Source organism: Kitasatospora sp. NPDC001261 (assembly GCF_042896795.1).
In the GTDB taxonomy this organism is placed as follows: domain Bacteria; phylum Actinomycetota; class Actinomycetes; order Streptomycetales; family Streptomycetaceae; genus Kitasatospora.
This window is the reverse complement of sequence record NZ_JBIAXP010000016.1, coordinates 56,348-114,018: the sequence shown is the minus strand read 5'-3', so window position 1 is coordinate 114,018 and position 57,671 is coordinate 56,348. Positions and strand designations below refer to the sequence as shown.

The following is a 57,671-nucleotide window of genomic DNA, read 5'->3' as shown; positions in this document are numbered from 1 at the left end:
GTCAGGTCGGTGCCGCCGAAGCTGTAGACGACGCAGGTCGCGCCGTTGAGCAGGGGCCCCCAGATCTCGAAGGTGGAGGCGTCGAAGGACAGCGTGGCGAGTGCGGCGACCCGGTCGTCCGGCGCGATGGACACGTAGTCCTGATCGGTCACCAGGTGCACGACGCTCCGGTGCGGAACCAGGACGCCCTTGGGTGTTCCGGTGGATCCGGAGGTGTAGATGACGTTGGCGAGCTCCGGCCGGCCGACGACGGGCGGGTTCCCGGAGGGGTGGTGGGCCGGGTCCTCGTCGAGCAGGACGACGGTCGCCCGGCCCGCGGGGAGCCGGTCGGCGAGCCGGCGCTGGGTCACCAGCACCGGGGCGGCGGTGTCCCGGAGCATGAACTCCAGCCGCTCGGCGGGGTATCCGGCGTCGAGCGGGACGTATGCGCCGCCCGCCTTCAGGATGCCCAGCAGCCCGACGATCATCGCCGCGGAGCGTTCGACGCAGATGCCCACGAGCGTGTCGGGCCCGACGCCCGCCTCGCGCAGCCGCCAGGCCAGCCGGTTCGCGCGGGCGTTCAGCTCGCGGTAGCTCAGCTGCCCGTCGTCCGCGACCACGGCCGTCCGGTCCGGGGCGAGCTCCGCATGGTGTTCGAACAGGGCGTGCACGGTGGCCCCCGGCTCGCCCCCGGTCGGTCCGTTGTTCCGCTGGATCACTGGCTGACTCCGTCCTCTCGTGCGCTGACCGGGTCGATGGACACGGCGCCGCGTAATGCGTGTTGATGGGACCGACGCCGACGCCGCGCGGGTGGGCGGGAATCCCGGCGGCCGACGGGTCGCGCGGGTTCCCGTGAAGGTCCGGGTCGGCCGGGACGGAATTGTCAGGTGTCCTCGCTCCGGCCGGGCCGGGAGGCGGAAAGGGCCGACCGCGGCGCGTCCGGGAATTCCGTCGGATCCCGTTTTCCGCCGCACCGGGCAAGTGCCGGAACCTCCAGGAGCCTAAGCAATCGGAAGAGGTCCCGCCACCCTCTTCCGGGGAATACCGGCAATCATGCGCTATGTCCGATCCGGCCCCGCTTGCCCAGATCGCCGGAGACACGCCCGGTTGTCCGATGGTCCGTCACATGCCCTCCGGGGAAGCCCTGTCGAGCGCGCTGGAGGATCCGACTCCACTTGTGATCCGATGTGAAAATAGACGGCCAAAACGGGTCAAATGGGGACGCCGGCACCGTGAGATGCAATGTGCCATTGCACATCAACTGCTTGTCATGGACTATGGATCAAGAACCACGACGCCATGGTTCCGGAGCCGACCGGGGGGTTCGCGTATCCGTCGGAGCGTGACGGATACGTGGAACGGGACGCATTCCGCGCATCCCCACAGGCATTCCCTCGGTCATTCGCGCCCGAGGCCCCGGCGAATTCGCCGAAGCGGCGGCATCAGGTGGGGCATTGCCACTGAATCGATGCACGAACATCGTGGGCTGGACCCGCCCCGTTCCAAAGGAGACCCGTGTCTGAGAACCGATCCTCGGCCCTGATCGTCGGAGCGGACCCGTACCTGATCCGGGCCGCGCTCCGCAACGGAATCGAGCCCGTCGTGGTGTACGGCCCCGGCCTGCGCGACTGGGGGTTCATCGGAATTCCGGACGGGGTCGAGACCGTCTTCGCCGAGGACACCTCCAGCGTGGAGAGCGTGCTGCTCGCGCTGCACCGGGCCGGCCTCGCCGACCGGGACTTCGACTGCGTCCACACCGGGGACGAGTTCGCCCTGGTCACCGCGGCGGCCCTGGGCGAGGTCCTGGGCGCCCCGGTCGCCGTGGACCCGGACACCGCCGTGCGGTTCCGGGACAAGTGGCTGCAGAAGGAGGCGCTCGCCGCGGCCGGCATCGAGGTCACCCGGTCCCGCCTGATCGAGGACGTCCACCACCTGGATCCGGCGAGCGTCGAGGACTTCGACAAGGCGGTCCTCAAGCCGGTCGCCGGTGCCGGCACCAGGAACACCTCGGTCGTCGAGGGCCGCGCCGGGCTGATCGCCCGGTGTGCCGAGCTCCGGCGCGCCGGCATGCCCCAACGGACCTTCGTCCTGGAGGAGTTCGTTGCGGGCGACGAGTGGATCGCCGACGGCGTGGTCTTCGACGGAGAGCTGCGGTTCCTCAGCGTCAGCACGTACGGCGAGCCCTGCCTGAGCACGGTGGACTTCAACCGGGCGCTCCAGGTCGAGGTGTTCGACCCCGTCGCCGACGCCTCCGCCTACGACCTCGCACGCTCGGTCGTGGAACCGGCCCTGCGCGCGCTCGGCCTGCGGCGCGGCACCTTCCACATGGAGCTCTTCCACCAGCCGGACACCGGGAGGCTGGTGTTCGGCGAGTGCGCGGCCCGGACCGGCGGACTGCTCCAACCCGAGCTGGTCGAAGCCAAGTTCGGCGTCGACCTGGCGCTCGCCGGGCTGCGCTGCGCGGCCGGGACCGACCCCCGGATCGAGCCCTCGGTGCGGCCCGACACGATCGGCTCCACCTACCTCAACAACCGTCCCGGCGTCCTGGTCGGCTACCCGACCCCGGCCGAGGTGCGCGCCCTGCCCGGGGTCGAGTACCTGCGACTGGAACTCCCGTACGGTTTCCGCATGGCGGACGCGCTCGCGAGCACCACCGAGGCCGTCGGCCAGGTCGTGCTGAGCGGCCGCACCCGGGAGGAGTTCCGCGAACGCCGCGACTCCCTGACCGCGTGGTTCGACGAGCGGCTGCTGGTCGTGCCCGCGCACGCGAGCTACCCCGAACTGCGCCGGTGGCAGAAGGAGAACTGGCCGGAATCCGTTTCCTCCTTCGGCACCTACTCGGACGACTGAGGCCGACCGCCGCCCGGGCCGCGGACCTCACCCGCGGGACGGCCGCCGCGCGCGCCGAACCACTTCCCCCACCGCGTCTCGAAGGACCATCATGCAAAGCCATCACCGCTTGATCCGCTCCTTCCGTCAACTCACGACCGATGCCCTGCCGGCGGAAGCCCCCGTCGTCACACTCTTCAGCGGAGGGCTCGACAGCAGCTTCCTCCTGCTGCGGCTGAAGAACGCCGGGTTCCGGAACGTCCACGCGTTGAGCGTGGACCTCGGCGAGGACGAGACCAGCGAACAGAAACAGCAGATCGCCGACGAGCTGGGGGTCCGGCTGCACGTCGTGGACGGCCGTGGAGCCTTCGCCGACGAGTTCGTGCGGGCGGCCATCGTCAGCCAGGCGGTCTACCTGGGGACCCACCCGGTGAGTTCGACCCTGAGCCGCCCGCTGATCGCCCGGTTCGCCGCCGAACTGGCGGAGGAGCTCGGGGCGGCGGCCGTCCTGCACACCGCCAACCGCTCCCAGAACACCATGCGCAGACTCAACGGCGCCCTGGAACTGCTGGGCTTCGACGGCGCCTACGGCAGCCCGTACGACCTCGACCCGGTGGGCCGGGAGGTCAAGATCCAGGAGCTGAAGGAGGCCGGCCTCGCCCGGATGAGCGAGCGCGTCGTGAGCGGCGACTCGAACCTCTGGTGCCGCGAGTTCGAGTCCGGGCTCCTGGACGACCCCGAGCAGCACGCGGTGCCGGAGCAGCTGTTCCGGTGGAGCGCGCGCCGACCGGCGGTCACCGAGGACGGTGTCGAGGTGCGGTTCGAGGGGGGCACGCCGGTGGCGGTCGACGGCACCCGCCTGCCGCTGGTGCCGCTGATCGACGAGCTGAACCGGCGGGTCGGCGCCTTCGGCCTCGGGCGGTACAGCGGCCTGGAGCACCTCGCCGGCGGCGAGAAGGTGCTGGAGATCCGGGAGATGCCGGCCGCGTGGCTCCTGCTGCGCAGCTACCGGCACCTCGAGTCGGCGGTGCTCTCGGCCGAGACGATCCGCGAGAAGATGCACCTCGAACAGCTGTGGGTGCGGGAGGCCCTGGAGGGTCGCTGGTTCGGCGAACTGCGGGCGGCCACCCAGTCGTTCATGGACTTCTGCGCCCGGCCGGTGACGGGCTCGGTGCGCTGGCGGCTCACGCCGGGCGGGGCCGAGACCCGGGCCATCGAGGCCGACCGGCCGGTCTACCTGCGCGATCGGGAGAGCTGGGAGCAGCAGTCCGTGAGGTCGGAGCTTGCCGTGCTGGCGGGGGCCTGATGCGCGGCCCGTACCGTCCCGTACCCGCGCCGTCGGCCCGCTGCGGGAGCGGCGGGCCGACGGCGGGGGGCGAAGGACGTCAGCCGCCGAGGAGGTCCCAGGCCAGCAGGCCGGCGCCGAGGCAGCCCGCCGTCTCCCCGAGTGCCGCCGGCACGATCTCCGGCATCCGCTCGAAGGCGAGCCGCTTCCCGACCGCCGCGCGCAGCGGTTCGAACAGGGTGTCCCCGGCCTCGGCCAGCCCGCCTCCGATGATCACGGTGCCCGGGTCGAGCAGGGTGAGGCAGGTGACGAGACCGTCGGCGAGCGCGGCCAGGGCGTCGTCCCAGACCGTCCGGGCGCGGCTGTCGCCGGCCTCCAGCGCCCGGACGCAGTCCGCCGCGTCGGCGGCCGGTCGGCCCGAGGCCGCGGCCCAGGCCCGTCCGACGGCCGAGGCCGAGGCGTACTGCTCCAGGCAGCCGCGCCGGCCGCAGGGGCAGGCGGCGCCTCCGGGCCGGACCACGATGTGGCCGATCTCGCCGCCGGCGCCGTGGGCGCCCGCCTCGATCCGTCCGCCGAGGGCGATCGCGCCCGCGATGCCGGTGCCGATGGCCAGGAAGAGGAACTGTTCGGTGCCCCGGCCGGCGCCGATCCGCTGCTCGGCGAGTCCTCCGGTGCGGACGTCGTGGCCGAAGGCGACGGGCACGCCGCCCAGGCGGTCGGCCAGCAGCGCGCCGAGCGGGAGGTCGTGCCAACCGAGGTTGGCCGCGAACACGACGGTGCCCGTGCCGACGTCGACGATGCCGGGCACGGCGACGCCCACCGCGGCCGCGGGCCGGCCGAAGCGGCGCTCGCCGTGGGCGCGCAGTTCGGCGGCCGCCTCGAGCACCGATTCCACGACGGTGTCGGTGCCGCGTTCGCGAGGGGTTTCCCGGCGGGCCTGGTGAAGTAATTCTCCGCTGCTTCCGATCAGGGCGGACTTGATTCCGGTACCGCCCACATCAAGGGCTATGACGTGTTTCATGGGGGATGAGTATGGAGCATGCTCGGACGAGCTGGCAAACGTCCTGGAAAACGACCCGTAAAAGCCTCGTCGGTGCGCGCCCGCCGTTTTGTCCGGCAGGCCGGAAGAGTGGGAGCCTCCTGTGATCCTGACGGGACCAGAAATCGTTGAATCCGCCCGCGACGGCAGGATTTCCATATCCCCGTTCAACCGGGACCAGGTGAACCCGAACAGCTACAACGTCTGCCTCGGGGAGACGCTGATCACCTACACGGACAGCGTCATCGACGCGTACCGGCCCAACCGGACCGACGCCACCAAGATCGACTCCAGCGGCTTCGTACTGGAGCCCGACCAGCTCTACCTGGGGCACACCGTGGAGGAGGTCGGATCCGACGTCTTCGTGCCCCTGCTCTTCGGGCGCTCCTCGGTCGGCCGGCTCGGGCTCTTCGTGGAGATCACCGCCCCGATCGGGGACATCGGCTTCCACGGCCAGTGGACCCTCATGCTGTCCGCGGTCCGACCGCTGCGGGTGTATCCCGGGATGAAGATCGGGCAGATCATGTTCTTCGACACGCTCGGCGATATCGAGCCCTATTCCGGGAAGTACCAGGGCGCGGTCGGACCGCAGGAATCGCGCTACTGGCGGGACAAGTTGGGGCAGCCGTGATCCTCACCCGGGCGGAAATAGCCAGGTCGATCGACTCCGGTGACATCGTCATAGAGCCGTTCGACCCCCGAAGGATTTCCCCGAACGCCTACGACTGGCGACTCGGCGACACCATCCGGGTGTGCGAGTCCGAACTCGACGCGGCGCATTCCACGGAGTTCGAGGAGCGCACCATCCCGCCGGACGGCATGGTGCTGCTGCCGGGCAGGCTCTACCTCGGGGTCACCCACGAGCGCACCCATTCCGAGCGTTTCGCGCAGATGATCAACGGTGACCGCACGGTGGGCGCGCTGGGCGTCTGGGTGCACGTCTCGGCACCGCTCGGCCACGTCGGCCACGCCATCCGGTGGACGCTCGAGATCCGCGTGGTGCGCCCGGTGCGGATCTATCCGGGGATGACCTTCGGGAAGATCATCTTCCTCAAGACCCTCGGCGCGGAGGCCAGTTACCAGAACATGGGCCGGAAGTACACCCGGACCAGCGGCATCGACACGTCGCGACTGTACGAGGAGCTCGCGTGAACGTCCTCACCGGGATCGACCTCCCCCCGGACAGCCCCGGCGGCAGCGTCGAGCTGCTGCGCGACCTGTACGGCGGGCCGGAACCGCTCATCCCCGCCGACGTCTTCATGCTCGCCCCGCAGGACCGGCAGGCGCCCGACACCTCCGGTTCACCGGCCCTGCTCGCGGTGCCGGGCAAGACGGTGTCGGGGCCGGCGTTCTGGGCCTACGTGGACCGGCTCGGCGCTGCCGTCCGGGACAGGTACCCCGCCGCCGACCACGACGTGCTGCACCTCCAGCACCTGGCCTTCGGCGCGACGGCCGCCCTGCAGCAGGTCTTTCCCGACCGGCCGAGCATCGCGCTGGTGCACGGCACCGACCTGCTGTTCGCCGAGGACCACCCGACCCAGGCCGTCGTCCTGCGGGAGACCGCGGCATCGGCCGACGCGATCGTCGTCCCCACCGGGGCGATGGCGGACCGGCTGCGCCGGATCGCCCCGGTCCCGTCGGACCGGATCGTCCGCATCCCCTGGGGCGTCCCCGACCGGCTGCTGGCCGGCCGGCCCACCGGGCCGGGCCACCGCGCGGAGCGCGAAGCGGGCGTCCTGCGGGTGCTCTACGCGGGTCGGCTCACCGCCGAGAAGGCCACCTCCGGCCTGATCGCGGCGGTGGCCTCGCTCCCCGGGGTGGAGCTCTCCGTGGCCGCTCCCCCGGCGGAGTTCGCGGCCCTGGCCGCACGCTCCGACCTGTCGCGGGTGCGCCGCCTCGGCTGGCTGTCCCGGGAGGACCTGTGGCGCGCGTTCGGCGGACACGACCTCCTGATCGTCCCCTCGCTCCGGCTGGAGGCGTTCGGGCTGGTGACCATCGAGGCGCAGGCGTGCGGCCTGCCGGTCGCCTACCAGCCCGTGCCGGGCCTGACCGAGGTGCTCGGCCGCTCCGCGCTCCCGGTCGACTTCGGGGACTTCACGGCGCTCCGGGGCCGCATCGAGGAGTTCCTCCGCTCGCCCGAGCGGCTGGACGACCTGGCCGCGGCCGGCCTGGTCAACAGCGGGCGCTTCCCGCTGTCGCGGACCGCCGGCGACCTGGCCGAACTCTCCCGCCGGGTCGCGCGATGACGGCCCGGCCGACCACCGCGGCCCCTGCGCCCACCGGCGGGCCGGAGCGGGACCGGGGCGACGGCCCGCGGTCCGCGGACTGCGTGTTCTGCGCCATCGTCGGGGGCCGGCTGCCCGCCGCCGTCGTCCACGAGGACGAGCGGACCATCGCCTTCCTCGACATCACCGCGGTCATGGACGGGCACACCCTGGTGATCCCCAAGCGCCACGCCGCCGACCTCTGGGAGATCACCCCGGAGGACGCCGCCGCCGTGATGGCCACCGTCCACCTGATGGCCGGGCGGATCCGGGACGTGCTGGCGCCGGACGGCCTGACGCTGTTCCAGGCGAACCGGGACGCGGGCTGGCAGGACGTGTTCCACCTGCACGTCCACCTGGTGCCCCGGGCGGCCGGGGACCATCTCCACCGCCCCTGGAAGGCCGACCCGGTGCCGCTGGAGCGGCTCGCCGCCACCCGCGCCCGCCTCTCGGCACCGCCACCCGAACACCCGGACCGGACCACGGTGTGACGGCTCCCCGACCACCCGGACCGGACCGCGGTGTGACGGCTCCCCGACCAGCTCGATCCCGTCGGGCCAGAACGTGAAAGGCCTTGTGTGCGCGCCGACCTCTCCATCCTCCGAGACCGTTCCTTCCTGCTGCTGTTCTCCGCCCGGTCCGTCTCCCTGCTGGGTGACGCCATCGCACCGGTGGCGCTCGCCTTCGCCGTCCTCGGAATGCCGGACGGCTCGGGTTCGACCCTCGGGATCGTCGCCGCCGCCCGGATCGCCGCCCAGGTCGCGTTCCTGCTCTACGGCGGCGTCCTGGCCGACCGGCTGCCGCGGCACCGGGTCATGGTCGGGGCGGACCTGACCGCGGGTCTCGCCCAGGGAGCGGTCGCGGTCCTGGTGCTGACCGGGACGGACTCCCTGGCGGGCCTGGTCGTCCTGTCGATGGTCAGCGGCGCCGCCAGCGCGCTGTTCACCCCGGCGTCCCGGAGCGTCACGGTGCGGCTCGTGCCCGCCGAGAAGATCCAGTCCGCCAACGCGCTGGTCCAGCTGTCGATGAACGCGGGCAGCATCGGCGGCGCGGCGCTCGCGGGCGTGCTGGTCGTCCTGCTCGGCGCCGGCTGGGCACTGGTGGTGGACGCGGCGACGTTCCTGGTGTCCGCGGTGCTCCTCGCCGGAGTCCGGCTGACCGGCACGGCGGACCAGCCGTCGCCCACGGAGGAAGGCATCTTCTCGCAACTCCGGCACGGGTGGCGGGAGTTCACCGAACGGACCTGGCTGTGGGCGGCGGTGGCACAACTCGCGCTGGTGAACGTGTGCATCGGCGCCGGCTTCATCGTGCTGGGACCGGTCGAGGCCGAGGCGCACCTCGGCGGCGCCTCCGGATGGGCCGCCGTCCTCACCGCGCAGGCGGTCGGCTTCGTGGCGGGCAGCCTGCTGGCCATCCGGCTGCGGCCCCGCCGGCCCCTGCGGGCCGCGGTGCTGTTCACCCTGGGGATCGTGCCGTCCCTGGTCGCGCTGGCCTGCGCCGCGCCGGTCGCCGTCACCGCCTGCGCGATGTTCGTCACCGGCCTGTGCATGAGCCTCAACGACGTCACCTTCCTCACGGCACTGCAGAAGCACGTGCCGGAGGAGTCGATGTCCCGGGTGATGTCCTACGACGCCTTCGGCTCGTTCGTCTTCCTCCCGCTCGGCCTGGCGGTCGCCGCCCCGATCGCGGACCGGGTCGGCAGCGGCGCCGTCTTCCTGGGCGCGGCCTGCCTGGTCGCCGCGACCGCGGGCGTCGTGCTGGCCGTCCCGGGGGTCCGCACCCTGCCGTCCGAGCCGCAGGCCGCGGCGGGGGCGGAGGCGGGGGCGGACCGTCCGCAACAGGCTTCGGCAGCAGTGCCGGCATCCGTCCGTACGACCAAGGAGGACCAATGACCGACGACACCCGGGAGCAGGGCACGCGCGGTTCCGTGGCGGCACCGGAAGCCGACGGGCCACCGCGCGTGCCGCTCCAGGAGACCTTCGCCCGGATCTACGCCAGCGGGGCCTGGACGCTGACCGAGGACAGCGGGGCCGACGACGACGAATCCCGCTCCGGCCTCGGGTCGAACCTGGCCCAGACGGCCGCGCTGCGTGCCGAACTGCCCTCCCTGCTCGCCGAGCTCGGCGTCCGGAGCCTGCTCGACGCGCCGTGCGGGGACTACTTCTGGATGTCCAGGGTCGACCTGGGCGTCGACCGCTACATCGGTGCCGACATCGTCCCCGCGGTGGTCGAGCGCAACCGGGCGCGCTTCGCCCGCGCCGACCGCGAGTTCCGGGTCCTCGACCTCACCCGCGACCCGCTGCCGGAGGTCGACCTGGTCTTCTCCCGCGACTGCCTGGTGCACCTCGGAGACGACGACGTCCACCGCGCGCTGGACAACATCCGACGCAGCGGCTCGACCTACCTGGCGACGACCACCTTCATCGGGCGGGCCGGGAACGAGGCCGCCACCGATGCGGGCGGCTGGCGTCCGCTCAACCTCCGGCGGGCCCCCTTCCTGCTGCCCGAGCCCTTCCGGGTGCTCGACGAGCAGTGCACCGAGGTCTACGTGACCGAGGAGGACGGCACGCGGGTCGAGCACCGCTTCGCCGACAAGTCGATCGGGGTGTGGCGGATCGCCGACCTCTAGACCCGCCGTCCCGGTCCACCCTTCCGACCCGTCTTCCCGGTCCGCCCCCGGACCGCCGCCCCCTCAGCCCCACAACGAAGGAGAACCCTTGCCCCAGGACCAGCCCTCGGCCCTGATCGTCGGCACGGACCCGTACGCGATGCGCGCCTGCCTCCGGAACGGCATCACGCCCTACGTGGTGCACGGCCCGCACCTGGCGGACTGGGGCTACCTGAAGCTCCCGGACGGGGCCGTGGGGATCTTCGCCGAGGACCCGACGAGCATCGAGAGCGTCCTCCTCGCCCTGCGCCGGACCGGCGCCGCCGAGCGGGAGTTCCGCTTCCTCCAGACCTCCGACGAGGAGGCCCTGGTCACCGTCGCGGCACTCGCCCGGGTCCTGGACCTCCCGACGGCCGTGGCCGCGGACATCGCCCCGAACTTCCGGGACAAGTGGCTGCAGAAGCGGGCCGTCGCGGCGGCCGGCCTGGACGTCGGCGCCTCGCAGGTCATCGAGGACATCCACCACCTGGATCCGTCCGCCCTCGCGGACTTCGACAAGGCGGTGCTCAAGCCCATCGCCGGGGCGGGCACCCGGAACACCTCGGTCGTCCGGGGTCTGTCCGAGCTGATCGACACCTGCGCCGAGTACCGGCGCCGGGGCGTTCCGCAACGCACCTTCGTCCTGGAGGAGTTCACGCCGGGCGAGGAGTGGATGGCGGACGGCGTGGTCTTCGACGGCGAACTCCGGTTCCTCAGCGTGGGCACCTACGCGGAGCCGTGCCTGACCGCCGTCGACGCCAACCGGGTGCTCCAGCTGGAACGCTTCGACCCGACCGAGGACGCGGACGCCTTCGCCCTGGCGCGGCCGGTCGTGACGGAGGCGCTGCGGGCCCTCGGCCTGCGGCGCGGGGTGTTCCACATGGAGCTGTTCCGCCGGCCCGACACCGGCGGGCTCGTGTTCGGCGAGTGCGCCGCCCGCACCGGCGGCGGGCTGATCTCCGAAGCGGTGGCGTTCAAGTTCGGCGTTGACCTGGGCGAAGCCGCCATCCGGTGCGCGGAGGGGATCGAGCCGGCGATCGAGCCGACCGTCCGTCCGGAGAGTGTCAGCACCCTCTTCCTCGCCAACCGGCCCGGCGTCCTGGTCGGCTATCCGTCACTGGAGCAGATCCGGGCCCTGCCCGGTGTCGAGCACGTGCGGCTGGACCTCCCGTACGGCTTCCGGACGGGGGACACGGTGCAGGACACCACCCAGGGGGTCGGGCAGGTCATGCTGAGCGGGCGCACCCGGGAGGAGGTGCGCAGCCGGCGCGAGTTCCTGACCCGGTGGTTCGACGAGCGCCTGGTGGTCGTGCCCGCCCACGCGACGTACCCGGAGCTGCGGAGCTGGCAGCGGGCCAACTGGCCGGAGACCGCCTCGGACTTCCGCACCTATGCGGAGCCCGAGCGGCAGCGCTGACCCGCTCGGCCCGGTTCGTCAGGCAGTGAGCCGGATCCTCCGCGGAGGATCCGGCTCACTGCCCCTGCGGCGGTCGCAACGGCCGCCCGCCCGGGGTGTCGCCTACGGGTGGGTGTTCTTGACCGTGGGCTGCGTCTTCTGGTTGTAGATCTCCTTGCCGTCCGCGTTGTAGGCGTGGACGTAGGGAGCCGGGGGGAAGGCGTTCGCGTCGGAGCCGGTGGAGATGGCAGCCGTGTAGGCGAACGCGCCGCCCGCCATGACGGCCGGGTACTCCGTCGCGTCGTCGCCGTAGCTGATGGTGACCTTGGCGACGTCGGCGGTGTAGTGCCCGGCGCCCAGCGAGAGGACCTGCCCGGCACCGGCCGGCGTGCTGAAGCTGTCGAAGAACTCGACCAGGTGACCGGTGCCCCACAGGCGGTCGTTGATGAACGTCGCGGGCGAGGACATGCTGGTGCCCTTGTCACCCTTCGACTCGCACTGCACGTACTGGCCGGCGGAGTCGACGGCGACGACCACGCCGTCGGTGTCCGACGAGGCGACGGGAGCGCGGACCCCGATCACCGCCTGGTACTGCGAAGCCTCGGAACCCAGGCAGGAGGCCAGGATCCCGGCGACGGTCCCGGCGTCGATCGGGGTCGTCGTCGCGCTGGTGACGGTGGAGGCCGCCGGGGTGGCAGTCGCTCCGGTCGCGGCCGAGCCGCCGCCGGAGGCCGGGGCGGCAGGCGCGGCAGGGGCGGCCGGCGCGGCGGCGGGCTTGCTCTGGGCCGTGGGGGTGCCGGTCGCGGCGGTGGCCATTCCCCCCGCGGTCGCGATGGCCGCGGCGGTGGCGGTGATGATCATGATCGGGCGGATACGCATGAATCCGTGTCCCTTCCTGCGGGCGTCCGGTTGATGCCCGCGCCCCTGTACACCTCCCGACGCCCGAGCGGTCGCACCCCGCGCGTGTGATCCAGGTCATAGGCCGTCGATGTAACCCTGGGACGGCGCTCGTGCGTACAGGGCGGGAGGCTCCACCCAGGACGCACGGCTGACCCGCCGTGGCCGAGGAGTGCTCCCTCGCGCACCGCCCGTGCCGCGAGCTGACGGACAGCCCCGGAGGAGAGGCCCTTGATGACGCCACAGGAGTTCGACGCGTTCTACGCGGCGTCCTTCTCCCGCCTCACCGGGCAGCTCTACGCGATAACCGGCAACTGGTCCGAAGCCCAGGACGTGGTCCAGGAGGCCTTCATCCGCGCCTGGGACCGCAGGCGCACCTTCGACCCCGGCAACGCCCCGGAGGCATGGATCCGGACCACGGCCCGGCGGCTGGCCCACTCCCGCTGGCGGCGCCTCGCCCGGGGCCTGCACCTGGCCGGACACCACCACCGCCACGAACCGTCCACCGTCGAGCCGCCCACCGAGGAGCACCTGATGCTGGTCACCGCGCTCCGCGACCTACCCGAAGCACAGCGGATCGCCCTGGTCCTGCACCACATGTGCGACCTCTCCATCGAGCAGGTCTCCGCCGAGACCGGCGCCGGCATCAGCACCGTCAAGAGCCGCCTCGCCCGCGGCCGGACCGCGCTCGCGGCCAGACTCTCCGACCGGACCCCGACCAGCGAGGAAGGAAAGCTCCGTGTCTGACCCCGTCCACGACAGCCTCGACGACCGGCTGCGGCTGCTCGGCACGCAGATGCCGGCACCGACCCTGCCCGCTGCGGAGATCCGCAGACGCGCCGACCGGCGCCGCCACCGTCGACACGCCCTCGGCGCGACCGCGGCCTGCGCCGCGGCGGCCCTGTGCCTGACCCTCCCGTCCGTGCTGAACCCGCCGGGGCCACAACACCCACCGGCACCACAGCAGGGGCCGGCCGCCACAGGCACCCCCTCCGTGCCGGCCTCCCCCCACCCCCCGGCGGCTTTCACCGTCACCAGCACGACGACGACCCCGATCGAGGCCGGGGCCGTCGCCGGGATCCTGGGCTCCTGCCTGGGCTCCGAGGCGTCGCAGTACCAGGCAGTGATCGCGGTCCGCGCTCCCGCCGCCTCCTCGGACACCGACGGCGTGGTCGTCGCCGTCGACTCCGCCGGCCAGTACGTGCAGTGCGAGTCGAAGGGCCGGACCGGGCACAGCATCTCCCTCCCCCCGACGTTCATCAACGACCGCCTGTGGGGCACCGGCCACCTGGTCGAGTTCTTCGACAGCTTCAGCGCCCCGACCGGTGCCGGGCAGGTCCTCTCGCTGGGCGCCGGGCACTACACCGCCGACGTCGCCAAGGTCACCATCAGCTACGGCGACGACCCGACGCAGTACCCGGCCGTCATGGCGGGCGGCGCGTTCGCCTACACGGCTGCCATCTCCACCGGCCCCGACGCGGGCCCCTTCCCCCCGACCCCCTACGTCCACGCCTACAACGCGGACGGCAAGGAGATCTACAACCAGAGGACGCAGCCCACGGCCAAGGACACCCACCCGTAGGCGGTGCCCCAGGACCTCAGCCGAGTCGCTTGAGCATCTTGACCGAGGTCGTCTCGTAGCCGAGCGACTCGTAGAGGCCGCGCGCGCCCGTGTTGAACCCGAAGACGCTGAGCCCGAGGGTACGGGCGCCCTGCGCCCGGGCGTACTCCTCGCCGAGGAGCATGGCCCTTCGCCCGAGGCCCAGCCCGCGCTTGTCGACGTCGATCGCGATGTCCCAGATCCACCAGGAGCCGGCGTCCTCGCTCGTGTCCGGTCCGATCCAGAGGTGGCCGACGGTGGCCCCGGCGGCATCGACCACGTCGAAGAGCGCGTGCCCGGGGCTCGGTGTACCGGAGGGGAAGTAGCGGGCCATGCTGTCGGCCGCGTGCCGGCCGGCCTCCTCGGGCGTCTGCCCCGCAGCGACGAGGTCCTTGGCGTACTCGGCCCGGCTGCGATCGAGCCAGGCGGGCAGGAGTCGGGCGTCCATGGGGCGGAGGGTCGTAGACATCGGGCCAGCCTGCCACACTGCCGGCGCCGGAGCACTCCCGTTCCCGTCCAGGCGTTGCGACGAACCGTCAGCAGCGCGAACCCCGCCCGATGTGGCAGCAGTTCGGGGGCGGCGACCGGACGGGGGGTCAGTGGCGGTTGCCGAGGGCGAAGAGCAGGATGACGAAGCCGGCGAACAGGTGGGTGCCCAGGATGTAGATCCCGGCGCGGATGAGCATGGCCTTGCGCCGCTTCTTCTCGTCACCGGTGGCGCTGCTCATGGTCGGTGCTCCTGGGGTCGGGTCGTGGGGCGGTCGTGGCGGGGCCTCGGGCGGATGTGCGGGCGCCGGGCGGTCATCGGTCCGTTCCCTTTCGTGCAGTGGCGTCCGCCAGGACTCCGGTGGTCCGCAGCTCGGTGCGGGCACGGGCGATGGCGTCGGAAGTCTGGGCGAAGACCCTCCCCTGCCGCTGGAGGGTGTCCAGGACACCGAGGGCGTCCAGGGTCCGCCGGTGGCCGTCCGGCACCCCCGCGGCCAGGACGAGGATGCCGCGCCGTTCCAGCGTGCCGATCGCGTCGCCCAGCGCCAGGGCGCCCGTGGAGTCGATCGCGGTGACGTGGGACAGGCGCAGGATGACGGCCTTGACGTCGGTGGTCTCGGCGAGTTGGAGCAGGAAGCGGTGTGCGGCCGCGAAGAACACCGGCCCGTCTATCCGGTAGGCGACGATGTGCTCGGCGAGCAGCGCCCGCTCCTCCTCGTGGTGGTCGGCCGGGGCCAGGCCGTCGTGCAGCGGCACCTGCTGGAGCCGCGCGGACCGCGCGACCTGGCGCAGGGCCAGGATCCCGGCGACGGCCAGGCCGACGACGACGGCCGTGACCAGGTCGAAGGCCAGGGTCGCGGCGGCGGTGAGCGCCAGAACGGCGGCCTCGCCGCGTCCGCTGCGGGCCAGCGCCCGCAGTGAGGCCACCTCGACCATCCGGACCGCGGTGGCGATCAGGACACCCGCGAGCGCGGCCAGCGGGATGCCCTCGACGAGCGGAGCCGCGGCGAAGACGACCACCGCGAGCACGGCGGCGTGCACCAGGGCGGCCAGCCGGGAGACGGCGCCGGAGCGGACGTTGACGGCGGTACGGGCGATCGCGCCGGTGGCGGCGACGCCACCGAACAGCGGGGCGACCAGGTTGGCCACTCCCTGGCCGAACAACTCCCGGTCGCTGTCGTGCCGTTCGGAAGCACTCATCGCGTCGGCGGCGGTCGCCGACATCAGCGACTCCAGCGCCGCCAGCGCGGCGACCGCGAGGGCGGCGGTGAGCAGGTGCGGCACCGCGCCGGGGTCGAGGAAGCCCAGCGACGGCAGCGGCAGACCGGCCGGGAGGTGGCCGATGGTCGCCACGTCCAGGTGGGCGAGGTCGGCCACCGCGGTCGCGGCGGCGACGGCGAGCAGCGAGAACGGGATGCCGGGGCGCAGCCGTGCGCCGACGAGCATCACCGCGGCGACGGCGAGCGCCACGGCGGGCGCGGCCGGGTGCGGGTGGCGGGCGAAGTCGGCGAGGGCCTGTCCGGCGACGGCCACGACGTTCTCGGCGTCGCCCTTGGTGACGCCGAGGGCGGCGGGCACCTGCTGGAGTCCGATCACGCCGGCGATGCCGAGGGTGAAGCCCTCGACGACCGGCGCGGGGACGTAGGCCATGAAACGGCCGGCCCCGCCGAGGGCGAGGGCGACCAGCAGCAGGCCGGCGATCAGGCCGACGGTGAGGACGCCGGAGGTGCCGTACCGGTGCACGATCGGCACCAGGACCACGGTCATGGCGCCGGTCGGTCCGCTGACCTGGAGGTTGGAGCCGCCGAACACCGCGGCCAGCGCCCCGGCGACCACCGCGGTGGCCAGCCCGGCCTCGGCCCCCGCGCCGGAGGCGACGCCGAAGCCCAGCGCGAGCGGCAGCGCGACGATCGCCACCGTCAGACCGGCCACCAGGTCCTTGCGCGGCGAGCGCCCCATGGCGGCGAGGGCCGCGCGGTTCGGCAGCACGGCCCGGACGCGCCCGGCGGCCCGGCCCGCGAGGGTGGTCCGCGTGGCGCTCACGCCGTCTGCTCCGCCGCCGCGTCCGGAAGCCCGGCCGAGCGCAGCTCGGCGAGCAGCGTCCCCTGGTCGGCGATCATCTCGGTGAGGATGCGGCGCGCGGCCCGCAGCAGCTCCGCGACGTCCGGCGTGCTCAGTGCGTAGACCACGGTGTTGCCCTCGCGGGTGGCCGTGACCAGGTTGCTGCGGCGCAGGACGGAGAGCTGCTGGGAGAGGCTGGACGGCTCGATCTCGATCGAGGCGAGCAGCTCGCGCACCGGACGCGGACCGTCCTGGAGCAGTTCCAGCACGCGGATGCGCGCCGGGTGGCCGAGCGTGCGGAAGAACTCCGCCTTCGCCTGGTAGAGCGGGACGGCCATGCTCAGTCCTCTTCCTGTTCCTCGGCGGTGTGCTCGATCTCGATGCCGTGCTGGGCGGCGATCCGCAGCAGCTGTGTGACGCGTCCGGCGTACGCCTGCGCGCTGTCCTCGTCACCTGCCGTCCGAGCCTCGGCCCGCTGCCGGCGGGCCTCGTCGAGCTGCTCGCGAAGCTCCTGGTCGAACACGTCGCTCATGCGCCCCTCCTCGCCGCCGGCGCTGCCGCGCGCGACCGCATCTCTGCCGAGTACAGGGCAGCATCATCTATGCACTTGAAGAATTCTTCAAGTTGCGACTTTTGCACATCGATCTCCACCCGGCCCGGGGACGCGGTGTTCGACAGCGGCCCCGGCCGCTCCACGCGCCGTCGGCGGCGGAGCGTGGAGCGGCCGGGGCCGGCGGACCGTGCTACGGGCGAGGGGTCAGGCGACGGCTCCGGCCGGGGCGGGCGCGCTCGCGCGGTGCGGGGTCGAAGTCGGGGCCGGGGGCAGCGGCTTGGTGCGTCCGGCCCGCACGCCGTTGCCGATGATGACGATCTCGGCGAGCTCGTGGACCGCGACGACGGCGGCGAGGCCGAGGACGCCGAGGAGGGCGAGCGGCATCAGACCGACGATGACCGCCAGGGACAGGCCGACGTTCTGGAGCATGATCCGCCGTGCGCGGCGGGCGTGGTCCAGGGCCTGGGGCAGGTGGCGCAGGTCCTCGCCCATGAGCGCGACGTCGGCGGTCTCGATGGCGACGTCGGTGCCCATCGCCCCCATGGCGATGCCGAGGTCGGCGGTGGCCAGGGCGGGGGCGTCGTTGACGCCGTCGCCGACCATCGCGGTCGGGCGGAGGGTGCGGAGCCCGCCGATGATGCGGGCCTTGTCCTCGGGGCGCAGGTCCGCGTGCACGGTGTCGATGCCGGCCTCGGCGGCGAGGGCCCGGGCGGTGCGTTCGTTGTCGCCGGTGAGCATCACCACGGTCAGGCCGCGGGCGCGGAGGCGGTCGACGACCTCGCGGGCCTCGGGGCGCAGTTCGTCGCGTACCGCGATCGCGCCGATCACCGTCGCGTCGTCCTCGACGAGGACGGCGGTGGCACCGGAGTCCTGCATCGCGGTGACGGCTTCGGCCAGCGGGCCGGGCTCGATCCAGCCGGGGCGCCCGAGCCGGACGGGGCGGCCGCCCAGGCGGCCGGTGAGGCCGGCGCCGGTGACCGCCTCGACGTCGGTGGCGGCGGGCACGCCGGGGGCGGCGGCCAGGACGGCCTCGGCCAGGGGGTGTTCGCTGCGGGCCTCCAGCGCGGCGGCCACGGCGAGGACGGTGTCGCGGCTGTGGCCGTCCAGAGTGACGACGCGGACGACGGCGGGCCGGTTGCGGGTGAGGGTGCCGGTCTTGTCGAGGGCGACGGCACGTACGGCGCCGAGGGCTTCGAGGGCGGCTCCGCCCTTGACCAGGACGCCGAGCCTGCCGGCCGCGCCGACGGCGGCGACCACGGTGACGGGTACGGAGATGGCGAGTGCGCACGGGGAGGCGGCGACCAGGACGACCAGGGCACGCTCGATCCAGGTGGCCGGATCGCCCAGCAGGGAGCCGACGAGGGCGATGAGGGCGGCGGCGACCATGATGCCGGGCACCAGGGGCTTGGCGATCCGGTCGGCGAGGCGCTGGCCGGCGCCCTTGCGGGCCTGCTCGGCCTCCACGATCCGGACGATCCGGGCCAGCGAGTTGTCCTCGGCCGTGCTGGTGACCTCGACCTCCAGCACGCCGGTGCCGTTGATCGCGCCCGCGTACACCTCGCTGCCCGGACCGGCCTCGATGGGGACGGACTCACCGGTGATGGCGGAGACGTCCAGGGCGGTGCGGCCGGCGCGGACGGTGCCGTCGGTGGCGATCCGTTCGCCGGGCCTGACCACCATCGTGTCGCCGATGCGCAGTTCGGCCGGAGCGACGGTCCGCTCGGTGCCGTCGCGCAGCACGGTCGCCCGTTCGGGCACCAGGTTCAGCAGGGCGCGCAGGCCGCGGCGAGTCCGGGCCAGGGACCAGGCCTCCAGGCCCTCGCTGACGGAGTAGAGGAAGGCCAGCATGGCGGCCTCGCCGACCTCGCCGAGGAGGACCCCGCCGACGGCGGCGATCGTCATCAGCGTGCCGACCCCGACCTTGCCCTTGGCCAGGCGGCGCAGCGTGGCGGGTACGAAGGTCCAGGCGCCGACGACGAGGGCGAGTGCGTTCAGCGCGGTCACCGCGATCTCGGACGCGCCGGACCAGTCGGTGATCAGTCCGGCCAGCAGCAGGACGCCGGCCACGGCGGCGGCCCGCAGCTCGCCGACCTCCCAGAGCTTCTCCGGTTCGCGCTCCTCCCCTCCCTCCACGGTCTTCCTGTCGTCGCCGCAGCCGCAGGCGTCGCTCATCGGCCGGCTCCGGTGCTGTCCGGGGCGGGCGCCGCCGGGGTGCCGTAGATCGGGCAGAGGTCGACGGCCTCGCCGGTCGCGGCGAGCAACTGCTCGGCCGAGGCCAGCAGGTCCAGCAGTTCCGGGCGGGCCAGGAAGTACAGGGAGGCCCGGCCCTGGGGGCGGGAGTCGACCAGGCCGCAGTCCCGCAGGCAGGCCAGGTGCGCCGAGACCGTGGACTGGGCCAGGCCCACGCAGCCGACCAGGTCCACGACCTTGGCCTCGCCCCGGGCCAGGCGCAGCAGGATCGCGAGGCGGGCCGGGTCGCCGAGCGAGCGGAACAGGGCCACCGCTGCCGAGGGCGCGCCGCACGAGGTGGTGGCCGAGGGCCCGGCCGCCGGGCTATTCATCGTCATGGAACGATGATAGCTGTCGATGCCGATGTCATCGCTCCAGACGGGCTATCGCGGCCCGGTTCGACCGCGACCGCATCCGGGAGAGGACGCCGGAGAGACGGGCCACCGCCGTCGCCACGGGCGGCCACGGCGGCCGGTTGGGGCGCGGGGACGCCGTCCACGCCCTCCCCCGGCACCGCACGACACGTCCTGCGCGAACCCGCCAGCCCCACCCCCCTCTCCCAGCCAGGCGTCCCCCGACAGCCGTCGCGCGCGGTCGGCGGTCCGACCATCACCCCACGTCAGCGCAGCACTTAGGCGACCCTCGGTCGACGGCCCGTCCGCCCGGCTCCGGGACCACTCGCGACCCACCAGAACACCACACCCCACGCCTCGCCGAAAACACGGAGGGAAATGACCGAGAACACGTGAGGCCAGACTTCGTTCGATTGACCGTCACAAAAGCGGTCTGGATACTGATCGAGCACGACGCAACCGAAACTCGTTGCGAAGCGGTCTCCGATTCGACATTTCATCCGACTGAGGAGAATCCATGATCTCGAAAGCCAAGAAGGTCGTGAGCTCGATGGCGATGGCCTTCGCCGCGGCCGCCACGCTCACCGTGGCCGTGCCGTCCGGCAACGCCTTCGCCATCGACCACGTCCAGTGCGACGGGAGCCGCAACGACTTCCTGAAGATCTGGTCGCACCTCGACGGCCGTGACAGCGTCGACTGCTACGCGAACGGGGGGTCGATCGGCTTCGGCGGGTGGTGGGTCGACCGGATCTCCACCGGGAACAACGACCTGGTCTACTCCGACGCCAACGGCGACTCGGTGCGGATCAACCGCTGGACCGACATCTCCTTCCCGAACCGCCCGCCGCGAGTCAACTCCATCCAGATCCTCTGACGAACCGGCAGAGCGAACCCCGAACAGAAATTCGCCCGACCGAATCACCGGGAATTCCCTCAGTGCTTCGATCGCCACCGAATTTTCTGTGACGTGAATTCGCTCCACCCCGGCTCACCGACGCTGGCCACCCCCTCCAGGGGCTGGCCAGCGCCGGCATGCTGCGCCACGGCTGCCCGTCCCCGCACCCATGGAGGCGAGCGCCGAGGTGACCAGCAGCCTGCTCTCGGGCGGCGTGGAGCAGGGGGACGACGAAAGGCGGTGGCCCCCGGAGCACGGGCTCCGGGGACCACCGCCGGTCAGGCTGTCGTGCTAGCCGCGACGACGGATGCGGCGTGTCGCGAGCGTCAGGCCGCCGCCCAGGAGCAGGAGGCTCCCGGCCAGCTCGGCGAGCCGGGTGTCGGTGCCGGTGCCGGTGTTCGGCAGGTGCCCGTGCGCCTCCGTCGTGGTCACCGTGGTGGTGGACGGCGGGGAGGTCACCGGCGGGCCGGACGGCGGAGTGCCTGTCGCGGTCGCGGTGTTGGTGACCTTCCCTCGGTCGATGTCCGCCTGGGTGACCGTGTAGCTCGCCGTGCAGGTCACCGACGCACCGGGGGCGAGCGAGGCCGCACCCGCCGGGCAGGTCACCACCGGCGGCGTCCCGGAGCCCGGGAACGCCGTCTCGTTCACCGTCACGTCCGTCAGCGTCACGTCCCCGGTGTTGGTCACCAGGAAGCTGTAGTCCACGACCTGCCCGACCGCCGAAACCGTCGTCGGGGACGCCGACTTCGCGATGGTGAGCGCCGGCTCAGGGGTGTTCGGGACGGTGGTCGAGGACGGCGGGGAGGTGACCGGCGGGCCGGACGGCGGAGTACCGGTCGCGGTCGCCGTGTTGGTGATGCTGCCCGCGTTGAGGTCCGCCTGCGTCACCGTGTACTCGGCCGTGCAGGTCACCGAGGCCCCGGGGGCGAGCGAGGCCGCAGCGGGCGGGCAGGAGACCACCGGCGGCGTACCGGCGCCCGAGAACGCCGTCTCGTTCACCGTCACGCCCGTCAGCGTCACGTTCCCGGTGTTCGTCACCAGGTACGCGTAGTGCAGCACCTGGCCCATCCCGGTCAGCGCCGTCGCGTCCACCGACTTGACGATGGTGAGCGCCGGTGCGGGCGTGACCGTGACGGTCACGGTGGACGGCGGGGAGGTGACCGGCGGGCCGGACGGCGGAGTACCCGTCGCCGTCGCCGTGTCGGTGATCTTGCCGCTCCGCAGGTCGCTCTGGGTGACCGTGTAGCTGGCCGTGCAGGTGACCGACGTGCCAGGAGCGAGCGAGGCCGCAGCGGGCGGGCAGCTCACCACGGGCGGCGTCCCGGAACCGGAGAACGCCGTCTCGTTCACCGTGACATTCGCCAGCGTCACGTTCCCGGTGTTCGTCACCAGGAAGCTGTAGTCCACGACCTGCCCGACCGCCGAAACCGTCGTCGGGGACGCCGACTTCACGATCGTGAGCGCCGGCTCAGGGGTGTTCGGGACGCTGGTCGAGGACGGCGGGGAGGTGACCGGCGGGCCGGACGGCGGAGTACCCGTCGCCGTCGCCGTGTTGGTGACCTTCCCTCGGTCGATGTCCGCCTGGGTGACCGTGTAGGCGGCCGTGCAGGTCACCGACGCCCCGGGGGCGAGCGAGGCCGCAGCGGGCGGGCAGCTCACCACGGGCGGCGTCCCGGAACCGGAGAACGCCGTCTCGTTCACGGTGACGTTCGTCAGCGTCACGTTCCCGGTGTTCGTCACCAGGTACATGTAGTGCAGCACCTGGCCCGCCGCCGTCAGATCCGTCGCGTCGACCGACTTGACGATGGTGAGGGCCGGGTTGGCGGTGGCCGTGACGGTCACGGTGGACGGCGGGGAGGTGACCGGCGGGCCGGACGGCGGCGTACCCGTCGCCGTCGCCGTGTTGGTGACCTTCCCTCGGTCGATGTCCGCCTGGGTGACCGTGTAGCTCGCCGTGCAGGTGACCGACGCACCGGGGGCGAGCGAGGCCGCACCCGGCGGACAGGCCGCCACGAGCGGCCCCCCGGAACCGGAGAACGCCGTCTCGTTCACCGTCACGTCCGTCAGCGTCACGTTCCCGGTGTTCGTCACCAGGAAGCTGTAGTCCACGACCTGACCGACCGCCGAAACCGTCGTCGGCGACGCCGACTTCACGATGGTGAGCGCGGGCGTCACCGGGACCGGGGTGTTCGTGAAGGTGCAGAGCACCATCGGGCTGTTCTTGTCCTCCACCGTCGCCGGGAACGGCAGGTTGAAGGTGGTCACCCCGCTGCCCGAGGTGATCGGGGCGTTGCCGTTGGCCGTGTCGACGCAGTCGTAGGTGGTGGTGTAGTCGGAGAGGCTTCCGGAGGCCGCCGTCTCGGTGAGGGTGTAGGTGGTGCCGGACAGCGCGATGACCGGGCCGGCCGGGGGCGACTGGACGCCCGTGCTGGTGCCGGTCGTGGTGGCGGTGTTGCCCTGGGTGACGCCACCGCCGGTGATCTCCAGCGTGAACTGGTCGTTGGACGTGGTCGACTCGGCGAAGCGGCCGACGATGTCCTTCTGCAGGGTCAGGGTCGGGTTGGTGGAGCAGGCGCCGAGGTCCACGGAGAGGAAGGCGTTGTTGGTGTACGGCGTCGGACCGGCCGTGACCGCGCCGGTGTTCGGGTTGAGTCGCTCCAGGTAGGTGGTGGTCCCCGAGGTGAACTCGATGTAGAGGTTGCCGACGTTGTCGAAGGCCGCCCCGTTGAAGGACCTGTCCGTCGGGTTGTCCAGGGTGCTCAGCGTCGTGCTGGTCAGCGGCACACCGGTGGCCGACCCCGTGGTGGGGATCGGTGCGGAGACCCGGCCGATGGCGGCGTCGGTGCCGACGGAGGAGAGGATGTAGAGGTTGCCGCCCGCGTCGAAGGTGATGTCGCCGTTGGGGCCGGAGGTGCCGGTGACCGGCAGGTCGAACGTGCCGATCACGCCGGGGATCGCGGTGTTGGTGGTGGTGTTGAACCCGTAGAGGGTGGCCACGCCGGGCGTGGTCGCGGTACCGGGCTCGAAGCTGGCGTAGTAGTAGATGCCGTTGACCGGGTTCACCGCGCCGGCGACGAAGGAGTCGCTGGTGGGACCGGCGGATCCGGTGTAGACGGTCCAGGCGCCGGTGGCCGCGTTGTAGCCGTACACGTTCACGGACCCGCTGACGGCCGGCGTCTGGTCGACCACGTAGGCGGCGGTGCCGCCGTCCGTGATGCCGAGGGCGTTCGTGAAGCCGGACCCGGCGGGGAGCGTGCTCACCGTCGTGGCGGTCACGTTGGCGCCGCCGACGGTGCCGGAGGCCAGGGCCAGCAGGGTGCCCGTACCGGCGCCCGAGGAGCCGCGCTGGACGGCGTAGATCGTGTTGCCGCTGCAGTCCAAGGGGGGGCCGGGTGCCCGGGGTGCGTGGCCGGCCGGGGCCGTGCCCGCCGGGGGGACGCTCTCGGCGGACGATGCGGCCGGTGCGGCCAGCGGGGACGCTGGGGCGCTCACGGCGGACGGCGACGGGGACGGGGCCTGCGAGGCGTTGCCCTGGACGGGGGCGGCCTTCGCCGACGCGGCGTCCGGGGCCTGCCACTCCAGCACCACAAGTCCGTCGCGTCCGTCACGTCCGTCGCGGTCGCCGGGCTTCACCGAGGCGGCGGGGTGAGCGGTACCGCCGAAGCCGGCCCCGGCGACGTACTGGCGCTCGGTCAGGTGCGACGCCAGGCCCGCCGGAACGTCGCCGCCCCCGGAGCCGACGGCCGCGCCGCCCGCGCTCGGGGAGGTACCGCCGTCGGCCGCCAGCAGGGTGCGGGCCGAGGCGTGCGGCTCGTCGGCCAGGACGCTGGAGGCGCCGCCGCCGAGGGCCGTACGGGCCGCCGGGGAGCTCGGGTCCTCGGAGTGCGCCCGCCCGCCCTGGCCGGGCACCACCGTCAGCCGCTGCCCCGGCGTCACGTCCAGCAGTGCGGTCGCGAAGGCGCCGGCGGCACCCGGTCGGCTCCGGTGGTCGGCCCCGGCCGTTCCCGCGGCGCTGTCCGCTTCGGCGGCCGCGCCCGCGCCCCAGGCCTTCGCCCGGACGGAGGTGACGCCGGGGGGAACGGTGAAGTCCTGGCCGCCGCCGGTGTGGGTGAAGGCGAGGCAGTCGGTGTAGCCCGGGTCGGGCGGGCAGGCCTGGGCGGCGTGCGCGGCGGGGGCGGCCATCAGCGGGACGAGCGACAGCGGTGCCAGCGTCAGCACCGCTGCCAGCGCTCCGGACCAGCCGCGCCGCTTCGCCGCGGCACGGTTCGACGGACGAGCCGGGACGGTACTGCCCCGCACCCCGAAGGCCGGGACCAGGCCCCGGCGACGTCTGACTTTGGGCATCGAGGACTCTCCAGGGTGTGCACAGGACTCTGGATGACGGAGTGAACACGCCATTGGGCGACGGGACGACTATGCCGTCTCCACCATCCGGGTCGGTCCGGCACGCTGGGGAGGTCATCCCGGCGGCCCACACGAACGGTCCGACCACCGCGCTCGACACCCGTCGCGCGCCCCCTGCACCGGGTTCGACCGACCGTGACGACCTCGACCCGGGCCAGTGCCAAGCCTGTTGACGCATCGTCATATGAACTAACCGCGTCGAGCGGAGTCGGCCCGCACCCGCGCCGGCGAGGGCGGTCCGGCCGGTGAGCGCCGCCGGACGCGGCGAGGCCGGTGCCGTCCGGGAGCGGCGACTCCCGGACGGCACCGGCCTCACGGTGCGGGAAGGGCTACCAACGGCGGCGCGGCGCCGGTGGGTTGAGCTTGGCGGCGAGCGCCGAGAGGAAGGTCGGGAGCTTGTCGACCATGGCCTTGGGGACCGGGGTGGTCTCGACGCTGCCGCTTCGCACGTCCTCGACGAGCAGCGTGTACGTGCCGTTCTCCTCGACGAGTTCGGCGGCGAAGAGCAGTGTCCTGGTGGAGGTTTCCATCGGGGTTCCTAGGCTTGGGTGTCGTTGAGCCAGGCGGTCCACGCCGCGGTGGCCCGCTGCTCGTCGGCGTCCTCGGCGAACAGGTGGTGGCCGAGCCAGATCGGCACGTTCCAGGTGCTGCCGTTGAAGAACCGGTAGAGCGCGTCCGGGCCGCGCAGGCCGACGAAGTCGGGGCTGAGCCAGTCCACGACCACCTCCTCCGGGCCGCCGTCCGTACCGGGGACGTCGAGTCGCAGGCGGTCGCCGACGGCCGCGTCGGCGGCTAGGCCCAGGCGCAGCCGCAGGGCGGCGAAGTCGGCCGGGTCGGCGGTGGGTTCGGGGCGCGGGGCCCTGACGTAGACGGCGGGGCGGCCGGCGAAGTGCCGCAGGTACTCGGCGAGGCCGTGCTGGTAGAAGTCGACGTGCTTCTCGGCCGCGTCCGACTTGGCGTCCCACATCCAGGCCTCGTCGACGACGCCCGTGTGCACCCAGTGGATGCCCATCCGCAGGTGGCTCGTTCCGCCGTCGGCGGGCTCGATGTGGTAGCTGAGCGTGTTGGAGAACCCGCCGTCCTGGGTCGCCCGGACGGCGAACCGCCGCGGCGGCTCCCACGCCACGACGGTGGAGTCGCCCCGGCTGGCCTTTCCGCCGACGCGCGGCTCGACCTCCATCGGGTACAGCCAGCCGAGGTTGCCGGCGCCGGTGGCGACCGCGTCCCAGACCTGTTCGGGCGTGGCGGGCAGGTCCTGTTCCCGGCGGACCTCGAACTCTCGGGCCATGGTCGGTACTCCTTCGTCGTCGTTCATGGTCAGTGGTCGTCGTTCGTGGTCAGTAGGTGACCGGGAGGGCGCTCAGCCGCCGTTGCAGCGGGTTGGGCCGCCAGTCCAGCGCCGCCTCGTCGGCCAGCCGCAGTTCGGGCAGCCGGCGCACCAGCGTGCCGATCGCCACCTCGGCCTGGAGCTTGGCCAGTGGGCCGCCGAGGCAGAAGTGCGGGCCGTGGCCTAAGGTCAGGTGCCGGTTGCCGGGGCGGGTGAGGTCGAGCCGGTCGGGGTCCTCGAAGCGGTCCGGGTCGCGGTTGGCCGCGGCGAGGAACAGGTACGCCAGGTCCCCCTCCCGCAGTGTCCGTCCGCCGATCTCCAGGTCCTCCGCGACGACCCGGACGATCGCCTGGGTCACCGTGTCGTAGCGGGCGAGCTCCTCGACGGCGCCGCGGATCAGCCCCGGATCCGCCCGCAGCCGGGCCAGTTGGTCCGGGTGGCGCAGCAGGGCCAGCACGCCGTTGTTGATCAGGTTGGCGGTGGTCTCGTCGCCGGCGGTGATCAGGACGAAGCAGGTGGACAGCAGTTCGGAGTCGGTGAGCCGCTCGTCCTGCGCCTGGGTGGCGACCAGGGCGCTGATCAGGTCGTCGCCCGGCGCGCGCCGGCGCTCCCGGATGAGCCCGGACAGGTACTCCTCGTACTGGTCGATCGCCGCCTCGGACTTGTCGATGTCCTCGGTGAGCCGGCCGAAGCGGCGGAACCAGCCCTTGACCCGCGGGCGGTCCTCCTCGGGGATGCCGAAGAGCTCGCAGACGACGGACATCGGCAGCGGGGCGGCGACGGCCTCGATCAGGTCCATGCTCGGCCCGGCCGCGACCGCCTCGTCGACGAGCCGGTCGACGATGCCCTGGACGCCGTCGCGCAGCGCTTCGACCCGGCGGGCGGTGAAGGCCCGGTTGGCCAGCTTGCGCAGCCGGCTGTGGTCCGGCGGGTCGGTGTTGGTCATCACCCGGCCGAGCCGGTCGGTGAGCCGGCTCAGGGCCTTCAGGTCGCCGCCGAGCGCGCTGTAGGCCCGGGTCATCCGGTCGCGGTCGTTGGACAGCCGCAGGTCGCCCAGGGCCGCCTCGATGTCGGCGTACCGGGTGAGGTACCAGATGCCCTGGTCGCTGCGGTGGACGGGGCTCTCGCGCCGCATGCGGGCGTAGAGGGGGTACGGGTCCCGCCGGGCCTCGGGGGTGAGCAGGTCCGCGGCGAAGTCGTGGGACGGGACGGGGTCGTGGGCCGGGGCGAGGCCCGCCGCGGGGCGGGCCTCGTCCGTGGTGTCGGTCGGGTTCACTACGGGCCGCGCTACTTCCGGGTGTCCATGGCGTCGGCGAGGCTCCTGGGCCGCATGTCGGTCCAGGACTTCTCGACGTACTCCAGGCAGGCGGCGTTGGTGTCGGGGCCGTGGACGACGGTCCAGCCCTCGGGGACGTCCGCGAACTGCGGCCAGAGCGAGTGCTGGTTCTCCTCGTTGACGAGCACGAGGAAGGTGCCGTCCTGGTCGTCGAAGGGGTTGGTCATGGGTCAGTCCTCCTGGTGGGAAAGGGTGGTGGTGCCGTCGGTGTCGCCGACGGCCTCGGTGATCCTGGCGGCCAGGACCGGTCCGATCTGGGCCAGCGAGCCGGCCTGGGTCATCCGGTCGTGCCGGGTGGTGATCTCGTGGGACTCGATCCGGCCGGTGACGTAGGGGCGCCAGGTCTCGGGCCCGGCGTTGTCCTCGGCGCGGTCGATCGTGGAGTTGAACAGCAGCAGGTCCCCGTCGAAGCCGCCGGGGACGAAGTCGACCGCCAGCTTCGAGTTGTTGATCATGATCTCGACGATCACCTCGACCTGCCGCTCGGTCAGGCCGGCCAGCGCGCTGCCCCGCCGGTTCAGCACCTCGGCGACCTCGGCGTAGGTGATCTCCCGGTCGCCCAGCTCGTCCGGGTCGACGTCGAGCACGCCGACGAGCACGTCCCGCACGGTGGGCACCGGAGCCACCTCGAACCGCACCTCCTTCACCGGGTAGGCGTCGAGGATCGCCAGCAGTGCGGTCCGTTCGCCGCGCGACTGCAGCTCGCAGGCGACCGCGTGGGCGATCAGCCCGCCGGCGGACCAGCCGAGCAGCAGGTACGGGCCCTCCGGCTGGATCTTCTGGATCTGGTCGGCGTAGTCCGCCGCCATCTCCTCGTAGGACGTCGGCAGGGGTTCGGGCCGGCCGAGGCCGCGCGCCTGGATGGCGTAGACCGGGTGCTGCGGGCCGAGGTGGTTCAGCAGTCCGCTGTACGACCAGCTGATGCCGCCGCCGGGGTGGACGCAGAACAGCGGCGTCCCGGTCCCGGTCGAGCGCAGCGGCAGCACCACGTCCAACGCGTCCTCGGGGTCGTCCATGAGCAGGCGCTCGGTGAGACCGGCCACGGTCGGCGCCTCGAACAGCATCCGCAGGCCCAACTCCAGGCCGAGGGTCTCGCGGACCCGGGAGGCCAGCCGGGCGGCCAGCAGCGAGTGCCCGCCCAGGTCGAAGAAGTTGTCGTCGATGCCCACCTGCTCCCGGCCGAGCACCTCGGCGACGAGGCCGCACAGCAGCTGCTCCTGCGGCGTCCGGGGGCCGCGCCCGGCGGTCGAGGACCCGTACTCGGGGGCGGGCAGGGCGGCCCGGTCGAGCTTGCCGTTGGCGGTCAGTGGCAGCGCGTCCACGGTGACGAACGCCGCCGGCACCATGTAGTCGGGCAGGTCGCGGCGCAGCCGGCCGGACAGCTCGCCCGCCTCGGGCGCCCCCTCCGGGGCGGGCACCAGGTAGGCGACCAGCCGCTTGTCCCCCGGCCGGTCCTCCCGGGCGACGACGGCCGCCTGGGCGACGCCCGGGCAGCCCGCCAGGACGGCCTCGATCTCGCCGGGCTCGATCCGCAGACCGCGCAGCTTGACCTGGTGGTCGGCGCGTCCGGCGAAGTCCAGCGTGCCGTCGGTCCGCCAGGACGCGAGGTCGCCGGTGCGGTACATCCGGCTGCCGGACGGCCCGTACGGGTCGGCGGTGAAGCGCTCCGCCGTCAGGCCGGCCCGTCCGAGGTAGCCGCGGGCCACGCCCGTCCCCGCGAGGTACAGCTCGCCGACCATGCCGGTCGGCGCCGGGCGCAGCCGCTCGTCGAGCACGTAGGCGCGCATGTTCGCCATCGGCCGGCCGATCGGCACGGTCGCGGCGTGTTCGGGGAGGTCGTCCACCGGGTGCCGGGTGGCCAGGGTGGTGGCCTCGGTGGGCCCGTAGCCGTTGACCACCTCGATGCCGGGGCAGGCCTCCCGCACCCGGGCGACGGCGGCCGGGGAGACCACGTCGCCGCCGGTCCACACCTCGCGGACCCCGGCGAGCAGGCCCGGGCGCTCCTCGGCGACCAGGCGGAACAGTCCGGCCGTGAGCCACAGTCCGGTCACCCCGTGCGCGGTGATGGTGTGCTGGAGCAGGTCGAGGTCGAGCTGCTCCGGCGGCGCCACCACGACCCGGCCGCCGTTGAGCAGCGGCACCCACAGCTCGTAGGTGGAGAGGTCGAAGGCCGTCGGGGAGTGCATCAGCACCCGCGCGTGTCCGCCGCCCCGCCACTCGGGGGTGAGCGCGAGGCCCACCACGTCGCGGTGGGTGACGGCCACGCCCTTCGGCCGGCCGGTCGAGCCGGAGGTGTACATGATGTACGCCAACTGCTCTGGCACACAGGGGACTTCGACGTCGGACGGATCGGCGGCCGCGGACCGCTCCAGTGCGGTGAGCACCTCCCGGGTGAGCACCAGGGCGGCCCCGCTCTCCCGCAGGATCAGATCGACCCGGGAGGAGGGGAAGCGCGGGTCGAGCGGCACGTAGGCGCCGCCGGCCTTGATGATCGCCAGGATCGCCACGACCAGCTCCGCCGAGCGGTCCAGCATGACCGCGACCGGCGTCTCCCGCCGTACGCCCTGGCGGATCAGCGCCCGCGCCAGGCGGGCGGCCCGCTGGTCGAGCTGCGCGTAGGTCAGCTCGGTGCCGCCCGCGACGACCGCGACCGCCTCCGGGGTGGCCCGCACCTGGCGGGCGAACAGCTCCGGCACCGCGGCCCGGGGCAGCTCGGCCGCGACACCGGTGGACCCGGCGAGCAGTCGGCGGCGCTCCTCGGCGGGCATGATGTCGATCCGGCTGATCGGCCGGTCCGGGTCGGCGACCGCCGCGCGCAGCAGCCGGGCCAGACGCTCGAACAGCAGCTCCACGGTGGGCGCGTCGAACAGGTCGGTGGCGTACTCCACCGCGCCGACCAGGCCGTCGGGGGCGCCGTCCTCGCGGAACCGCTCGGCCAGGCTGAAGGTCAGGTCGACCCGGGAGGTGCCGGTCGGCGCCGCCAGGTGGCCGGTCTCCAGCCCCGGCAGCGCGAACTCGCCGACCGGCGCGTTCTGCAGGGCCAGCATGATCTGGAACAGCGGGTGGTGGGCCAGCGACCGCGCGGGGTTGACCACCTCGACCAGGTACTCGAACGGCACGTCCTGGTGGTCGTACGCGCCGAGCGCCTTCTGCCGGACCCGGCCGAGCAGTTCGGCGAAGGACGGGTCGCCGCCGGTGTCGGTGCGCAGCACCAGGGTGTTGACGAAGAACCCGACCAGCTCGTCCAGCGCCTGGTCGGTCCGGCCGGCGATCGGGCTGCCGACCGGGATGTCGGTGCCGGCGCCGAGCCGGGTGAGCAGGGCCGCGAGTCCGGCCTGGAGCACCATGAACATGCTGGCGCCGCGCGCGGCGGCCAGGTCCCGCAGGGCCTGGTGCAGTTCGGCGTCGAGCCGGACCGCGACCCCTTCGCCGCGCTGGGAGGCCACCGGCGGCCGCGGCCGGTCGGCGGGCAGCTGAAGTTGCTGCGGGACGCCGGCCAGCTCCTCCTTCCAGTAGGCCAGTTGCCGGGCGAACAGGCTGTCCGGGTCGGCGGCGTCGCCGAGCAGGTCGCGCTGCCAGGCGCTGTAGTCGGCGTACTGCACCGGCAGTGGGGACCACCGCGGGGCCTCGCCGCGGCAGCGGGCCGCGTAGGCCGCGGCGAGGTCACCGGAGAGCGGGCCCATCGACCAGCCGTCGGCGGCGATGTGGTGCACCACGACCAGCAGGGCGTGCCGGTCGGGGGCGAGGGCGTACAGCTCCGCCCGGACCGGCGGCTCCGCGGCCAGGTCGAAGCCGCACCCGGCCGTGTCCGCCAGGCGCCCGGCCAGGGCGCTCTCGTCGATCTCCATCACCGGCAGTGCGGGGCGCGCCTGCTCGGCACTCAGCACGACCTGGTACGGCACGCCGTCCGTCTCGCGGAACACCGTCCGCAGGCTCTCGTGCCGGGCGACCACGTCCGCGAGCGCGGCGTGCAGGGCCGGGCGGTCCAGCTCGCCGGTCAGGCTCAGCGCGAGCGGCATGTTGTAGGTGGCGCTCGGCCCGTCCATCCGGTGCAGGAACCAGAGACGGCGCTGGGCGAAGGAGAGCGGCACCCGGTCGGGGCGGGCCTGGGCGGTCAGTGCGGGCCGAGCCGCTCCGGAGCCGTCCAGGCGGGCGGCGAGCCCGGCCACGGTGGGCGTCTCGAACAGCGTCCGGACCTCCAGCTCCGCGCCGAGGGTCGCCCGGACCCGGGAGGCCAGGCGGGTCGCCAGCAGGGAGTGCCCGCCCAGGTCGAAGAAGCCGTCGTCGACGCCGACCGCGGGCAGGCCCAGCACCTCGGCGAACAGCTCGGCGAGGAGCTGCTCCTGCGGGGTGCGCGGCGCCCGTCCGACCGCGACCGGGCCGAGGTCGGGGGCGGGCAGAGCACGGCGGTCGAGCTTGCCGTTGGCCGTCAGGGGCAGCGCCTCCAGCGCCACGAACGCCGAGGGGACCAGGTAGTCGGGCAGCCGGTCCCGCAGCCAGTCGCGGAGTTCGCCCAGGAGGGCGCTGGTGCCCCGGTTGCCGGTCGGGCGGTTGGTCAGCGAGGACAGCTGCGCACCCGTGGCCCGGGCCGGCCGGTACGCCTCGACCGGGGAGCCGTGGAGCGCCCGGGGGTCGGTGAAGACGACGTCCACGGCGTCCGCCGCGGTGGCCGACCAGGTGACGGCCGTCGAGCGGCCGAACTCCGAGCCGAGGGCATGGAAGTCCTCCGGATCGGGCAGGTCGGCGTCCTCCGGGGCATGCAGGCGTTCCAGCAGCTCGGCGAGCGAGCCGTCGCCGTCCTGCACCGCCCGGGCCAGTGCGGCCTCCCGCGCCACCCGGCGGTTCGGCACCCCGGTGATCCGCAGCGCTCCGAGGGGCGACTGGGCGAGCAGCTCGCGCAGTTCGGCCGGTCCGCTGACCTGCCGGCCCCAGGCCAGTTCGAGGGACCGCTCCGGGGCCGCCGGGGTGACCGGCGGTTTGTGCAGCGTCACGTCGTAGCGGTAGCGGGTCAGCTCGTTGTGGTGGCGGCCGCGCTTGACCTCGACGACCGCCGTGCCGATGTCCGTACCGTGCTCCCGCAGGGCGGTGAAGAAGTCCGGGTCGACCAGCAGCTCCTTCTCCACCCGCAGGGCCTGCTCCACCGTGCGACGCACCGACGTGAGGTCCGCACCTTCGCCGACCCGGTGGAGCTGGACGGCGGTGGCCAGCGGACGGAGCAGCCGCAGGTTGCGGACGTCGCCGACGAAGAGCGCGCCGCCGGGGGCGAGCAGCCCCATCAGCTTCCCGATCACGTCGGCGAGGTAGTCGGCGGACGGGAAGTACTGCACCACCGAGTTGATCACGATGGTGTCGAACTCCCCGGCCGGGAGCCCGTCGGTGTCGTGCGCCGGGCGGGTCTGCAGGACGACCCGGCCGGCCAGCTCCTTCTGGTCGGCCACCTGGGCGGCCAGCGCGTCGATCGCGGTGGCGGAGAAGTCGGTCGCGAAGTACGTCTCGCAGTGCGGTGCGACCTGCGACAGGAGCAGACCGGTGCCGACGCCGACCTCCAGCACCCGGCGGGGGCGCAGGGCCAGGATGCGGGCCACCGTGGCGTCCCGCCACTCCCGCATCTGCTCGACGGGGATCGGGCTGGCGTCGTAACTGCTGTTCCAGCCCACGAAGTTCTGGCCGAAACCGGCGTCCTCGGGAACGATCGGCAGGGCGTCGTAGATGTCCTGCCACTCGCCCACGTGGTCCGCTTCCAGGGCGCTGTCGCGGGCCTCCTCCTGGCGGGGGACGACGTAGCCGATGAGCCGGTCGTCCTGGGCGAGGACGGCGGCCCGGGCGACGGCGGGGTGCTCGGCCAGCGCCGTCTCGACCTCGCCGGGCTCGACCCGGAAGCCGCGCACCTTCACCTGCTCGTCGGCGCGGCCGACGTATTCCAGCTGCTCGTCACCGAGCCAGCGGACCAGGTCGCCGGTGCGGTACATCCGGGCGCCCGGCTCGAACGGGCAGGCCACGAACCGGCCCGCCGTCAGCCCCGGGCGGTCCAGGTAGCCGCGCGCCAGGCCCGCACCCGCGACGTAGAGCTCACCGGGCACGCCGGGCGGCACCGGCCGCAGCCGGTCGTCCAGCACGTACACCCGCGCGTTGGCGATCGGCCGACCGATCGGCGGCACGCCCGACCCCGGGGACAGCGGGTCGCTCATCGTCGCGCAGACCGTGGTCTCGGTCGGGCCGTACGCGTTGATCATCCGCCGGCCCGGCGCCCAGCGCGCCACCAGTTCCGGAGGGCAGGCCTCCCCCGCCACGACCAGGGTCGACACGCTCACCGAACCCTCCGGCACGGCCGCCAGGACGGATGGGGGCACGGTCACATGGGTGACCGCGAGGCCCGGGTCGGCCAGCGCGGCGACCGGGTCCCCCGCCGGGGGCAGCACCAGGGCCGCGCCGCGCAGCAGGGCGGTGTAGATCTCCGACACCGACGCGTCGAAGCTCGGCGAGGCGAACTGCAGCACCCTGCTGCCGGGTTCGATCGCGAACCGCTCGATCTGGGCCGCGACCAGGCTCGCGACACCACCGTGGGGGACCACGACGCCCTTGGGGCGGCCGGTCGAGCCCGAGGTGTAGATCACGTACGCCGGATTCCGGACGTCGAGGGCGACCTCCGGGTCGGTCTCCGGCCCGTCGCCCCCGGCCACCACGGCGGGGTCGTCGACCAGCAGCGCCGGACGGGCGTCCGCCAGCATGAAGTCGATCCGCGCCCGCGGGTACGCCGGGTCCACCGGCAGGTACGCCGCTCCGGCCTTCAGCACACCGAGGACCGCCACCACCGACTCCACCGAGCGCGGCAGCGCCACCGCCACCAGCTGCTCCGGGCCCACCCCCTGGGAGATCAGCGCGTGAGCGAACCGATTGGCCCGGGCGTTCAATTGACGGTACGTCAACTCGACGTCGCCCCGGACGAGGGCGACCGCGTCCGGCGTCGCCGCCACCTGCGCCGCGAAGGCCTCCGGCACCGGAACAGCGGCCACCTCGCGGGCGGTCGCGTTGCCCCGCTCCAGCAGCCGGTGCCGCTCCTCGCCGTCGAGGAGGTCGACCGCGCCGATCGACCGGCCCGGGTCGGCGGTGACGGCCTCCAGCAGGAGCGTCCAGCGCCGTACCAGGGCCTCGACCGTCGAGCGGTCGAACAGGTCGGTGGCGTACTCCGCCGCGCCGACGATCCCGGCCGGGCTCCCGTCCGGACCGAACTGCTCGACGAGGCTCACCCCGAGGTCGAACTTGGCCGTTCCGGTGGCCACCGCGTAGGTGGCCACCTCCAGGCCCGGCAGCGAGAACCGGCCCATCGGGGCGTTCTGCACGGCCAGGATGGTCTGGAACAGCGGGTGGTGCGACAGCGACCGGGACGGGTTCAGCACCTCCACCAGGTGCTCGAAGGGCACGTCCTGGTGGGCGTACGCCGACAGCGCCGCCTCCCGCACCCGCTCGAGCAGTTCGGTGAAGCTCGGATCGCCGCTCGTGTCCGTCCGCAGCACCAGGGTGTTCACGAAGAACCCGACCAACTCGTCCAGTGCCTCGTCGGTCCGCCCCGCGATCGGCGAACCGATCGGGATGTCCGTGCCCGCGCCCAGCCGGGTGTACAGCGCCGCGAGCGCCGCCTGCAGCACCATGAACAGACTGGTCCCGGTGGTCCGCGCCAACTCGGTCAGCGCGGCGTGCAGTTCGGGGCTCAGCTCCAGGCCGACGTGGTCCCCGTGCCAGCCGGCGACGGCCGGCCGCGGCCGGTCGGCGGGCAGTTGGAGCAGCTCCGGCAGGTCGGACAGCTGGCGCTTCCAGTAGTCGAGCTGCTCGGCGAACCGGCTCTGCGGGTCGGCGGCGTCGCCGAGCAGGTCGCGCTGCCAGAGCGTGTAGTCGGCGTACTGCACCGGCAGGTCCGACCAACCGGGCGCGCGGCCCGTGCTCCGGGCGGCGTACGCCTCGGCGAGGTCGCGGGCCAGCGGGCCGGTGGACCAGCCGTCACCGGCGATGTGGTGCATCACCAGCAGCAGCACGTGCTTGTCCGGCGCGACCGCGAACAGCTCCGCCCGCAGCGGCGGCTCCGCCGCCAGGTCGAAGGGCCGCCGGGCGAACTCGGCGAGCCGGCCGTGCAGTTCGTCCTGCGGGACCTCGGTCAGCCCGGCCCGGGGCCGGGCCTCGGCCGGGTCCAGGACCCGCTGGCACGGGACGCCGGCCACCTCCGGGAACACCGTCCGCAGGCTCTCGTGCCGGGCCGCCACGTCGGCCAGCGCCTCGTCCAGCGCCGCCCGGTCGAGCGTCCCGGTCAGCTGGAGGGCCAGCGGGATGTGGTACGTCGCGGCCGCGCCGTCCATGCGGTGCAGGAACCAGAGCCGGCGCTGGGCGAAGGACAGCGGTACAGCCTGCGGCCGCTCCCGTACGGCCAGCGTCGGGCGGGCGCTGCCTGCCTCGGCCAGCGCCCCGGCCAGGCCCGCCACCGTGGACGTCTGGAACAGCGTGCGCAGCCCCAGCTCCACGCCGAGCACCGAGCGCACCCTGGCGGCCAGCCGGGTGGCGAGCAGGGAGTGCCCGCCGAGGTCGAAGAAGTCCTCGTCGACCCCGACCTGGGCCCGGCCCAGCACCTCGGCGAACAGCTCGCAGAGGATCTGCTCCTGCGGGGTGCGCGGCGCCCGGCCCGCCGCCGTGGGCACGGACTCGGGCGCGGGCAGCGCCGCCCGGTCCAGCTTCCCGTTCGGCGTCAGCGGCAGCGCCTCCAGCAGCACGAACGCGGACGGGACCAGGTAGTCCGGCAGGCGCTCGCGCAGGTGCGCCGCCAGCTCCGCCGGACGGGCGGAAACGCCGGGCCTCGGAACCACGTAGCCGACGAGGCGCTCGTCCCGGGCCAGGACCGCCGACTGCGCGACGACGGGGTGCCCGGCCAGGGCCGCCTCGATCTCGCCGAGTTCGATCCGGAAGCCGCGCACCTTCACCTGGTCGTCCGCCCGGCCGACGTACTCCAGCTCGCCGTCGGCGCGCCGAAGCACCAGGTCTCCGGTGCGGTACATCCGCTCCCCCGGCTCGAACGGGCAGGCCACGAAGCGCCCGGCCGTCAGGCCCGGCCGGTCCAGGTAACCCCGGGCCAGACCCGGACCGGCGACGTACAACTCCCCCTGCACACCCGGCGGCACCAGGCGCAGCCGGTCGTCCAGCACGTAGACCCGGAAGCCCGCGACCGCACGGCCGATCGGCGGCGCACCCGCTCCCGGCGCCAGCGGATCGCTCATCGTCGCGCAGACCGTGGTCTCGGTCGGGCCGTACGCGTTGATCATCCGACGGCCCGGCGCCCAGCGCGCCACCAGCTCCGGCGGGCACGCCTCCCCCGCCACCACCAGGGTGCCGGCCGTGACCTCGGCGCCGTCCACGGCCGCCAGGGCCGAGGGCGGCAGGGTCACATGGGTGACGCCGAGCCGGCGGTCCGTCAGCGACTCCAGCGGCGCGTCAGCCGAGGCCAGGACGAGGGCGGCGCCGCTGAGCAGGGCGCTGCAGACGTCCCAGAACGAGGCGTCGAAGCTGGGCGAGGCGAACTGCAGCACCCGGCTGCCCGGCCCGACGCCGAGGCGCTCGACCTGCGCCGCCGCGAGTCCCGACACGCCACCGTGGCTGACCACGACGCCCTTGGGGCGGCCGGTCGAGCCCGAGGTGTAGATCACGTACGCCGGGTGCCGGACGTCGAGAGCGACCTCCGGGTCGCTCTCCGGCCCGTCGCCCCCGACCACCATGGCGGGGTCGTCGACCACCAGCACCGGCCGGGCGTCCGCCAGCATGAAGTCGATCCGCGCCCGCGGGTACGCCGGATCCACCGGCAGGTACGCCGCTCCGGCCTTCAGCACGCCGAGGACCGCCACCACCGACTCCACCGAGCGCGGCAGCGCCACCGCCACCAGCTGCTCCGGGCCCACCCCCCGCGCGATCAGCGCGTGAGCGAACCGGTTCGCCCGGGCGTTCAGCTCCCGGTACGTCAGCTCGGCCTCGCCGCAGACCAGCGCGACCGCGTCCGGCTCTGCCGCCACCCGTGCCGCGAACAGCTCCGGCAGGCTCGCCCCGGCCGCCCCGCCGTCGACGGCGGGCAGCAGCTCGTGCCGCTCCTCGGCCGACAGCAGGTCGACCGAGCCGATCGGCTGCTCGGGCGCGGCGGCCACCGCGGCCAGCAGCCTGGTCCAGCGGGCGACCAGGGCCTCGACCGTCGAGCGGTCGAACAGGTCGGTGCTGTACTCCACCGCGCCGCTGAGCCCGGCCGGCGCACCGTCGGGCCCGTGCTCCTCCGCGAACCCGAAGGTCAGGTCGAGCCGCGCGGTCCCGGTGAGGACGTTCACCCCGGAGACCCGGACGCCCGGCAGTTCGAAGTCGCCGCCCGGCGCGTTCTGCACGACCAGCCCGGTCTGGTACAGCGGGTGGTGGGAGAGCGAGCGGGACGGGTTCAGCGCCTCCACCAGGTGCTCGAACGGCACGTCCTGGTGCGCGTACGCCGACAGCGCCGTCTCCCGGACCCGCCCGAGCAATTCGGTGAAGCTCGGGTCGCCGCTGGTGTCGGTGCGCAGCACCAGGGTGTTGATGAAGAACCCGACCAGCTCGTCGAGCGCCTCGTCGGTCCGGCCCGCGATCGGCGAGCCGATCGGGATGTCCGTGCCCGCGCCGAGCCGGGTGTACAGCGCCGCCAGCGCGGCCTGCAGCACCATGAACAGGGTCGCGCCCGAGCGTCGCGCCAACTCCACCAGTGCCGCGTGCAGTTCGGCGTCGAGCCGGACGTCCAGCAGGTCGCCGCCGTACGACATGGCGGCCGGGCGCGGCCGGTCCGCGGGCAGCGGGAGCTGCTCGGGCAGCCCGGCCAGCGCCTCCTTCCAGTAGGCGACCTGGCGTGCGAACAGGCTGTCGGCGTCGTGTTCGTCGCCGAGGATCTCGTGCTGCCACAGGGTGTAGTCGCCGTACGTGACCGGCAGCGGCGGCCAGGCCGGCGCCCCGCCGCCCTGGCGGGTGGTGTAGGCGGTGGCCAGGTCGCGGGCCAGCGGGCCCATGGACCAGCCGTCCCCGACGATGTGGTGCATCACCAGCAGCAGCACGTGCTCGTCCGGCGCGACCGCGAACAGCTCGGCCCGCAGCGGCACTTCCGAGGTCAGGTCGAAGCCGCGCACCGCGGCCTCGCGCAGCAGCGCGGGCACCTCCGCCTCGCCGGCCGCTCGGACGGTCAGCGGGACGGCGGCCTCGGTGCTGTCCAGCACGCGCTGGAACGGGATTCCGGCGGTCTGCGGGAACACCGTGCGCAGGGTCTCGTGCCGGGCCACCACGTCGGCGAGCGCGACGCTCAGCGCGGCCCGGTCGAGGCGGCCGGACAGCCGCAGGGCCAGCGGCATGTGGTACGTGGCGCTGGGCGCCCCGAACTGCTGGAGGAACCAGAGCCGGCGCTGGGCGAAGGAGAGCGGCAGCGGTTCCTCCCGGCGCGGCCTGGGCACCAGCGCCTGCCGTGCGGTGCCGGCGTCGTGCAGCCCGGCGGCCAGCCCGGCGGGTGTCGGGGTCCGGAACAGGCTGCGCAGCTCCAGCTCGACCCCGAGGGTCGCCCGGACCCGGGATACCAGCCGGGTGGCGAGCAGGGAGTGCCCGCCCAGCGCGAAGAAGTCCTCGTCGACCCCGACCCGGGCCAGGCCCAGCACCTCGGCGAACAGCTCGCACAGGATCTGCTCCTGCGGCGTGCGCGGCGCCCGGCCCGTCTCCCTGGCGGTGGCCTCGGGCGCGGGCAGCGCCGCCCGGTCCAGCTTTCCGTTCGGCGTCAGCGGCAGCGCGTCGAGCAGCATGAACGCGGAGGGCACCAGGTAGTCCGGCACCCGGCCGCGCAGGTACGCCGTCAGCGCCGCCGCGGTCGCCCCGCTCCCGGCCGACGGGACGACGTACGCGACGATCCGGTCCTCGCGGGCGAGCACCGCGACCTGGGCGACGCCCGGGTGGGCGGTCAGCTCGGCCTCGATCTCGCCCGGTTCGACCCGGAAGCCGCGCACCTTCACCTGGTGGTCGACCCGGCCGGCGAACTCCAGCTCCCCGTCGGCCCGCCAGCGCACCAGGTCGCCGGTGCGGTACATCCGGCTGCCCGCCGGACCGTACGGATCGGCGACGAAGCGTCCGGCGGTGAGCCCGGGCCGGTTCAGGTAGCCGCGGGCCAGGCCCGCCCCGGCCAGGTAGAGCTCGCCCAGCACCCCGGGGGCGACCGGGCGCAGGGCCGAATCCAGCACATAGACGCGGCAGTTGGCGACCGGACGGCCGATCGGCACCGGCAGCGGGCAGTCCGACGGGTCGGCCGGCAGCGGGTAAGCGGTGATCACATGGGTCTCGGCGGGGCCGTAGTGGTTGTGCAGCACCCGGCCGGGCCGACGGGACTGGAAGCGGCGCAGCGCACCGCTCAGGCGCATCGCCTCACCGGCCTGGGCGACCAGCCGCAGGTGCGGCAGCTCCAGCCCGGCCTCCTCGGCGGCCTCGGCGAGCGCCTCGACCACCAGGTTGGGCGCGAACAGCTCCTCGACCTCGTGCCGGTCCAGCCAGTGGGCGAACAGCTCGGCGCTGCGGCGCTGCTCCTCCGTCGGCACCACCAGGGTCTTGCCGTACAGCAGCGCGGAGAGCACCTCCTGCACCGAGACGTCGAAGCTGATCGCGGTGAACTGCGCGGTGCGCGTGCCGGGTTCGCCGCCGACGGCCTCGTGGTGCCACTCCAGCAGGTTCAGCAGCCCGGCGGCGGGCATCACCACGGCCTTGGGCCGGCCGGTGGAGCCCGAGGTGTAGATGACGTAGGCCGGGTGCCGTGCGTCCACGGTGACGACGGGGTCGGTCTCCGGGTGGTCCCCGTCCGGTGTGACGGCCGCGGGGTCGTCGAGCACGACGGTCGGCCGGGCGTCCTCCAGCATGTACGCGATGCGGGCGGCCGGGTAGTCCGGGTCGACCGGCAGGTACGCCGCGCCCGTCTTGAGGACCGCGAGGACGGCGACCACCAGCTCGGCCGAGCGCGGCAGCCGCAGGGCGACGGTCTGCTCCGGCCCGACGCCCCGCGCGATCAGCGCGTGCGCCAGCCGGTTGGCCCGGGCGTTCAGCTCGCCGTAGGTCAGCACGGTGGACTCGAACACCACGGCCGGGGCCTCCGGGGTCGCCCGGACCCGCGCCTCGAACAGCGCGGGCAGGCTCTCGACGGGCACCGGGCGGGCGGTGTCGTTACGCACGACCAGCAGCTCGTGCCGCTCCTCGGCGGTGAGGACGTCGATCCGGCTCAGCGGCCGGTCCGGCTGGGCGACCACCGCCGCCAGCAGCCGCAGCCACCGGGCGAGCAGCGTCTCCACCGTGGCGTGATCGAACAGGTCGGTGCTGTACTCGACCCGCCCGGCGATGCCCTCGGCCGGCCCGCCGGTGCCGCCGTGCTCCAGCAGGTGGAACCCGAGGTCGAACATCGCGGTGGGCGTGCGCACCAGGAGGATCTCGGAGTCCAGACCGTCCAGCGCGAACTCGGTACGGGGCACGTTCTGCAGCGCGAGCAGCACCTGGAACAGCGGCTGCCGGGCGAGCGACCGGGCCGGGTTGAGGGCCTCGACGACGTGCTCGAACGGCAGGTCCTGGTGGGCGTACGAGCCGAGCGCGCCCTCCCGGACCCGGCCGAGCAGCTCGGCGAAGGTCGGGTCGCCGCCGGTGTCGGTGCGCAGCACCAGGGTGTTGACGAAGAAGCCGACGAGGTCGTCCAGCGCCTGGTCGGTCCGGCCGGCGATCAGGCTGCCGACCGGGATGTCGGTGCCCGCGCCGAGCTTGTCCAGCAGCGAGGCCAGGGCGGCCTGCAGCACCATGTAGACGCTGGCGCCGTGCTCCCGGCCCAACCGGACCAGTCCGGCGTGCAGTTCGGCGTCCAGTTCGACGTCGAGGTGGCCGCCGGCGTAGGAGGGGGTCGCGGGGCGGTGGCGGTCGGCGGGGAGCCGGAGCTGCTCCGGCAGGCCGGCCAGTGTCCGCGTCCAGTAGTCCGCCTGGCGGGCGAACAGGCTGTCCGGGTCCGCCGCGTCGCCGAGCAGCCGGTTCTGCCACAGGGTGTAGTCGGCGTACTGCACGGGCAGCGGCGCCCACCGCGGCTCCTCGCCCCGGCGGCGGGCCGCGTACGCGGTGGCCAGGTCGGCCGCCAGCGGGCCCAGCGACCAGCCGTCACCGGCGATGTGGTGGATCACCAGGAGCAGCACGTGCTCCTCCGCCGGGAGCTCGAACACCTCGGCGCGCAGCGGCGGTTCGGCCGCGAGGTCGAATCCGCGCGCCGCTGCCGCCGCCAGCCGTTCCGGCAGGGCCGGTTCGTCGACCGGGGTGACCGACAGCGTCGGGCGTGCCGCTCCGGCGGGCAGCACCTGCTGGTGCGGAACCCCGTCCACGGCCGGGAAGACGGTGCGCAGGGTCTCGTGCCGGTCGCTGACGTCGCCCAGCGCCGCCTCCAGCGCCGCCAGGTCCAGCGGTCCCGAGAGCCGCCACGCGAGCGGCATGTTGTAGACGGAGTCGGCGCCCTCCAGCTGGCGCAGGAACCACAGCCTCCGCTGGGCGGACGACAGCGGCACCAGCGCGGGCCGCTCCGCCCGTTCCAGGGCGCGCCGGGCCCGGCCGGCCCCGCCGAGGCCGGCGGCCAGCCCGGCCACCGTCGGCGTCTCGAAGAGGGCGCGCAGCTCCAGTTCCACCCCGAGGGCGGCCCGCGCCCGGGCGACCAGCCGGGTGGCGAGCAGGGAGTGCCCGCCGAGGTCGAAGAAGTCGTCGTCGGCCCCGACCTCGGCCACGCCCAGCACCTCGGCGAACAGCTCGGCGAGGACCTGCTCCTGCGGGGTGCGCGGTGCGCGGCCGGTCGTCGGCGCGGTGTGGACGGGTGCGGGCAGCGCGCGCCGGTCCAGCTTGCCGGTGGCGGTCAGCGGCAGGCTCCCCAGGGGCACGAAGGCGGTCGGGACCATGTACTCCGGCAGTCGCTCGCGCAGGTGCGCCCGCAGCTCCTCCGGCCGGAGTTCCGCCCCGGTGACGGCCACCGGGTAGGCGACCAGTCGCGCGTCCCCGGCCCGGTCCTCCCGGACCGTCACGGCGACCTGGGCGACCTGCGGGTGTTCCGCCAACGCCGCCTCGACCTCGCCGAGTTCGATCCGGAAGCCGCGCACCTTGACCTGGTCGTCGGTCCGGCCGAGGAACTCCAGGTTCCGGTCGGCGCCCCAGCGGACCAGGTCGCCGGTGCGGTACATGCGCGTGCCGCTCGGACCGAACGGGTCCGCCACGAAGCGGCCGGCGGTGAGGCCCGGCCGGTTCAGGTAGCCGCGGGCCAGGCCCGCCCCGGCGAGGTACAGCTCGCCCGCCACGCCCGCGGGCACCGGGCGCAGCGTGCTGTCGAGGACGTACAGCCGGAGGCCCCCGAGCGGCCGGCCGATCACCGGGCGCGGACTCGATCCCAGCGGTGCGACGACGGCGTCCACCGTGCATTCGGACGGCCCGTAGTAGTTCAGGCAGGACACGCCCTCGACGGCCCGCAGCCGCTCCCACAGTCGGTCCGGAACGGCCTCCCCGCCCATCGAGACCACCGAGGGACGGCGCTCCGGGTCGTCCAGGAGTCCCCGGGCGACGAGCTCGTGCAGGTAGGACGGGGTGGCGTTGACGTAGTCCAGCCCGGCGCGCCTGACGTAGTCGACGAAGGCGTCCGGGTCGGACCAGGTCGCCTCGTCCAGGACGTGCAGTTCGTGGCCCGCGTACAGGCTGGACAGCTGGTCGCAGGAGGCGTCGAACGACACCGAGGTGGTCAGCCCGATGCGCAGCCGCTCCTTCGTCCCCCGGGGGAACAGCAGCGGACGCTGGCTGACGAAGAGGTTGAGCAGGCCGCCGTGGGTCGACAGCACGCCCTTGGGCCTGCCGGTGGAACCGGAGGTGTAGATCACGTAGGCCGGGTGCCCCGGGTCGATGGCGACCAGCGGGTCCGTCGCCGGGCAGTCGGCCACCAGGGCGGCCGTGGCCGGGTCGTCGAGCACCAGCCACCCGGCCGGACCGGCCTCCGGCAGCCCGTCCCGGGTCCGGCCGTCGGTCACCACCAGGACCGGGCCGGCGTCGTCCAGCATGTGCCCTATCCGCGCGGCCGGGTACTCGGGATCGACCGGGACGTAGGCCGCCCCGGTCCGCAGCACGGCGAGGATCGCCACGACCAGTTCGGCCGACCTCGGCAGGGCGACCGCCACCAGCCGCTCCGGCCCCGCGCCCCGGGCGATCAGGGCGTGCGCCAGCCGGTTCGCCCGCGCGTCCAGCTCCGCGTACGTCAGCGAGACGTCCCCGCTCACCAGCGCCACCTGGTCCGGCGTCGCCCGCACCTGCGCCCGGAACAGCTCCGGCACGCTCGCGGCCGGAAGCTCCACCTCCGGTCCGGTGCCCAGGGCCGCCAGGTCGCCGTGCTCCTCGGCGGAGAGCAGGCCGTACCGGCTGAGCCGCCGCCGCGGGTCGGCGACCACGGCGCGGAGCAGTCGCTCCAGGCGCCCGAACATGGTCTCGACGGTCGCCGGGTCGTAGAGGTCGCCGGCGTACTCGACGAGCCCGTCGATCCCCTCCGGGGAACCGTCCTGCGCCTGCCGCTCGGACAGGGTGAAGATCAGGTCGAGCTTGGCGGTGGTCGTCGTCAACGGCATGTCGTCGACGTGCAGCCCGGGCGGCGCGAAGTCGGCCCGGGGCGCGTTCTGCAGCACCAGCATGACCTGGAACAGCGGGTGGTGCGCCAGCGAGCGCACCGGGTTGAGGGCTTCGACCAGGTGCTCGAACGGCAGGTCCTGGTGGGCGTACCCGGCCAGCGAGGTGTCCCGGACCCGGTCCAGCAGTTCGGCGAAGGTCGGATCGCCCGAGGTGTCGGTGCGGAAGACCAGGGTGTTGACGAAGTAGCCGACCAGCTCGTCCAGCGCCTGGTCGGTCCGGCCGGCGACCGGGCTGCCGACCGGGATGTCGTCGCCCGCGCCGAGCTTGCTCAGCAGCGCCGCCAGGCCGGCCTGGAGGACCATGAAGAGACTGGTGCCGTGCTCGCGGGCGAGCGCGCGCAGCGCACGGTGCAGTTCGGCGTCCAGTCCGGCGTGCACGAAGCCGCCCCGGTGCGAGGCGGCCGCCGGGCGGGGCCGGTCGGCGGGCAGCTGGATCCGCTCCGGGAGGCCGGCCAACTGCCGTGTCCAGTAGGCCGCCTGGCGGGCGAACGGGCTGTCCGGGTCGGTGGAGTCGCCGAGCAGCTCGTGCTGCCACAGAGTGTAGTCGGCGTACTGGACCGGCAGGCCGTCCCACCGCGGTGCCCCGCCGCGGCAGCGCGCCGCGTAGGCGGCGGTCAGGTCCTGCGTGAGCGGGCCCAGCGACCAGCCGTCACCCGCGATGTGGTGGAGCACCAGCTGGAACACGTGCTCGTCCGGCGCCAGTTCGAACAGCTCGACCCGCAGCGGCGCGTCGGCCGCCAGGTCGAACGGCCGGTCCTTCGCCGCCGCCATCAGGGTGGACAGCCCGGCCTCCGTGGTCCGGCTCACGAGCAGCCGCGGGCGGGCCGCCACGACGTCCAGCACCCGCTGGTGCGGGACGCCGTCGACGGCCGGGAAGACGGTCCGCAGGCTCTCGTGCCGTCCGACCACGTCCGCCAGGGCGGCCTCCAGCGCCCGCCGGTCCAGCTCCCCGGACAGGCGCCAGGCCAGGGCGATGTGGTAGTTCGCGCCGGCGCCCTCCAGCTGGTGCAGGAACCAGAGCCGCCGCTGCGCGAAGGACAGCGGGACCGCCTCGGGGCGCTCGCGCCGCACCAGGGCGGTCTGCGCCGGTCCGGCCGCCACCAGGGCGGCGGCCAGGCCGGCCGGGGTCGGCGCCTCGAACAGGGTGCGCAGCGGCATCTCCACGCCGAGCGTCGCGCGGATCCGGGCGGCCAGGCGGGTGGCGAGCAGGGAGTGCCCGCCGAGGTCGAAGAAGCCGTCCTCGACGCCGGCCGACGCCACGCCCAGGACCTCGGCGAACAGCTCGCAGAGCACCTGCTCCTGCGGGGTGCGCGGGGCGCGGCCGGCCGACGCCGGGGCGAGGTCGGGGGCGGGCAGGGCCCGGTGGTCCAGCTTGCCGTTGGCGGTCAGCGGCAGCGCGTCCAGCTCGACGAACGCCGAGGGCACCATGTGCTCCGGCAGCCGCTCGGAGAGGTGCTCGCGCAACTCGGCCGGGCGCGGTTCGGCGCCCGGTGCCGGGACCAGGTAGGCGACCAGCCGGGTGTCGTCGGCGCGGTCCTGCCGGGCGAGGACGGCGACCTGGCCGACGCCGGGGTGCGCGGCCAGCGCCGCCTCGATCTCGCCGAGCTCGATCCGGAAGCCGCGCACCTTCACCTGCTGGTCGGCCCGGCCGACATAGCTCAGGCCGCCGTCGGCGGCCCGGCGCACCACGTCACCGCTGCGGTACATCCGCGATCCGGCCGGTCCGAACGGGTCCGCGACGAACCGTCCGGCGGTGAGGCCGGTCCGGTTCAGGTAGCCGCGCGCCAGGCCGGGGCCCGCGACGTACAGCTCGCCGGGCACGCCCGGGGCCACCGGCCGCAGGCCGTCGTCGAGCACGTACGTCCGCAGGTCCGGGAGGGCCGCGCCGATCCCGCCGGCGCCGGTGCCGGACCGGTCGAGCGCAGCGTACGTGACGTGCACGGTGGTCTCGGTGATGCCGTACATGTTGACCAGCCGCGGCGCGTCCTCCGGGTGCCGGTCGTACCAGCTCGCGAGCCGGGCATGCTCCAGCGCCTCGCCGCCGAACACGACGGTGCGCAGGGCGAGTTCACGCGGCTGATCGGCGTCCGCCTGCATCAGCTGGTAGAAGGCGGACGGCGTCTGGTTGAGCACCGTCACCCGCTCGCGGGCGAGGAGTTCCAGGAAGCGGCCGGGCGAGCGGCTGGTCTCGTGGTCCACGACCACCAGCCTGCCGCCGTGCAGCAACGGGCCCCACAGCTCCCAGACGGAGAAGTCGAAGGCGTAGGAGTGGAAGAGCGTCCAGACGTCGTCGGCGGTGAAGCCGAACAGCTCCTCCGTCGTCCGGAACAGGCGCACCACGTTGCGGTGCGGGACCACGACGCCCTTGGGGTTGCCGGTGGAGCCGGAGGTGTGGATGACGTAGGCGGCGTGGCCGGGGTCGACGGCGACCCCCGGGTCGGTGTCCGGCCGCCCGTCCAGGTCGGCGGAGTCCAGCAGCAGCCGGTCCAGGTGGTCCGCCCCCGGCAGCTCGCCGACGGCGCTCGTGGTGACGAGCAGCGCGGGCCGGGTGTCCTGGAGCAGGTAGGAGATCCGGCCCGCCGGATACGTCGGGTCCACCGGCACGTAGGCGCCGCCGGCCTTGAGCACCGCGAGGACGGCCACGACCAGCTCCGCCGAGCGCGGCAGGGCTAGGGCCACCAGTTGCTCCGGGCCCACGCCCCGCTCGATGAGCGCGTGCGCGAGCCGGTTGGCTCGGGCGTTCAACTCGCCGTAGGAGAAGGTTGCTTCACCGTCCGTGAGGGCGACGGCGGCCGGGTCGGTCCGGACCTGCCGCTCGAAGAGCGCGGTCAGACTGCCTTCCGGCGCGTCCTCCTCGGTACGGGCCGGGAGCAGCGCGCGGAGCTCGTCGGCGGACAGCACGTCCACCCGGCCGATCCGTCGGCCCGGGTCGGCGACGACGGCGCGCAGCAGCCGCAGCCACCGGTCGACGATGCCCGCCGCGGTGGCCTCGTCGAACAGGTCGGTGCTGTACTCCAGGACGCCCGAGAGGCCCTCGGGCTGCTCGGCCAGGATGAAGGTCAGGTCGCATTTGGCCGTCCCGGTGTGCACCAGGTCGGTCGTCACCCGCAGTCCGGGCAGGTCGACGGTGTCGAGCGGCGCGTTCTGCAGGGCGAGCATGGTCTGGAACAGCGGGTGGTGCGCCAGGGTCCGGGTCGGGTTCAGCGCCTCCACCAGGTGCTCGAACGGCACGTCCTGGTGGGCGTACGCGGCCAGCGCGTCGGAGCGCACCCGGCCCAGCAGCTCGGTGAAGGACGGGTCGCCGGACAGGTCGGTGCGCAGCACCAGGGTGTTGACGAAGAAGCCGACCAGGTCGTCCAGGGCCTCGTCGGTACGGCCGGCGATCGGGGTGCCGATCGGGACGTCGGTGCCGGCGCCGAGCTTGCCCAGCAGGGCGGCCAGCCCGGCCTGGAGCACCATGAACAGGCTGGCGCCGCCGTCGCGGGCGAGGTCGCGCAGGCCCTGGTGCAGCTCGGCGTCGATCCGCACCGGCAGGTGGGCGCCCCGGTAGGACATCACCGCCGGGCGGGGCCGGTCGAAGGGCAGCTCCACCTGCTCGGGCAGGTCCGCCAACCGCTCCCGCCAGTAGGCGAGCTGGCCGCTCAGCAGGCTGTCCGGGTCGGCGCCGTCACCGAGCAGCTCCCGCTGCCAGAGGGCGTAGTCGGCGTACTGGACGGGCAGCGGCGACCACTGCGGCTTCGCGCCCCCGGTACGGGCCGCGTAGGCGGTCCGCAGGTCCCGCAGGAGCGGCCCCGCCGACCAGCCGTCACCGGCGATGTGGTGCACCACCAGCAACAGCACGTGCTCCTCGGCGCCGAGCCGGAAGAGCTCGGCGCGCAGCGGCGGCTCCTCCGCGAGCTCGAAGCCGTACCGCGCCGCCTCTCCCAGCAGGTCCGGCAGCTCGCGCCCGCCGGCCTCGGTCACCCGCAGCCGCGGCCGGGCCTCGTCGGCCTCCAGGACCCGCTGGCACGGCACGCCGTCGACCACCGGGAAGACGGTGCGCAGGCTCTCGTGCCGCTCGACCAGGTCCGCCAGGGCGGCGTCCAGGGCCCGCTGGTCGAGGGTTCCGCCGAGCCGCAGCGCCAGCGGGATGTTGTACGTGGCGCTCGGGCCCTCCATGCGGTGCAGGAACCACAGCCGGCGTTGCGCGAAGGACAGCGGGACGGCCGCGGGCCGCTCGCGCCGCCCCAGCGCCGGGCGGGCCCGGCCCGCGACGTCCACCGCCGCGGCCAGTCCCGCCACCGTCGGCGCGTCGAACAGGTCGCGCAGCCCCAGCTCCACGCCCAGCACCGACCGGGCCCGGGCGACCAGCCGGGTGGCCAGCAGGGAGTGCCCGCCGAGGTCGAAGAAGTCGTCGTCGGCGCCGGCCTCCGGTACGCCGAGCACCTCGGCGAACAGCCCGGCGAGCAGCTGCTCGGTCGCGGTGCGCGGTGCGCGGCCCCGGTCGGCGGGCTGCCGGTCGGGCGCGGGGAGAGCCCGCCGGTCGAGCTTCCCGTTCGGCGTCAGGGGCAGGGCGTCCAGCAGCACGAAGGCCGAGGGCACCATGTGCTTGGGCAGCCGCTCCCGGAGGTGTTCGCGCAGGGCGGTGTCGGTGACCGTGGCGCCGGGCTCGGCGACGGCGTAGGCGACCAGCCGGGGCTCGTCCTCGGTGCGCACCACGGCGGCGGCCCCGGCGACCAGCGGGTGCTCGGCGAGGACGGCCTCGACCTCGCCGAGCTCCACCCGGAAGCCGCGGACCTTGACCTGGTCGTCGGTGCGCCCGAGGAACTCCAGCTGCCCCTCGGCGTTCCAGCGCACCAGGTCGCCGGTGCGGTACATGCGCGAGCCGGCCGGACCGTACGGATCGGCGACGAACCGCCCGGCGGTGAGGCCCGGCCGGTTCAGGTAGCCGCGGGCCAGGCCGGGCCCGGCGATGTACAGCTCGCCGGGCGTGCCGGCCGGCAGCGGCCGCAGGGCGCCGTCGAGCACGTGGAGCCGGACGTTGGTGGCGGGCCGGCCGATGACCGGGAGCGGGCTCGACCCCACGGAGGCGACCACCGGGTTGACGGTGCACTCGGACGGTCCGTAGAGGTTGAGGCAGGACACCCCGTCCGCCGCCCGCAGTTCCGCCCACAGCCGCTCCGGGACGGCCTCGCCACCGGCCGCGACCAGCGCCGGGCGCCGGTTCCCGTCGGCCAGGAGCCCGTGGGCGACCAGGACCTGGAGGTAGGACGGGGTGGCTTCGACGTAGTCCAGCCCGTGGCGCGCCGCGTAGCCGACGAAGGCGTCGGGGTCGGTCCAGGTCTCGTGGTCCAGGACGTGCAGCTCGTGGCCCGCGAACAGGGCGAGCAGCTGGTTCCACGAGGCGTCGAACGACACCGACGTCGTCAGGGCCACCCGCCGCCGCGGCCGGTCGCCCGTCACCGGCGGGAGGTGGACCTGCCGGAGGTCGGTGAGCAGGTTGAGCAGGCCGCCGTGGGTCGGCGCCACGCCCTTGGGCCGACCGGTGGAGCCGGAGGTGTGGATAACGTACGCCGGGTGGCCCGGGTCGACGGCCGCCATCGGGTCGGCCGACGACTGGCCGTTCACCAGGTCGGCCGTCGCCGGGTCGTCGAGGACCAGCCGGTCGACGGAGCCCTCCCCCGGCAGCCGCCCCGCGCTGAGGGTGTCGGTCACGACCAGGACCGGGCGGGCGTCGTCGAGCAGGTGGGCGATCCGGGCGGCCGGGTACTCGGGATCGACCGGGACGTAGGCCGCCCCGGTCTTCAGCACCGCGAGGATCGCCACGACCAGTTCGGCCGACCTCGGCAGCGCCACCGCCACTAACCGCTCCGGCCCGGCGCCCCGGGCGATCAGGGCGTGCGCCAGCCGGTTCGCCCGCGCGTCCAGCTCCCCGTACGTCAGCGACGCTTCCGGCCCCACCAGTGCGACGGCGTCCGGCGTCGCCCGCGCGCGCTTGCGGAACAGCTCCGGCAGGGTCTCGGCCGGGAGTTCCGCCATCGGCCCGGTGCCGAGGGCCGCCACCTCGCGGTGCTCCTCGGCGGTGAGCAGGTCGATCCGGGCCAGCGGCTCGTCCGGGTCGCAGTCCGCGACGGCGTCGAGCAGGGCGATCAGCCGCTGCTGGTGGGCGGCGAGGTCCTCGTCTCCGTACGCCTCGGGCGAGCCGTGCAGCCTGAGCAGCGGCGGGTTGCCGTCCCGGTAGTCGAACAGCCAGACGGCCAGGTCGCTGGTCGACCCCGACACGAAGTGGTGCACGGAGGCGGGGTGCCCGGCGAAGGTCGGCCGGGAGTTGAAGGCCATGATGTTGACGAACAGCGGGAACGCCGTCCCGATGCTGCCGGGGGCCCCGAGGTCCCGCAGCAGGTCCTCGCTGCGGTACCGCTCGTGCGCGACGGCCGCCTCGACCTCCCGCGCCGCCTGGGCGACGAGGTCGCCCCACGGCATGTCCGGTCGTACGGTCAGCCGCAGGGGCACCACGTTGGACATCGTGCCGGGCACCGCCGTCAGGTCGCGGTCGGCGGACCGCCGGGCCGTGACGGGGAGGGCGAGCACCACGTCCCGCGTTCCGGTCAGCCGGTGCGCGTAGAGCGCCGCCGCCGCGACCACCAGGCGGGACCAGCGGACGCCGGTCCTCGCCGCCGCGGCGCGCAGCGCGTCCGGGCGCCGCAGTTCCCGCTCCTCGGCCAGCCGCAGCGCGCGGTCCGGGTCGGTCGGGGCCGTGCGGGTCAGCCGGGTCGGTTCCGGCCGGTCGGCGAATCGTTCCGTCCAGTAGTCGCGGTCGGCGGTGAAGTCCGCCGACGCGCGGTAGGCGGCGTCGCTGTCGACCAGGTCCCGCAGCGGGCCGAACGGGGACGGCGGCACCGGGCCGCCGTCGGCCAGCGCCGAGTACACCTCGCCGACCCGCCCGCGGACCATCGAGCTGCTGATCGCGTCCAGCACCACGTGGTGGTAGTTCAGGTACCAGAGGTACTCGGTCGGCGACAGCCTGACCAGCGCGTGGCCGAACAGCGGGTCGCGCGCGAGGTCCAGCGGGCGCAGCAGGTCCCGCTCCATCCACTCCAGGGCCGCCGCACGGGGTTCGGGCTCCCCGCTGAGGTCCAGGTGGGCCGGTGCCCAGTCCCAGGTCTCGCGGAGGACCTGGCGCGGGCCCTCGCCGTCGTCGACGAAGGTCACGTGCAGGGCGTCGACCTCGTCGACCACCCGGCGCAGCGCCGTCTCGAACAGCCCGGCGTCGACCGGCCCGTGGATCTCCAGGCACTCGCCGACGCGGTAGCCGGGGATCGGTGTGCGGGAGCGTTGTTCGGCGAGCCAGATCTCGCGCTGGGCCCCGGTCAGGGGAAGGACGTCGCCGTCGCGACGGGACATGGGAAGACCTCCGGAAGAGTGTGGGCGGGCAGGCGCGCAGGACGCGCCGACTGCGGTGGCGTCACGCTGTCGGCGGGCGGAGCGGCCTGGTGGGTGGCATCACGCTGTCGGCAAGCGGAGCGGCCTGGTGGGTGGCGTCACGCTGTCGGCGAGCGGAGCGGCCTGGTGGGTGGCATCACGCTGTCGGCGAGCGGAGCGGCCTGGTGCGGTCAGGCGGCGAGTTCGCCGGCCTGGAGTTGCCAGAGGGATGCGTAGAGTCCGTGCCGGGCGATGAGTTCGTCGTGGGTGCCCTGTTCGGCCACGACGCCGCCCTTGTCCATGACGTAGATCCGGTCCGCGTGGCGGACGGTGGAGAGCCGGTGGGCGATCACGACCATCGTGCGGTCGGCCGCGAAGACCCGGAACGTACGCTGGATGGCGGCCTCGGTCTCGTTGTCGACGGCCGAGGTGGCCTCGTCGAGGACGACGACCGGCGAGTCCTTGAGGATCGCCCGGGCCAGGGCGATCCGCTGCCGCTGGCCGCCCGAGAGGGCGGCGCCGCGTTCACCGATCACCGTGTCGTAGCCGTCCGGCAGCGTCGCGATGAAGGTGTGGGCCTCGGCCATCGTGGCCGCCTCCACCAGGGCCTCGTCCGAGGCGCCGAAACTGCCGTAGCGGATGTTGTCGGCGATGGTGCCGTCGAAGAGGAAGGCGTCCTGGGCGACGAACCCGATCGCGTGGCGCAGGTCGCGCCGGCGCAGGTCGCGCACGTCCCGACCGTCGAGCAGCACGCTGCCGGACTCCGCGTCCTGGAAGCGCATCAGCAGCTTGGCGACGGTCGTCTTGCCGGAGCCGGTCGCGCCGACGAGGGCGGTGACCCGCCCGGCGGGGATGGTCAGCGAGAGGTCCTCCAGGACCGGCGGCCGTCCGGGGTAGGCGAAGGTCACGCCGTCGAGGACGATCTCGCCCTTCACCGTCGCGACGTCGAGCGCTTCCCCGGTGCCCTCGGTCTCGGCGGGCAGGGCCTCCAGCCGGTGGACCCGGTCGTAGGCGGCGAGTGTGCGCTGGTACTGGTCGACGATGCCGCCGAGCCGGTTCATCCGCAGCATCACCATCTGCGGCAGCCCGATCAGCGGGCTGAACACCTCGAACCGCAGGGTGCCGTCGAGCACCGACCGGCCGCCGAGCAGCAGGGTGCCGGCCATCGAACTCGTCGTGCAGACCCGGACGACCTCGGCGTGCCGGATCGTGCCCCGGTCGGTCTGCCGGTTGCTCTCCTGGGCTTCCCCGCTGAGCCGGTCGATGCGCTCGGCCTCGTAGTCCTCGGTGCAGAAGCTCTTGACGGTGGCGCCGGCCTCCAGGGTGTTCACCAGCTGGCTGTGCAGCCTGGCCCGGCGCTCGCCGGAGACGGCGTAGTCGGTCGCGGCCCTGTCCTGGTAGCGGAGCGACAGCCAGGCGATGACCGGGATCGGCAGGAACGCGATCCAGGCGATCTGCGGGGCCAGCAGCAGGAACGCCGGCACCAACAGGGCCAGGCTGGTGCCCAGTTGCAGCACGTCGTTGGCCGAGGTGGCGAAGAAGCTGCCCAGCTGCCGGACGTCGTCGGTGAGCACGCCGGCGATCCGGCTGGTCCGCTCGCCTTCCAGCTGCCCCAGTTCGAGGTGCTGCACATGGGCGTAGGTGCGGCCGCGCCAGTCGTGCTCGATGTCCTGGCCGAGCCCGCGCCACTGGAGGTTCGAGGCGTACGAGAGGCCTGCCACGGCGGCACAGGCGACGGTCACCAGCCCTGCCAGGCCCCAGAGTTGGGCGGTGGCGGTGGTCAGGCCGAAGCGGACCAGCGGCGCGGCCTCGCCCTTGATGAGGACCAGGGCGGTCCAGCCGAGGAAGGTGCCGAGCGCCATCTCCGAGACCTGGCAGGCGACCGAGAGCGCGGAGGCCCGGTAGAGGCGCCGGCGGTGCGGCCCGACGACCTCCCGCAGCGGGTGCCGGCCGCTGCCGGACCCGGACAGCTCCCTGGTCCGCTCGACCGCTCGACGCCATGCCGTCCGGACGACGGCGACCGTCGCGACGGCGACCCCGCCGAGTGCCACCAGCTGCCTGCTCAGCGCCGACCCGCGGATCAGCGCGAGGCCGGCCGCCGCCCCGCCGCCCACGGCGAGGACGGGGCGCAGGACGGGAGCGCGGTCCGGCCGCGTCCCCGGTCCGACGGCGGGCCGGGCCGCCGCCGGCGGGGCGGTCCTGACCGGACCCTCCGCGACCCGGGCGACCACCCGGCGCAGGATCCGGCCGACATCCGCGGCGGGCAGCAGCGGTTCGTGCCGGACGAGGACCCCACCGGTGATCGGGTTCACCTGCGCCTCGGTGATCCCGGGGACGCGACGCAGCGCCGCCGCGAGGACTTCGGCCGTCCTCGGCCGTCCGAGGACCAGCTTGACGTCCCAGCGCTGGCGGCCCGGAATGACCGAGCGCGGGCTCACGTCCGGATCCACGGAGCGGAATCCGGCCGCGGCACCCAGCAGAGATGGCATGTGTACGATCACCTGTTTGCAGAGGTCGCGAACGATCCGCCATCGGGCATGACGGAACACTGCGACGGAGCGGAATTCTGAACGGGCGGGCGATGCGGCCGGAAGGCCCTCGGCCGGCCACCGCGTGGACACGGCGCGCGAGTTCGGTCGTGGCGTGCGTCCAGGCGGTGGGTCAGGACATGACGATGAATCAGGAAATGACGGTGCGTCAGTTCACCTTGCCGGCACCGGCGGTCGCGCGGATCTTCGGCGCCCTCGCCTCGGCGTCGCCCGGGGCGGTCGCCCCGGCCTTCTCCTCGACCGGGGCCGCGTGCTCGGCGGCGCGGTGACCCTCACCGGAGGTGACCTGGGCCGCCACCACGTCGGCGGCCACCTCGGCCGCGAGGTCGTGGATGTTCTCGCCGGCCTCGTGGGCGGCCTTCTTCACCTCCATGACGATGCCGACGGAGGTCTTGACGACACCGCGCACCAGCGGCTTGAGGAGGCGCTTGGCCAGCGGCGCGACGACGAGACCGATCAGGAACGGCGGAACTACGGGCGGCATGGTGTTCCCATCTCTCTACGCAGACGGATGACAGGGGACCCGGGCGCTTCGGACTCCGGAGCGCGCACAGCAGGACGGACGGAGGTACCCGTCTCGCGGGATGACCGGTTCCCCTCGCGGATTTCCCGCGGAACCGAAACTCCTCGCCGATGGGGTCCACCGCCCGCTCCTCCGTCACCGTAGTCGAGTCGAGCTCACCAAAACCAAACGTTCCCAAGGGGATTCACTCGTGCGAGTGCAATCCGAACATAACCCAGAACGAACGCTTGTATGTACGCCAATCAATTGGTCAGATAATATTATTTATCGATCAGTCACAACTTTCAGTTCCCGCGCCACCCGCCGACGCAGGGCGGGGAACGGCAGCGCGCCACCTCCCAACACCGCCTCGTGGAAGGCCCGCACGTCGAACCCGGCACCCCGGCCGGCCTCCGCCTCCGCCCGCAGCCGGACGAACTCCAGGTAGCCCGCGCGATAGGAGAGCGCCTGCCCCGGCAGGTCCGTCGAGTACCGCAACAGGTCCGAGGCGATCTGGCCGTCCTCCTCGGTGGAGTTGGCGCGCATGAAGTCCCGCGCCCCCGCCAGGTCCATCGTCCCGAGGTTGAGCCCGGTGTCGACGACCAGCCGCTGCGCGGTGAACCGCTCCTGCGCGAGACGCCCGTACGCGTCCCACGGGTCCTCGTAGAGGCCCATCTCCCAGCCGAGCCCCGCCGCGTACTCGGCCCAGCCCTCGTTGAACGCGCCGAACTCCGCCGCCTCGCGGCGCAGTCGCGGCAGCGCGGCGTCCTCCGCCTGCCGGGCGAGGTGGAAGTGGTGCCCGGGCGCGAGCTCGTGGTAGATCAGGGAGGCCGAGCCGATCAGGGACCGCCGGTCCAGGTCCGAGCCGTTGTAGCGGTAGCGCCCGACCGCACTGGCCGCGGTCGGGGCCTCGTAGTACCCGAAGGTCATCCCCGGCTCCAGCGCCGGGTCCAGCCGGGCCAGCCCGTACGGCGCGGTCGGCAAGGTGGCGAACCACTGCGGCAGCCGCGGCTCCAGCCGGTCGAGGTGGCCGCGGAACCGGGCCTCGACCTCCTCGGGCGTCCGGGCGTACAACCGGGACTCGGTCCGCAGCCGCTCGTGGAACCCGGCCTCGGTGCCGTGGAAGCCGAGGGCCTCGCGCACCTCCCGCATCCGCTCGGCCAGTTCGCGGCACTGGTCACGGCCGAGCTCGTGCAGCCGCTCGGGCCCGGTGTCGCTCCCGGTGTGGGTCCGGACGAAGTCCCGGTAGGCCTCCTCGCCGCCCTCGTAGTGCGCCCACCCGACGTCCCGCGGCGCCCCTCCCGGGTACGCCGGGTCGTCGACGCACCCGAGCAGCCGGTCGAAGGCCGGCGCCAACTCGGCCTCCACCAGCCGCCGGACACCGTCCCGGAGGCGTCCGCGCCCGGCCGGCCCGAGCCCACCGAGCCGGTCGTCCGCCACCGTGACCCGGCGCCCGGCGGAGGACCGCAGGCCCTCGACCGTGGCCCGCACCCCGGCCAGGGCCGGCGCCGGCACCCGGAAGCCGCGCGCGGCCTGGCCGGCCACCTTGTCACCGATCGAGCCGACCATCCGCGCGAGGTCGTGCACCAGCGCCACGTACCGTTCACCGTCGGCTGGTTCGGCGAAGCGGAAGGCGCCCAGGACGGCATCGACGTACAGCGACAGCGGGAAGAGCCGGTACGGCGTGGCGGCGGGCGTCAGCCAGTACCACCGGTGGGCGCGCAACTCCTGTTCCGCCAGCGCCACGAGGACGGCCGCGGTGTCGGCATCGGCACCGGACAGCTCCGCGCCGTCCAGCGGCCGCATCCGCTCCAGCACACCGGCCGCGAACCGCTCCCGCTCCTCGGACTCGGCGAACGACGCCCCCGGCAGCGCCTCGACCGGGAGCCCCTGGCGGACCCGCAGCAACGGCTCCCGCTCCAGCAGGAACTCCCAGTAGCGGTCCGCCAGATGGCCCACCTCACGGCCCGGCTCGTTCGTCGTCATGTCGACACAGTGTGGCGACGACGGACCGCCAGGTCACCCGGCAGACGACGGACAGGCCCCGACACCCCTCGAACGAGTGAATATGAATCGCCCCGCCGACATCCCGCGCCCGGCGCACGCGCGGCTCCCGACAAGGCGGGAGAGCCGACCCCCTTCAATCGAACACGCCCTTCCCCTTGGTGAGTTGACTCGCCACCGCCAAGGCCCGGTGGCACCATGACGCCATGCTCCGTCGCCCCCTGCCGGCCGCCCTCGCGGCCGCCCTGACCGCTGCCGCCCTCGCGCTCAGCGGCTGCGGCAGCACTGCCACGTCCTCGACGAGCACCCCCCTGGTGGACCGCGGGACCGTCCGGATCGCGGCGGCCGGCGAGACCCCGAGCTTCGACCCGTACTCCACCTTCGGCGCCTCCCAGGCCCGCTACGCCTACGACTCCCTGGTGAACGTCGCCCCCGACGGCACCCTGGTCACCGGCCTGGCCACGTCCTGGCAGGCCACCGCCACCACCGCCGACTTCACCCTCCGCCCGGGCGTCACCTGCTCCGACGGCACACCCCTCACCGCCTCCGCCGTCGCCCGGTCCCTCAGCTACGCGGGCGACCCGGCCAACCAGCTCGCCGGCGCCCAGACCGTCCTGCCGAACGTCCCGTTCACCACCACCGCCGACGACACGACCGGCACGGTGTCGGCGACCACCACCGCCCCCTTCCCGTTCCTCACCCGCAGCATCGGCCTGCTGCCGATCGTCTGCCCGGCCGGCCTCGACCACCCCCGGTCGCTGGACCGCACCACCCAGGGCACCGGCCCCTACGTGCTCACCCGCTACGCCCCCGGCGGGCCCTACGAGTTCACCGTCCGCGACGGCTACACCTGGGGGCCCGCCGGGGCGACCACCGCGGAGCCCGGCCTCCCCGCGCACATCGTCATCGCCGTC

Annotated in this window: 32 protein-coding genes (2 of these 32 running past the window's edge); 13 read left to right on the top strand and 19 right to left on the bottom strand. The window is 73.8% G+C overall.

Annotated features, from left to right (window positions below; all coding sequences use genetic code 11):
* A protein-coding gene (locus ACFY4B_RS22300) for an amino acid adenylation domain-containing protein (protein ID WP_387970137.1) crosses the window boundary here: on the bottom strand, window positions 1–698 show its 5' portion. The gene continues 1,234 nt to the left of window position 1, outside the view; 698 of the gene's 1,932 nt are visible here — the first part of the coding sequence; the start codon lies at window positions 696–698; its stop codon lies off the left edge, out of view.
* A 796-nt stretch (window positions 699–1,494) separates the two neighbouring features.
* Between ACFY4B_RS22300 and ACFY4B_RS22295 the strand changes: the two genes are divergently transcribed.
* Both ACFY4B_RS22295 and ACFY4B_RS22290 read left to right on the top strand, forming a co-directional pair.
* Window positions 1,495–2,829: a hypothetical protein gene (locus ACFY4B_RS22295; RefSeq protein ID WP_387970134.1), complete on the top strand. Its 1,335-nt coding sequence runs from the start codon at window positions 1,495–1,497 to the stop codon at window positions 2,827–2,829.
* 91 nt (window positions 2,830–2,920) lie between these two features.
* On the top strand, window positions 2,921–4,114 hold the full coding sequence (locus ACFY4B_RS22290) for an argininosuccinate synthase-related protein (RefSeq protein ID WP_387970131.1): 1,194 nt from the start codon (window positions 2,921–2,923) through the stop codon (window positions 4,112–4,114).
* Window positions 4,115–4,193: 79 nt separating this feature from the next.
* On the opposite strand, the gene ACFY4B_RS22285 is transcribed toward ACFY4B_RS22290, so the two are convergent.
* Complete coding sequence (locus tag ACFY4B_RS22285) at window positions 4,194–5,114, bottom strand: ROK family protein (protein WP_387970128.1); 921 nt, start codon at window positions 5,112–5,114, stop codon at window positions 4,194–4,196.
* 121 nt (window positions 5,115–5,235) lie between these two features.
* Between ACFY4B_RS22285 and dcd the strand changes: the two genes are divergently transcribed.
* The 7 genes from dcd to ACFY4B_RS22250 all read left to right on the top strand — a co-directional run bounded on the left by dcd (window position 5,236) and on the right by ACFY4B_RS22250 (window position 11,460).
* Entirely contained in the window at window positions 5,236–5,763 is a 528-nt protein-coding gene (dcd, locus tag ACFY4B_RS22280; RefSeq protein WP_049649174.1) for a dCTP deaminase, read from the top strand.
* Window positions 5,760–6,284: a deoxycytidine triphosphate deaminase gene (locus ACFY4B_RS22275; RefSeq protein WP_049649173.1), complete on the top strand. Its 525-nt coding sequence runs from the start codon at window positions 5,760–5,762 to the stop codon at window positions 6,282–6,284. The genes dcd and ACFY4B_RS22275 overlap by 4 nt, the downstream gene beginning before the upstream one ends.
* Window positions 6,281–7,378, top strand: a complete 1,098-nt coding sequence (locus ACFY4B_RS22270) for a glycosyltransferase family 4 protein (protein WP_387970124.1) — start codon at window positions 6,281–6,283, stop codon at window positions 7,376–7,378. Before ACFY4B_RS22275 ends, ACFY4B_RS22270 begins: the two co-directional genes overlap by 4 nt.
* A complete protein-coding gene (locus tag ACFY4B_RS22265; RefSeq protein WP_380745352.1) occupies window positions 7,375–7,887 on the top strand; it encodes an HIT family protein in 513 nt (170 codons plus the stop codon). The genes ACFY4B_RS22270 and ACFY4B_RS22265 overlap by 4 nt, the downstream gene beginning before the upstream one ends.
* 87 nt (window positions 7,888–7,974) lie before the next feature.
* Window positions 7,975–9,288 carry an MFS transporter gene (locus ACFY4B_RS22260; RefSeq protein ID WP_387970120.1) on the top strand — a complete coding sequence of 438 codons (1,314 nt, stop codon included), beginning with the start codon at window positions 7,975–7,977 and terminating at the stop codon, window positions 9,286–9,288.
* Entirely contained in the window at window positions 9,285–10,025 is a 741-nt protein-coding gene (locus ACFY4B_RS22255) for a class I SAM-dependent methyltransferase (RefSeq protein WP_387970117.1), read from the top strand. Before ACFY4B_RS22260 ends, ACFY4B_RS22255 begins: the two co-directional genes overlap by 4 nt.
* Before the next feature lie 88 nt (window positions 10,026–10,113).
* Window positions 10,114–11,460 carry a hypothetical protein gene (locus ACFY4B_RS22250; protein ID WP_387970114.1) on the top strand — a complete coding sequence of 449 codons (1,347 nt, stop codon included), beginning with the start codon at window positions 10,114–10,116 and terminating at the stop codon, window positions 11,458–11,460.
* A gap of 102 nt (window positions 11,461–11,562) precedes the next feature.
* Here ACFY4B_RS22250 and ACFY4B_RS22245 read toward each other — a convergent pair whose 3' ends face one another.
* On the bottom strand, window positions 11,563–12,318 hold the full coding sequence (locus ACFY4B_RS22245; protein ID WP_387970112.1) for a hypothetical protein: 756 nt from the start codon (window positions 12,316–12,318) through the stop codon (window positions 11,563–11,565).
* A 252-nt stretch (window positions 12,319–12,570) separates the two neighbouring features.
* Here ACFY4B_RS22245 and ACFY4B_RS22240 point away from each other — a divergent pair, with 252 nt between their 5' ends.
* Window positions 12,571–13,083 carry a SigE family RNA polymerase sigma factor gene (locus ACFY4B_RS22240; protein WP_049649167.1) on the top strand — a complete coding sequence of 171 codons (513 nt, stop codon included), beginning with the start codon at window positions 12,571–12,573 and terminating at the stop codon, window positions 13,081–13,083.
* Window positions 13,076–13,918, top strand: a complete 843-nt coding sequence (locus tag ACFY4B_RS22235) for a hypothetical protein (protein ID WP_387970110.1) — start codon at window positions 13,076–13,078, stop codon at window positions 13,916–13,918. The genes ACFY4B_RS22240 and ACFY4B_RS22235 overlap by 8 nt, the downstream gene beginning before the upstream one ends.
* Before the next feature lie 16 nt (window positions 13,919–13,934).
* On the opposite strand, the gene ACFY4B_RS22230 is transcribed toward ACFY4B_RS22235, so the two are convergent.
* The 7 genes from ACFY4B_RS22230 to ACFY4B_RS22200 form a co-directional block, all read right to left on the bottom strand.
* Window positions 13,935–14,384 carry a GNAT family N-acetyltransferase gene (locus tag ACFY4B_RS22230; protein ID WP_387970108.1) on the bottom strand — a complete coding sequence of 150 codons (450 nt, stop codon included), beginning with the start codon at window positions 14,382–14,384 and terminating at the stop codon, window positions 13,935–13,937.
* Between the two features lie 148 nt (window positions 14,385–14,532).
* The gene (locus ACFY4B_RS22225; protein WP_220450012.1) at window positions 14,533–14,664 is read right to left on the bottom strand and encodes a DUF6126 family protein; all 132 of its coding nucleotides are present in this window, start codon (window positions 14,662–14,664) and stop codon (window positions 14,533–14,535) included.
* Between the two features lie 73 nt (window positions 14,665–14,737).
* The gene (locus ACFY4B_RS22220) at window positions 14,738–16,381 is read right to left on the bottom strand and encodes a SulP family inorganic anion transporter (RefSeq protein ID WP_387970343.1); all 1,644 of its coding nucleotides are present in this window, start codon (window positions 16,379–16,381) and stop codon (window positions 14,738–14,740) included.
* A gap of 80 nt (window positions 16,382–16,461) precedes the next feature.
* Complete coding sequence (locus ACFY4B_RS22215; RefSeq protein ID WP_049649164.1) at window positions 16,462–16,821, bottom strand: helix-turn-helix transcriptional regulator; 360 nt, start codon at window positions 16,819–16,821, stop codon at window positions 16,462–16,464.
* Window positions 16,822–16,823: 2 nt separating this feature from the next.
* The gene (locus ACFY4B_RS22210) at window positions 16,824–17,015 is read right to left on the bottom strand and encodes a hypothetical protein (RefSeq protein ID WP_117486199.1); all 192 of its coding nucleotides are present in this window, start codon (window positions 17,013–17,015) and stop codon (window positions 16,824–16,826) included.
* Window positions 17,016–17,240: 225 nt separating this feature from the next.
* Window positions 17,241–19,208, bottom strand: a complete 1,968-nt coding sequence (locus ACFY4B_RS22205; RefSeq protein WP_387970106.1) for a heavy metal translocating P-type ATPase — start codon at window positions 19,206–19,208, stop codon at window positions 17,241–17,243.
* A complete protein-coding gene (locus tag ACFY4B_RS22200) occupies window positions 19,205–19,603 on the bottom strand; it encodes a helix-turn-helix transcriptional regulator (RefSeq protein WP_117486201.1) in 399 nt (132 codons plus the stop codon). Before ACFY4B_RS22200 ends, ACFY4B_RS22205 begins: the two co-directional genes overlap by 4 nt.
* A 532-nt stretch (window positions 19,604–20,135) precedes the next feature.
* Here ACFY4B_RS22200 and ACFY4B_RS22195 point away from each other — a divergent pair.
* A complete protein-coding gene (locus ACFY4B_RS22195; RefSeq protein ID WP_049649160.1) occupies window positions 20,136–20,492 on the top strand; it encodes a beta/gamma crystallin domain-containing protein in 357 nt (118 codons plus the stop codon).
* 312 nt (window positions 20,493–20,804) lie between these two features.
* On the opposite strand, the gene ACFY4B_RS22190 is transcribed toward ACFY4B_RS22195, so the two are convergent.
* From ACFY4B_RS22190 to ACFY4B_RS22150, 9 genes are all read right to left on the bottom strand, one after another.
* Window positions 20,805–24,857, bottom strand: a complete 4,053-nt coding sequence (locus ACFY4B_RS22190) for an LPXTG cell wall anchor domain-containing protein (RefSeq protein ID WP_387970102.1) — start codon at window positions 24,855–24,857, stop codon at window positions 20,805–20,807.
* Between the two features lie 389 nt (window positions 24,858–25,246).
* Window positions 25,247–25,447: a hypothetical protein gene (locus tag ACFY4B_RS22185; RefSeq protein ID WP_380670838.1), complete on the bottom strand. Its 201-nt coding sequence runs from the start codon at window positions 25,445–25,447 to the stop codon at window positions 25,247–25,249.
* 8 nt (window positions 25,448–25,455) lie between these two features.
* Complete coding sequence (locus ACFY4B_RS22180; protein ID WP_380775374.1) at window positions 25,456–26,205, bottom strand: SRPBCC domain-containing protein; 750 nt, start codon at window positions 26,203–26,205, stop codon at window positions 25,456–25,458.
* Window positions 26,206–26,254: 49 nt separating this feature from the next.
* On the bottom strand, window positions 26,255–27,520 hold the full coding sequence (locus ACFY4B_RS22175) for a cytochrome P450 (protein ID WP_387970098.1): 1,266 nt from the start codon (window positions 27,518–27,520) through the stop codon (window positions 26,255–26,257).
* Between the two features lie 11 nt (window positions 27,521–27,531).
* Window positions 27,532–27,747 (bottom strand): MbtH family protein, encoded by a 216-nt coding sequence (locus ACFY4B_RS22170; protein WP_049649155.1) that lies wholly within the window; start codon window positions 27,745–27,747, stop codon window positions 27,532–27,534.
* Window positions 27,748–27,750: 3 nt separating this feature from the next.
* Window positions 27,751–51,684, bottom strand: a complete 23,934-nt coding sequence (locus tag ACFY4B_RS22165) for a non-ribosomal peptide synthase/polyketide synthase (RefSeq protein ID WP_387970096.1) — start codon at window positions 51,682–51,684, stop codon at window positions 27,751–27,753.
* A gap of 209 nt (window positions 51,685–51,893) precedes the next feature.
* Window positions 51,894–54,191 carry an ATP-binding cassette domain-containing protein gene (locus ACFY4B_RS22160; RefSeq protein WP_387970093.1) on the bottom strand — a complete coding sequence of 766 codons (2,298 nt, stop codon included), beginning with the start codon at window positions 54,189–54,191 and terminating at the stop codon, window positions 51,894–51,896.
* A 208-nt stretch (window positions 54,192–54,399) separates the two neighbouring features.
* Window positions 54,400–54,735 (bottom strand): DUF5132 domain-containing protein, encoded by a 336-nt coding sequence (locus ACFY4B_RS22155; RefSeq protein WP_387970090.1) that lies wholly within the window; start codon window positions 54,733–54,735, stop codon window positions 54,400–54,402.
* Between the two features lie 303 nt (window positions 54,736–55,038).
* Window positions 55,039–56,739: a DUF885 domain-containing protein gene (locus ACFY4B_RS22150; RefSeq protein ID WP_387970087.1), complete on the bottom strand. Its 1,701-nt coding sequence runs from the start codon at window positions 56,737–56,739 to the stop codon at window positions 55,039–55,041.
* 224 nt (window positions 56,740–56,963) lie between these two features.
* Here ACFY4B_RS22150 and ACFY4B_RS22145 point away from each other — a divergent pair, with 224 nt between their 5' ends.
* Window positions 56,964–57,671, top strand: the 5' portion of a protein-coding gene (locus ACFY4B_RS22145) for an ABC transporter substrate-binding protein (RefSeq protein ID WP_387970084.1). The gene runs 876 nt beyond the window's last position; 708 of the gene's 1,584 nt are visible here — the first part of the coding sequence; the start codon lies at window positions 56,964–56,966; its stop codon lies beyond the right edge, outside the window.

Excerpts from the sequence above, each read along its gene's own strand:
- ACFY4B_RS22185 (WP_380670838.1), bottom strand. The coding sequence starts at position 25,447 with ATGGAAACCTCCACCAGGACACTGCTCTTCGCCGCCGAACTCGTCGAG.
- ACFY4B_RS22150 (WP_387970087.1), bottom strand. The coding sequence starts at position 56,739 with ATGACGACGAACGAGCCGGGCCGTGAGGTGGGCCATCTGGCGGACCGC.
- ACFY4B_RS22160 (WP_387970093.1), bottom strand. The coding sequence starts at position 54,191 with ATGCCATCTCTGCTGGGTGCCGCGGCCGGATTCCGCTCCGTGGATCCG.
- ACFY4B_RS22215 (WP_049649164.1), bottom strand. The coding sequence starts at position 16,821 with ATGGCCGTCCCGCTCTACCAGGCGAAGGCGGAGTTCTTCCGCACGCTC.
- ACFY4B_RS22240 (WP_049649167.1), top strand. The coding sequence starts at position 12,571 with ATGACGCCACAGGAGTTCGACGCGTTCTACGCGGCGTCCTTCTCCCGC.
- ACFY4B_RS22230 (WP_387970108.1), bottom strand. The coding sequence starts at position 14,384 with ATGGACGCCCGACTCCTGCCCGCCTGGCTCGATCGCAGCCGGGCCGAG.
- ACFY4B_RS22200 (WP_117486201.1), bottom strand. The coding sequence starts at position 19,603 with ATGACGATGAATAGCCCGGCGGCCGGGCCCTCGGCCACCACCTCGTGC.
- ACFY4B_RS22180 (WP_380775374.1), bottom strand. The coding sequence starts at position 26,205 with ATGGCCCGAGAGTTCGAGGTCCGCCGGGAACAGGACCTGCCCGCCACG.
- ACFY4B_RS22195 (WP_049649160.1), top strand. The coding sequence starts at position 20,136 with ATGATCTCGAAAGCCAAGAAGGTCGTGAGCTCGATGGCGATGGCCTTC.
- ACFY4B_RS22265 (WP_380745352.1), top strand. The coding sequence starts at position 7,375 with ATGACGGCCCGGCCGACCACCGCGGCCCCTGCGCCCACCGGCGGGCCG.
- ACFY4B_RS22220 (WP_387970343.1), bottom strand. The coding sequence starts at position 16,381 with ATGGGGCGCTCGCCGCGCAAGGACCTGGTGGCCGGTCTGACGGTGGCG.
- ACFY4B_RS22190 (WP_387970102.1), bottom strand. The coding sequence starts at position 24,857 with ATGCCCAAAGTCAGACGTCGCCGGGGCCTGGTCCCGGCCTTCGGGGTG.
- ACFY4B_RS22210 (WP_117486199.1), bottom strand. The coding sequence starts at position 17,015 with ATGAGCGACGTGTTCGACCAGGAGCTTCGCGAGCAGCTCGACGAGGCC.
- ACFY4B_RS22170 (WP_049649155.1), bottom strand. The coding sequence starts at position 27,747 with ATGACCAACCCCTTCGACGACCAGGACGGCACCTTCCTCGTGCTCGTC.
- ACFY4B_RS22165 (WP_387970096.1), bottom strand. The coding sequence starts at position 51,684 with ATGTCCCGTCGCGACGGCGACGTCCTTCCCCTGACCGGGGCCCAGCGC.
- ACFY4B_RS22290 (WP_387970131.1), top strand. The coding sequence starts at position 2,921 with ATGCAAAGCCATCACCGCTTGATCCGCTCCTTCCGTCAACTCACGACC.
- ACFY4B_RS22245 (WP_387970112.1), bottom strand. The coding sequence starts at position 12,318 with ATGCGTATCCGCCCGATCATGATCATCACCGCCACCGCCGCGGCCATC.
- ACFY4B_RS22225 (WP_220450012.1), bottom strand. The coding sequence starts at position 14,664 with ATGAGCAGCGCCACCGGTGACGAGAAGAAGCGGCGCAAGGCCATGCTC.
- ACFY4B_RS22205 (WP_387970106.1), bottom strand. The coding sequence starts at position 19,208 with ATGAGCGACGCCTGCGGCTGCGGCGACGACAGGAAGACCGTGGAGGGA.
- ACFY4B_RS22155 (WP_387970090.1), bottom strand. The coding sequence starts at position 54,735 with ATGCCGCCCGTAGTTCCGCCGTTCCTGATCGGTCTCGTCGTCGCGCCG.
- ACFY4B_RS22285 (WP_387970128.1), bottom strand. The coding sequence starts at position 5,114 with ATGAAACACGTCATAGCCCTTGATGTGGGCGGTACCGGAATCAAGTCC.
- ACFY4B_RS22255 (WP_387970117.1), top strand. The coding sequence starts at position 9,285 with ATGACCGACGACACCCGGGAGCAGGGCACGCGCGGTTCCGTGGCGGCA.